The sequence below is a fragment of the Candidatus Bathyarchaeota archaeon genome (assembly GCA_026014735.1).
Lineage (GTDB): Archaea > Thermoproteota > Bathyarchaeia > Bathyarchaeales > Bathycorpusculaceae > Bathycorpusculum.
In genome coordinates this window covers 345,759-403,429 of sequence record JAOZHT010000002.1, presented here as the reverse complement: position 1 = coordinate 403,429, position 57,671 = coordinate 345,759, and the positions used below count along the sequence as shown (strand labels likewise).

The window sequence follows — 57,671 nt, the reverse complement described above, 5'->3', positions numbered from 1 at the left end:
GATTCTGCGGATTGATTTGGCAGCCCCAGCGCATGGGCTCTTCTGCGTCTGGTAACCACAACCGTCACCGCAAGCATCGCCACCGCCAAAACTGCAGTGAAGATAAGCGCGATGAGATAGTAGGGCAAAACAAGTATGCTGCTTTTTTGGCTGGTTGCGCCGTTGAGTTCGCGGTTGCCAACCCAGCTTGCCTGGACATCAAATGCGCCAAGCCCCGGCGCCCAACTGAAGCTGAAGTCGCCGTCTTTTCCTGTTTCAACCGTGCCGATTGTGCTCCAGCCGCCGTTGTTCACGTTGGCCTGCAACGTCACGTTCTCGCCAGCCGTATTGGGCAGAATCTGGCCGCTTAAAGTCACCTTGCCGTTTTCAACAATAAAGCCTGAAGAGACATCCAGCGATAAGCTGCTGGCATCGAGTTCCCTTAGGCTCGCGCTAACCTGCCCCGCCGAGGTGTCCTCCACCTTTTCCAGCGATACAACCTGGACAGTTACGTTCTGGTACTGGCTTGGGCATTCGCCGACGCGCCAGCCATCCCGCCACTTGCTGCCCGTGCACTCCGCCACATAGTAAGATGCATTCTCGAAGGTGACGCTGTGAACGCTGCTGCGTGCATCCGCGGGTTCTGCACCGAGGTCAACGCCGATTTCCATATGCTGCTGGTCTTTGTAGTAGAGAAGCACCGTGGGTACTTCGCCTGCCTTCAGAATCGATGCTGCAATGTATGCGAAGAGGTCGCAGTCGCCTTTGCCGGCGGCTAAGGTTTCCACGGGGTACTTGCCCTCTTCGGTTTCCTCGTAGGTTATCTGGTGGACAAGCATCAAAACGCCGTTGGTGAAGTCTTCGGTGTTGTTGTAGATTTGCCAGAGGCGGTCGGCGATGGGTTTGAGGGTGTAGGGTGTGACGTATTTGGGGAAGTCGTGGCTTGAATATACTGTGTGGCTTTGCATGCTGTAGGTTTGGATTACCGTGTAGGGTATGGTTATGTTGAGTTGGTAGCCGACGTTGCCGCCGGGGTGGTTGAGGAGAAGGTATGAGTTTGTGTAGGCTTGGGGTTCCCCTTGGGTTTTTCCAATCGTTGATATGGAAAGGCAGAAGACCACGATCATGGTTAGGCTTATGGCCTGTAGGTAGATGTCTTTTATGCGCAAGGATAGTCAGCCGAACACATAATACATATGCGTTATCGCTTATATGGTTATTCCCGACTTAAGCCTTGCTACGCCTGCACAATACCACCGTTAACCACAACCAAACCCGAAAGCTCCCTCGCCGCCTTAACAAGCACCTCAGCAGGCCTCTGCCCCGCCGGCGCCCACATAGTAAGATGCAACTCCGCCCCCGGCTTACCATCACAACGCATAGGATGCGACTTAACATAAACCCCCACATTATCAGCCATCACACGGTCAATCAGCGGAGCCAACCGAGACTCAAAAATCCCCTCCACAAACACGCTGCACTCACAAAACACCGCCTCCCCCACCATCCCCCGAATCAAAGGCGCAAGAGTCTGCATAAAAATCGCCTCCATCTCCATCGGCACCCCCGGCAAAGAAAACAGCAACGACGCATCCAGCGTTGCCCGAGCGGCAGGCGCTGTCCCGATGGGGTTGATGACGGGCTGGGCTGCCTCTGGAAAAATCGCCATCTTTAGCCGGGGCGGCGTCATCTCGATTTCAGTGGGCATCCCCCGCTTCTGGGCATACTCAATGCATCTCTGCTTAACCATCTCGAGGGCCTCGGCGTTAACAATCAGCTTCTGCCCCAGCGCTGCCGCCAGTCCCTGCAGCGTCATATCGTCGAAGGTGGGTCCCAAGCCGCCGGTGGTTATGATGAGGTCGCATCCGCGGCTTTTTGCTTCAAGGATGGCGCCTGAAATTTCCTGGATTGTGTCGGCGACGACGGTTATGCGTCTGAGGTTTCCGCCTAAACCTGTGATTTGCTGGGCTAGCCAGTAGGCGTTGGTGTTTTCGACTTTGCCGATGAGTAACTCGTTGCCTATGCAGATGACTTCGATGTCTGCGGTCAAGAGGGTTCCCTGACTTATAGGGCGGCGGGGTTTCTTAAGTAGGCTTCCCAACAAAACCTGTGGATGCAGAGTCAACGCTAAAGAAAAGTCTTCATCCGCTTCTTAGGCGGGTTTATTTTTTGCTAAGGTACCATTTGAGGTATTCTTTGCGGCGGGCTGCTTTGGCGTCTTCTTCTTCGTCAGGTTGGCGTTTGTCGTGTTCGTCGTTTAGTTCTTGTCCCGTGCAGTATAAACCGCAGCTTTTGCAGCAGTACTTCTTGGTGAGAGATATGTACTGCATTTCTCCGCCGCATTCAGGACAGTAATTCACCATGTCTATTCACTTCTGGTTTGGCTATCTAATCCATGCTGCATCAATATTAGGTTTATGCGGTTAGAAAAATTTTTTGAACATGGACAAAGCACATGCATCAGACCATAGATCAGCAAGATTCAGGTAATTTGTCGTTGCATAGGTTGCATACGCAACATCGGCTTGCCGATTGTGGCTTCACGGCTGAATACACACACGATTATTAAACAACACCTTCTATCCTTATCCAGTTGCACAGCAACTTCGTAGCCTTTTTAGAACTTGATAACTGTGAGCAAGCCAACCAAACAAAAAATAACTGCCATTCTAATAGTTGCCACGGCGATTGCTGCTGTAGGCGGAATCCTTTTCGGGTTTGACACCGGCGTAATCTCAGGGGCAATCCTCTACATCGTTAAGGATTGGAGCCTTAACTCCGCTGAAGAATCAATCGCCACTAGCGCCGTCTTGATTGGCGCAATTCTGGGGGCCATCCTAGGCGGGGTTTTAGCTGACCGCTTAGGCCGCAAACGATCCATCATTGCAGGGTCAGTTTCCTTCATAATCGGGACTCTCATTCTGTTGGGGTCAAATGGGCTTGGAGTATTCGTTGTGGGACGCGTGCTTATCGGCGTAGCAATCGGGTTAGCCTCCTTCATTGTACCCATGTACATTTCTGAGCTTGCGCCTGAACGGATCAGGGGCGCTTTGGTGTCGCTAAACCAACTCTTTGTCACACTGGGCATTCTCGTATCCTACGGGGTTGACAACATTTTCTCTGCAAGCGGCGCTTGGAAAGACATGTTTGCCGTGGGGCTGATTCCCGCCGCAATCCTGCTTGTGGGAATAGCGTTTATGCCCAACAGCCCCCGATGGCTGGTTTTTAAGCATCAACCGGAAAAAGCCAAAAAAGTCCTGGAGAGAGTACGCGGCCAAAAAGACGTGTCCGCTGAAATGCGGGAGATCCAAACAGCCATCCAAACCGAATCTAAAGGATTGGGGATGCTGCGGACAAGTGCCGTTAAGTATCCCCTCATCGTTGGATTAAGCCTGGCGATTTTCCAGCAGATAACCGGCGTAAACACCATAATCTACTATGCCCCCACCATCTTCCAGTTTGCAGGCTTAGACTCCGCGACCGCGGCTATCGCTGCAACCACCGGCGTGGGATTGGCTAATTTTTTAGTAACCGCCCTCGCCTTGGGTTTGGTGGATAAAGTTGGGCGTCGTCCGCTGCTGCTGGTGGGCATTGCGGGTATGGTGTGCTCGTTGATTGTTTTGGGCGCAGGCTTTTTCTATGCTTCCAGCTCTGTCGGGTCCTCCGTGGGCGTCATTACAGCTGTCAGCTTAATCGCCTACATTTCTTTTTTTGCAATCGGTTTAGGCCCCGTTTTTTGGCTGCTGATATCAGAAATCTTTCCCCTGCAGGTAAGGGGAGCCGCGATGAGTCTTGCCACAATTGCAAACTGGAGCGCCAACTTCGCCATAACGCTGCTGTTTTTGGGGTTGGTTGCCGTGTTGGGGCAGTCAGGAACATTCTGGCTTTTCGCCGCCATCGGTGTGGTGGCGTTTATATTTACCCTGCGGTTGGTGCCTGAAACCAAGGGCTTAACGCTTGAGCAAATTGAGGGCCACTTCAGACGGGGCGGGCATCCGCGGCATCTGGGCCGGAAACACAGAATTTGAGACTCTCCGAAAGGGCGGTTGCTGCGTTGCCGCTTAGAATATGCAGGGTTAAACGTGGACGTACATGTTGTTGCTGCTGTACTTGCCTGTGTCCATTTCTGCTTCGATGTCCCGCAGCAGCAGGATACGTTTGAAGGTCGGCGGATGCGTGGCAAAGAGGCTGTTCATCTGCACCCATGTGGATTTGGCTTCCTTCTCCATAGCCAACTGCAATTCGTGCTCGTCGAGGACGCCGTCGTTGTCTAAGTCGTACTTGTTTTTATTCTCCATTATCTGTGCGATTTCTCGTTTAGCCATGCCGGGGTCTTCGATGTAGAATGCGCGTGCTCCCTCCGGTGGCTTTGGCGAAATCGAGAGGCCATAGGTGATCTTTGACAGGGCGCTTTCTAGTCCTCGGGGTGAACCGGTGAGGTAGGCGGAGAAGGCGTCGGCGTAGTGCTCGCGTAGGCGGCTAAGACGCATGACTATGAGGAAGGTGATTATGTAGACGGCAAAGGAGATGATGCCGATGATGACAAGGATTGCGCCGCCGTTATCGCGGTCGTTTCCCCTTCTGCCTCCGCCGCTGAAGGCGCCTGCATACAGGGTAATCTGAGCAATGTAGTAGGCGATAAGCGGAAGCGCAGAAAGCACCGTCATAACTATGTAATCCTTATGCTTGATGTGGCCCAACTCGTGGGCGATAACCGTTTTCACCTCGTTCTCGTTAAGCTGACGTAGCAGCCCCTCATGGACAGCTAAGGTGGCGCTGCTGGTGGTTCTGCCAAACGTGAAGGCGTTAGGTGTGTTGCTGGGAACCGTCGCCAACCGTGGCATAGGCAACCCCGCTTTATCCGCTAATTCCTTGACCATACGTTCCAGCCACGGGTTCTCTCCGGGCTTGAGGTAGTGGAGGCGGGTGGTTGCGGCAACTATGGCTGGGCCGACTGCGTACTGGAAGAGGATAAAGAGCGCTGAGCCTCCCACTGCAATCAAAAGGCCCATGTAAACGTCTAGCTGTAGGAAGTAGACGATGGCGAATACGAAGAGGGCGAAGATGAAGGAGGATAGGAAAATCGACAGGGCCATTGCAAACTTGAGTTGTGACAGGTTAGCCATCTTTTTACTCTCTCTTTCTTTTGAGTGAAATATTTGCATTAAGAATTAAGTCTTTCTCCCAAATCTTCTCGTCGCTTTGGGCGTAATTCTGGGCAAGTTTTATAACTCACTCGCATGAAAGATGCCTCTAAGAGGTATCAACACATTGGTCTCGCTTAAGCATTCTAAATCTGGTCTTATCCTCTTCACTTTGACCCTTATGTTAACGGTAACCCTTATAGGCAATCTCTATCCGCAGGGAGCCCAAGCTGAAGTCACGGGCACAGTAACTATCAACGGCGACGCAGCCTACGCTAAATCCGTCAACGTTACGCTCACCCTGTCATGTGACACCGCGGTTGACATGCAGTTCTCCAACGACAACTCAGTATGGTCAGATTGGGAAACATACAGCACCACAAAAGCTTGGAACCTAACTGAAACAGACAGCACAGCCGAAAGAACCGTCTACGTTAATTTCCGTGACGCCGCAAACGAAACTGGCGCCGCTACCGATTCAATCATCGTTGACCCCGTTGCGCCTACGGCCTATGCCTACATGGACGTCATCTCCGCTGCCGATAATCAAGTCCTGTTTTACGGCGGCTACAGCACAGATGACGTTGCCATAGCAAGTTACTATTGGGACTACGGCGACGGCCACAACGCCACTGGATTAACAACCAACCACACCTACACTGGCGAAGGAAACTACACGGGATATCTGAAAGTCACTGACTTAGCGGGAAACACCGCCAATTGTAGCTTCTGGGTAAAAGTACCCATCGTTGCCCCGGCAACCCCCACGCCTACCCCTGCTCCAACAGCTTACCCCACCATACCCTCGCAGCCTACAGTTACGCCGTCTCTTCAGCCTTCACCAACCGTGGAGGAATCCTCGTTATCCCCAACCGCCGCGGTGGTTATCGTAGCCGTGACCGTGATAGTTGTCGTCGGGATCGTGATTGTTTTAGTGATAAGCCGCTCAAAACCAAAGTCGCCAACAGCGACCTAAATTTTTCTTTTCAATAATTTTTTTTGTTAAAAAAAGAAGAAGAGGTTAGATTGGGTAAGCTCCGCAGATTTTGCAGAACTGGATTTTCGTGTTCATGCGGCTGTGGCATTTGGGGCATTCAACTGAGCCTTTGGGGAAGACTTCTTTGGGTTTGCCGAACTTTTTGCGGAAGACCTCGTAGTAGAGGAGTTGCTCTTTATCTTGGATTTCCACGTCGTCCTCGGCTTTGATTGCTGCTTTCTTTTCGTTGAATTCTTTGTCTTCGACTAAGTCGTTGAAGTAGGTGCGCAGGGTTTCGGTTCCGGTTCCGGCTTCAAGGGGCGCTTTGGGTCTCCAGATGATGTCTTTGGGGATAACGTCCTCGTAGGCTTTGCGTAGAATCCATTTGCCGTATTTTACGCCGTTGTACATGTTGATCTTGTACTTGATCGGCAGCTTCATGGCCCAATCCATAAATTCGGGGTCACGGTAGGGCGCCTTGATCTGCATGCCCATAGATTCAGCCATCGGGAACGAGGAGAAACCCATCTCAGCCCACATTTCCTGTTGCTTGACTGCGAATTGTTCCTCAGTGAGGTGGAACTGCCAGGGGTAACCGAAAAGCTCGTCGAGTGCGTCGCCGGTGAAGACGGTTTTTATGCCCTTGGGTTTCAGTAGGGTTAAGCCGATGTAGACTGGAAGGCTGTTGCGGATTTCCATAGGGTCATATTTTTTGAGTGCTTCGACGACTTTGGGGTAGAATTTGTAGACGTCTTCTTTGCCGAACTGGTAGGTTTCATGTTTGAGGTGTAGGAGCTCAACCATTTTTTTGACGTATTCGGTGTCTTTGGGTTGGCCGTGTTTGAAGGCTAAGGTGAGGCAGGGGATGTCGGGTTTGTATTTGACTGCTTCGTAGGCGATGATTTGGGTGTCGGTTCCTGCGGAGAAGAGGAAGCCGTCGGCGAGGTTCTTTTTGACGATTTTGTTGACCAGGGTTTTGATGCCTGGTAAGAGTTTATTTACTTCTGTTTCGTTAAGAGCCATTTCTCTCCCTCGATATTACTGTGTTTGTCGCTCCAGCCCTATATATAGTTTTACTTATGCATATAAAAGGCACAAAATGGTAAACAACTGTGCTGATACCAGGCTAAACATTGAACAAACGCGCTGTCTGGGCCTGGACGCGTACAGGAAAGCCCCCTTGCCGACGCCAAAAACGCCCCAACCACACAAACCACCACCCGCAGCAAAACACCAAACAGCCATCAAACAAGAACCAGCCAACAGCACCTTTAAAAGATAACAAACCGTCTCAAAAGTAAGAGGCACACACAGTGAAAGTCAGCTTGCTCCACATGGAAATCCGAGACACCCTACAAAAAAACCTCGCCGCAGCCAGAGCAGCCGTGCTCCGAGCAGCCAAAGAAAAACCCGCCCTCATCGCGTTACCCGAGTACTTCACTGTCCCCGACTGCATGGCCAACTTCTCAGACGCCCCCAAAATCAGCCGCGGCACCTGCCAAAAAACACTCCAGTTCCTCCAAGAAATATCCTCCCAAATCGGCGACATCTACCTCCTCGGCGGCTCTGTGCTTGAGGAAGATGGCGGCAAATTCTTTAACACCAGTACGCTTTGGCGCAACGGAGCGCTTGTTGCGAAGTATAAGAAAATCAATCCTATCCAGGCTGAAGTCCAAGCGGGCGTCGCTAGGGGCTGTACACCGCTTGTGGTGGATACGGAAGTCGGCAAAATCGGGCTCATCGTCTGCGCTGACAGCTTCGACCCGGAATTAATCAAAAAGGTCGCTGCGATGGGCGCGGAAATTCTCACGTTGCCCGTTGCCGCTATGGGTACGCATCCCGTGGTGAAGGGGCATCCGTTGACGGAGGCGATTGCGCGGGATTACGGTGTGTTTGTCATAAAAGTGGGCAACGTCAGCAGCAACATGCGGGGCGGCAGAAGCGCCATCATTGCGCCGTGGGGTGTGCTAGGCGAGGTATCTGACGCAGCGGAGGACTCGGTTTTGTCAGCGGATCTGGATATGACGCGGCTAAAAGCTTATCGCGCCAGCCTACACAAAAATCGGTAGTTTGGGCTAGTAGATTTTTGCCCAGTTATCCACGATTTTCTGCATCTTGCTAAACTCGTAGGTGTCTAGCCACTCGCGGAAAGCAGCGTTGTGAACCGCGAAGGAAGCAACTTGCCTTGCGTTTTCTGAGTCATGGACCAGAAGCAGCGTCGCCATCAGGTCATGGCGGGAGATGTAGCTCACGGTTTTGAGGAGCGCGTCGAGTTTCTCGTCGGTGGGTAGTTCGGAGCTAAGTTCCACAACCACGGGTTTTTTAAGCGTAGCGCAGAAGTCGCGGGTTATGGTGTCAACCCAGTAGTTGGTAAAGTAGTCTCTTGAGGAGAGGGGCACATGGAAGTAATCCACCAGCTCCGCGATGGCTTCGAAGTCTATGCCGAATCGTTCCTTAGCTAGCACGGGGTCAGGGAACATTTCCACGGCGAAGGTGCCTTTGGTGTGGGTTTTGGCTTCGGCGAGAAAATCCGTGACGACTTTGGCTCGCCACTCCGTCCAGCCCAGCCCGCTTTTCTGGCGCATCTGGGTGCATCTGGGGCAGGTGCAGAAGTCCTGGTCGGCAAAGTGGTAGAGGTTAAGTGTAATGCCCTCTATGTCCTGTTCTGTGAGGCTGTCAAGGTAGCTGTAGACTTTTTGTCGGTACCCCGGATGTGTGGGGCAAACATAGTCAAAGGGCAGGTTGTTGCGTCTGTTACGCCGCAATGCGGGACCATACTTGGAGGTGGAAACCATCGCGGGGTCCTCGCGGATGGCTTTGGCGTCGCAGAAAACCGTCACATCATTCTGCATACCGACGGCGGCGGGGTTTGCTTGTCCATCTGCCCATTTGCTGTAGTAAACGTGAACATCGTAGCCTTCGACGAATTCGGGTTTATAGGTGACTAAGCCGATTTTCATGCATACCCCTCTGCTCGCAACAGATATATTCTTGGCGCTTATTTAATTGTTGATTCGCATGGGCAAAGCTAATTCACCGATAACCATCGACCTTGCTAAGTGCCAGCCATGCACGGGGCAAATCTGCATCGGTGTCTGTCCACAGGGCGTTTTCGAGGAAGGCAAAAACCGCAAACCCCAAGTTATCGCTTTAGTGCAGTGCACCAGCTGCGGGATATGCGTGAATTTGTGCCCCGGCAAAGCCATCAGCTTAAATGCAGGCAAATCCCCCAAGTAGCTATGGGTGGCTAATTTGATGCAGCATGATTTAGCTGAAGGCACCAGACTTATCCGCAAAGACAACGTGCTAGCCGTAATTTGTGATAATCCTTTAAAGACAGTTAGCTCAGCCATCTTTAACGGCGGGTGCAGACCGGTTAAAGCCGTCCTTAACATAGGGGTGCCGGAGGGTTACAGCGACCTTTCTTTGCACCTTGACCCGCTGCAACTCATAACTTCCTCTGCGCTTAAACTGGGTTTAACCGACGATTACCTCGCCATGGTCACCGCCGCCAACATCAAAAACTACAGCCTAAAAACCCAAAAAGCCACCGACTTCTCCGTCACCGTAGCCGCCACCGCAGGCTGCCAGCATGGCGAATCCAGCGGCGAAGACATGGATGTACAGGAAATCGCCGGCACCATAAACATCATAGTCTTCATCGACGGCAACCCCGCAGAAAGCTGCATGGTCGCCTCGCTGATCACCGCCACCGAAGCCAAAACCGCGGCGCTCCGAGACCTTGACGTGCGCAGCCGCTACACCGGCGACTCCGCCACGGGCTCCATCACCGACAGCGTAACGGTGGCAACAAACGGCAAGGGCAAACCTGTGGTTCTGGGCGGTCCCGCCTCGAAGTTGGGTAAGCTCGTGGGTGCATGCACGCGGCAGGCGGTGGCTGAGGCGCTGCTTAAGCAGGAGCCGTTTTGGGGTGCAAGGAGCGTGGCGGATCGGCTGCGGGAGAGGCATCTGCCGCTGGAGAAGCTGGCGGCGGAGGTCAGCAAAATAGAGGGTTTGGAGGTGTCGGCTGAGGGGCTATCCGCGATTTTAAGGCAAAATCCCGTCTATGGCTGGCAACTGCTGGCGGCATCGAGACTCGACGAGGACTACAAGAAGAACCTGTTGCCCACGGACTTTGAGGACTGGAGCAGCGTCAATGCAAAAGGTGAAAATACGCCTGATACCAGCGCAGTTGACTTGCCGCCTTTCATAAAAGAGGCGTTAATCCAAATAATAGAGTCAGCCCATAAATCGAAAATTATGAAATTCGCAGGCTTCCTAAAGGAAGATAAGCTGCAGCTAGAGGCGTTAAAAAAGCAGATAGCTGCCGAAAGAGAAGCAAACTACGGCAGAACCTTCGATGAGGATAGTACGTCAAATAACTCCCTATAGCGCTGTAACCAGTCTTTGTTCAGCAATTTTTTTCTACCAGTACCTAATTATCATTGCATCAACTAAGGGTTTGATTATCTATGGATTTGCCTGCTATATTCTTTGAAGTGCACAGCGACCTTCCACGGGAAGGCCCTGGCGATAGCCAATCAACAGCTAAAGCCTTCCATATGCTCAAAGGGTTGCCGCCAAAGCCCCGCATCCTCGACGTCGGCTGCGGACCAGGCATGCAAACCATCGAGTTAGCCAAGCTCTCCGGCGTGCAGATTGAGGCCGTGGATTTCCATCAGCCCTTCCTCGACGAGCTTGAGGCCGCCGCCCAGAAAGCAGGCGTAAGCAGCAGAATCCATGCTGTCCGCGGCGATATGTTTAACCTGCAGTACCCCAAGGAAAGCTTCGATTTGGTCTGGTGCGAGGGCGCCATATTCGTCATTGGGTTTGGGCGGGGCCTGCGGGAGTGGCAGCCGCTGCTGAGGCGGGGCGGGTACTTGGTGGCTTCGGAGCTTTCGTGGTTTAACAGGGACGCTGCGCCTCTGGAGGTCAAGGCTTTTCTTGCTGAGATGTATGCGGGAATGGAGAACTCCTCGGCTAACACCGTAGAGGAGAATCTGGAAACCGCCCGGAAGCTGGGCTACGGCGTTGTGGGCTCCTTTAAGCTTCCCGACAGCGGCTGGTGGGATAACTACTACACGCCCATCGAGGCCAAACTGCCCGGGCTACGAGCCAAGCATCACGGCGACGCCGACGCAATGGCATATCTTGACAGCGAAGAAAAAGAAATCAGCATGTTCCGCCACTACAGCAGCTACTACGGCTACGCCTTCTATGTGCTGCAGAAAATATAACCCTGCATCTGCTGAATGCGCCTATCTGGGTTGCGGTAGATTTGCTGTAACTCGGCGGGTCTGCTGCGGAGCGGCGGCAAACGCACATAAAAAACCATCTTATCCCAGCAAACGCCCAAAAGATTAGGCGAAAACATGGCTTGTGCAGCCGCAACTGCCCTCGGGCTCTGCAGATGTGGAGCCTATAAATAAGGGGCCTATCGGTTGTGGGTGCAGCTGAGGTTAGCAAGCCTGGAAGCTGAGCTGTGCACTTGGAAAATCGGTTTTTTGATGGATTTTACGAAGACTTAATAAGGCTCCGACGGAATGTTTTGGTAAACTCGAATAATGGTGGATTAAAAAACTTGAAATTCGGCGTATTCCTTTATCAACCTGAGCCTGCAAAAGGCGTCGATTACAACTTTTACCGACAGAAATCCGAAAGCGGCATAGTCGGAAAAGCAAACCCTGAAATGTACACAAACATCGCAGTCTTCGGCGACAACAACATGGCCGCGCAGCGCCCCGACTGGGTATCCGTAAGCAGCTTCGGCCCAGCCCTACGCACCAACAAACGCTTCAATCTCCGCTGGGACGTGGTCTGCATGACCAACCCCGAAGCCCGCGAATACAACCTCAAAATCATCAAGGAATCAGCCCGCCTCACCCCAGGCATAAGCATCAGCAGCCAACACTTCGCTGACCAAGGCTTCTGCACCTGCCCAAGATGCATCGCTGCACAAGCCAAAAGCGGCTTAAGCTGGGTAGAATGGCGCGCCAAAACCGTCACCGACTTCCTCGCTGAAGTCAAAGAAATCGTCTCGGGCAAACCCCTCTTCGTTAACTTGCTCCCGGACCCACTTATGGGCAAAGTCCGCTTCGGCTACGACTTCGAGGCGCTGGCACAGTACGCTGACTATTTCGTCATACCCATGTTCAGCAAGGCATACCCGACTCCATGGTACTGGGAAACCATCGCACGCGGCTTTAAGAGCCAACTCAAAAAGCCCGTTATGGTCAACTTCTACGTCCGAGGACCAAACGAAACATGGGACACCGTTGCAACCACCAAGCAAGTCATGACTGTTGCCACCCGCGTTGCACGCCAAGGCGTTGACGGCATCATCTTCCTCGCTGAGAAAGCCGAGTACATCCACAAGTTCCAGAAGGAAGCCGCAGAGGACAAGGAAACACGCGAGTTCCTCAAGGGCCATGGCGGCGATGATGTTCTCGACCTCTTCGCCAGATGGGAAAAGATCTACAAGTAGTTTCCCCCAACTTTTCTTTTTATTTTTTATTTATCCAGACCATCAAGCATGCATGCCGCTGGTTAATTGTTGTAGTCATCATACAGTCACATTTGCTTATATCAAATAAGCATGCATAGATGGTAAGAGCAAGGGATAGCCATCGTTAAGCGGGTTTGGCTGTTAACCGCGGAGAAGGCACATGGACGTTCCCCTTTCACCTGATTTTAGCCTTCCCCATGGTTAACACGGGGCTAGATCCGTCTACCAAAATTTTTTGTGAAAAACAATTCACGGAAGCTCTTTAGGATATTCGTGCTCTATAGAGACCCTGCCGAGTTAAAGAATTGCCTAATTAATTAATAAAAATTAAAAAATGAAGAAGAAACTCTTCAGTGTTTGATTTGTGCGAGTTTTTCTGCCTTCATGACTTCCTCAAGCAACTTGGGGTTATCTTTGAGAACCTTGGGGATATAGTTGCATGCTGGGTCAGAGGCAAACAGGTCGCCTGTGTAGAATTCAGCGCGTGTTCTGCATCCACCGCAGATTTCCCGGTACTCACAGTAACCGCATCTGCCCTTGAGGTTGTTCTTGTCACGTAGCTTGAGGTGGAACTCGCTGCGCTGCAGGTTTTCCCATGCGTCGCGCAGATGGGTTTCTTTGACGTTGCCGACTCGGTAGCCTTCATGGAAGCCGCAGCTTCGGTAGTCGCCGTTTTCGGTGATGCCGATGTAGTTGCCGCCGATTGTGCATCTGCCGAGGTAGCCTTCGTTGTACCATTCCCAGAAGTCAGAGGTGTTCTTCTGTTTGACGATTCGGGCGTAGAAGGGTGAGTAAACGTTGACTTTGACTTTGCCGTAGAGTCGACGTTGGATATTGTAGACTTCGTTGAAGGCGGTTTCGTATTCTTCGGGGGTTGGGGCGATGTCTTCCATGTGTTCGCCTGCGCGTCCCACTGGAACAAGGTTATGGTATACTACTGAGCGAGCGTGGTACTGCTCTGCCAACTGAGCGGTATGAGGCAGGTCTTTGATGTTGAATTTAGTCATGGTTGTGACGAGGCAATCCAGCAATCCGACGCTGCTAAGCTGCTGCATGGCATGCAGAGCCTTATCGTAGCCGCCTTGGCGCCTGATTTTGTCGTTTGTCTCTTTGGTGCCATCGATACTTATGGCGGTTTTCACGTTATATTTAGTTAATTTATCAAAGCGCTCTTTATCCCATGCATAGCCGCTTGTGATGAGACTCACGTTTAAACCATGTTCCTTCTCGGCGTACTCAATGATTTCCCAGATGTCTGGGCGAACCAGGGGTTCTCCGCCGCTGATTCCAAACCACTGAGAGCCAAAATCTGCCATTTCATCAACCATGTGCTTGGCTTGCTCCGTGGTTAACTCCTGGTCTTTTGCGTAATCTTTAATGTAGCTGCAGTAGGTGCAAGTGCCCACGCAGTTACGGGTACAACGCCAAACCACCATAAACAATGGTGCCGTAGTTGGGTTCATTTAAGTCACAGTTCAAAGATAGAACTGCCTAGGTGATATAAAATTTACTCTAAGAAACCGATTTTCCCTATGCAAGTGAAAGAGGCAGATGCATTTTAGGCGCCGCTACTCTGGCCCACCCCGTCTGCGTCGCCTCGCCAACGCGCCCTCAACTGCAAAAACCGCAAACGCCAGACCCGTCACCAACGTTAGCAGCAGAAAGAAAACTTTGAACTCTGGTGTCTCATAACTAAAGTGCACAGCTAAAATTACAAACTCAACCAGTAACCCAGCCAGAAAAGCTAAGGCATAAACCCACATTTTAGGAACCAAGCGGTGCCCAAGCCAAATCATATCCCTCAGATGCGCCTTCTTCTGTACGAGATATTCCCCGAACTCGTTTTTGGCGAGGTAGCCGAGGTCTTCGAGTTTTTGGAGGTGACGGTAGGCGACGCTGGGGCTGCTGAGTTTCGCGCCTTTTGTTACCTCTCGGGGACCCGTGGGTTTACCCTGGCTTACCACGTAAAGGTACACCTGTAAGGTTAATCCTTCCAATGCGTCGTTATCTGCGCTGGTCAAAGTTAGCCCCTACATGATAGCTGCACTCTACCTGTATTAGCTTTACCCAGCCAGAACGCGTTTAGATACCCGTTCAATTGCTGAAACAGCCCGCGCAAAGGCAGTTTTGAATTTTTTTAGTGCAGCCCTTAATAGGAAAACTTGCGGTTTACAGCAAGCCCACTTTACGAAAAAGCTTAATATCCTTGCCTTTTATAGACATCTCCATTTGAGAAGGTAAAAACCAAATGAGTAACGAAACCTCTAAAGAACTAGTTGTTAATCCAGCACCCCACATTAACGCACCAATGACAAAAAACCGTCTTATGCAATTCACCTTCTTCGCGATTCTGGCTGTCCTCATCGTTTCAGCTGCTATATGGTCACAAGTCACTACCACCTCAGGATGGAACCTGGGCGCAACAATTGCTGCAAGTGCACTCATATCAGTAGGCTTAGCCGTACTAATTGACTTCCTCATCGGCAAAACAGCCGCTGACAGCGAAGTTAACACTTGGTCCGCTGCAGTTTTCGGCTTAATCGTAACCGCCTGTTTTACATTCGGCGTCCCCGCAATGAACACCGAGATGGGTCTCCCCGTTGAAGGCCCCATGGCACTGATTTATGTCGCAGTTATGACACTTATCGGTATAGTCTTCTTCAAGAAAGTCATGAGTTTAGCAGGCAGAAAACTCGTTAACCCCGCCGCCACCGCAAAATTCCTCGTGCTCCTTCCCGCAGCAATGACCACTCTACTTGCAGTTGACCACCTCTCCACAGGGCCCCTTGGCGTTCCAGCATTAGCAGGCCCAATTGGCAACGGCGCAACAGCCATAGGAACCAACGGCGCAGCGTCGTTTGGCACTTACCTGCAAGGCTGCTATGCAAACCCGGCAAATATGGCCGCTGGCTTGCCAAGTCTTAATGACATCGCCTCGCTGATGATTCTTGATAAGTACCACGGATGGGCCGGCGGAGCATGCAGCGTTGCAGTTATCGTCGCAGGTATCGCACTCTTTGTTTTGGCACGCAAATACATCAAGTGGAAGATTACCGTCAGCTACCTCGTCGCCATCGCGATTCTCTCAGTGATATTCTCATTCGCATTCGGAGACAGTGACTTATTCACAAGGCTTCTCTTCGAGGTCTTCATCGGCAGCTCAATATTCATGGCGTTCTTCATGGCAACTGATCCAGCTACTACACCATTCAGCAGCATCGGACAAATCGTCTTTGGTGTTGGTCTGGCAATTTTGACCATTCTGATACAAACATATATGAACTTCTTCGGCGGCGCATTACTAGCACTGATCATCATGAACCTGACAGTACCACTTATCGACCGCTTTACTGTCCGCAAACCCTTTGGGAGATGATTAAAATGGCAAACCTTGTACCAATAAAAGAAGTTAAAGATAAAGCCCGCGTTACACCCATCGAAGTCTTCCCGGACCCCAAAATCGCAGTCGTCTTAGTCAACATGCAATCAGGGGCAAACAACACCCCCATCGTTGAAGTCGGCGACTCAGTCATCATCGGCCAAAAAATCGCAGACTCCAAAGAACGCGTCAGCGCACCCGTCCACAGCCCCATATGCGGCAAAGTCATAAAAATCGCCAACGTCTACAACAGCTGCTACGGCACCGAAACCGACGCCATCTTCATCGAGAACGACGGCAAAAAAACCAAGGACAAATCGCTTGCCCCCATATCCGAAGCTGAACTTGAAAAAACCTCAAACGAAGTTCTGCTTAAACGGATACGCGAAGCCGGCATCATTGGCTTAGGCGGCGCAGGTTTCCCGACAAGCGTTAAACTTGCTGTTCCAGCTGACAAGCCGATCAAAACCATCATCGTTAACGGCGCAGAAGGCGAACCCTACGATACAGCAGACGAGCGATTGATGATTGAGAAAACCGCGAATCTGCTCAGAGGCGTTAAAGTCCTCCGCAAACTCTTAGGCAACCCCAAAGTCATCGTTGCAACCAAAGAAAGCAAAGCCGAAGCTGTTCCTAAACTCCAGGAAGTCTTCAGCAAAGAACCCGACACCGAAGTCCGCGCATTGCACCTCACCTACCAACAGGGAGACGCAAGCGTACTGCAGAAAGCTATCCTCGGCTACGAGACGCCCCCTGGCAAACGCAGCTACGAAATGGGCACCATCGTCCAGAACGTCGCAACCCTCAACGCCATCGCAAATGCAGTATTTGAAGGCGAACCCCTCATCTCCAGAGTCACCACACTCAACGGAGACGTTGCAGAACCCAAGAACCTGCTCGTGAAAATCGGGACTCCAATCAGCGACATCCTTGCAGCAAGCAACGTCGACTCCAGCGGCCTCAAAAAAGTCGTTGTCGGCGGAGTTATGATGGGCGATGCAATCGCTAACCTCGAGGCACCGTTGACTAAACGCACCAGCAGCATCATTGTCTTTGCTAAGAGCAAAAAGAAGGAACAGAAAACCACTGCCTGCATACACTGCTCCAGATGCATATCCGCGTGCCCAGTGAGACTACAGCCAGCATTACTCTATGCCGCAATCACGAAAGGTGACTTCGCTACGGCGGAGAAACTTTGGGCTCACGACTGCATAAAATGCGGAACCTGCTCCTACGTCTGTCCATCTAGACTGCCGTTGTCATCGACAATCAAATCCATAAGCTAAAGCAAACTGTGAAATCAACTTTCACTTCTTTCTTTTATCTTTTTAAAATTAGACATTTTTTCAAAATTAGCCGAAAAAACCCTTTTTTGCTTTAATTCACATAATTAGCTTGCTGGAGCCAAGCCTGTAAGCATTAAGCTTATAAACTCGCCGCTACGTAAAGATAATAAAAAGGGATAAAAATGGAAGCACCAAAATTTAAACTGGCAGACATATTCGGCGGTATAGTAATACCACTAATTCTAGTGCTCTTGATCTATGTTCTCGCAATCTACGTTAACCCCAGCGGACAATATCACGTGCTCGGTACAGAAGGCTTCGTTGCGACACTCGGCGTTATCTTCACACAAGGCTTTGCCCAAATGATTGTTCTTGGCGTACCATTGGTTCTTGGTTTGCTTTGGAACAAGTGGGCAGGCGGTGCAGCAGGCTTCATAATGGGCGGCTTATACTACGTTTCAACCGCAGGTCTCTATAACGGATACTATGCAGGAATGGCGGGAACTGTAGACTATTCAGTCAACTTCTACGGCGACATCAGCATGCTCTTCTGGCTCGTCAACGCAATCATCATCGGTTACATCGCAGGGTCACTGACCAACGGATCAACAAACTTCAAACGCATGCTCGGCGCAGGCTTAACAGCTTCAATCATGGTGGCGGTCATTCAAGCATACATGAATTACACCATTTCACTTGATTTCAGAGGCGCAGATGGCGTAATGGGCCAATATTCTCCACGAGGTATGGCTCAAGGAGCTTGGGTTGCGGATCCCGTTAATGCGATTGTAATTAACTTCCTGCCCGGAATTCTCTTAGGCGTAATCGTACCAATTCTTGCAAAAGTAATGACTTGGTATGGTCTGCAGCCACAGAGACACGCATAAAATCCCTCTCTTTTCTTTTTTTGTTCAGGTTCTAAATTTTATATTCGTCTTGTTTCAATCACTGACCGCATTATGGGTCCATGCATTAGGACTTATCAGTGACTGCCCAAAAACATGCCTAATTTTAAAAAAGAAAGAAAAGGTTATTTTGACTGTTGATTTGGCGCAAACTCCCATGCGATGTTGCCTTTGTAGACTTCGCCAAGCTTAGTTGTTCGGACTTCGTTCTCATCAATTTCGATTAGTCCCTTCTCCTTTAGCTTAGCGAGCTGCTTGGGAAACACCTGCTCGGGAGTTGTGCCAAACTTTTCCATGAACTCTTTCTTGCTTACGGGCAAGCGCAGATACAGCCGAGTCATGGTGCGCCGCATCATATCCTCCATCGTGGATTCGGATAAGCGGCAAATAGGCAGTTTGCCTGAGCGGACGGTTTCCATGTAATCACCGATGCTTTCTATGTTTGAGTAACTGAATTTCTGCAGATACCCCATAAAGCAGCCTGCACCCGTCGTTAAGATGCCTCCCCAGGGCCAGCCGTTAAGGCAGTTCTCGCGCATATGCCACTCAACGCGGCTGTAGCGGTCATGCCCCACGGCTTTGTAGCCTGCCTCCGTTAGCATCTTGTGAGCGGTGAGGAACATTTGCTTCTCGTATTCTGCGTTTCCCTGCGGCGGAGAAGTACCGTTCTTAATCATCTTCTCAAGGATTGTGCCGGGGTCAACATGCAGCGAGTAAGCGTCAATTTCCGCGTCTAGCTCGATGGTTTTCTTGAGGGTGGCTATCCAGCTTTCCATGGTTTGCCCCGGAAGATTATACATCAGGTCCACGCAGACCACCAGGCCCAGCTGCCTGGCGTATTTGATGGCTGTCTCCACATCGGCGGCGCTGTCGGGTAAACAGAGGGCTTTTCTTAGTTTATCATCGAATGTTTGGGCGCCCATGTCCATCTGGTAAACGCCGTATTCGGCTAGCTTTTTGATTTTTGGCAGCGCCAAAGTTTTAGATGAACCTGTGACTTTGATGAAGTACTCTTTGCTGGTGACAAAGTTGGCTTTGCAGAAGTCGATTAAATCCATGATTTGCTCTGCGCTAAGCACACTTGGGGTTCCGCCGCCAAGCACAATCTCGTCGAAAACGCTGGTTTGAACATACTTGGTTTTCGCGTACATTGCCAGTTCTTTTTTAAGCAGATCTAGGTAATCGTCGATTTGTACTTTGCTGGATGCGGTGGTTGGGAAATAGCAGAATGCGCATCGGGAGTCACATACTGAAACCCATGGCTGCAACTCCATGAGTCTCCCCGAGGTGTTTTCGGTTTTTAGGAACTGCATGAATGCTTCGTAGGTCTCGGGTTTTATGTCAGGGTAATCCCTATAGGTGTAGGGTGGCCAGTTTTCCCTGGTGTCGTATACTTCAGAGGTTTTAGCCATCAATGTTTCCTCATGTTGCAGTGTAAAAACCGCTCGTTAGCGTAATAAAGTTTCCGTAAAAACCGTTAACTTACAAAAATCTTTGAGGTGCTCAAGTTGCTGTTTAATTTGGGGTGGCTTCTCTGTTTTTTGCTATTGTTTTTTTGCTTTGGTGGTCTAAAAAATCGGTTTGGCGTGTGGTTTTTGTGTTTTATTTTTAATTAATAACTGTTTTGTTATGTAGTGTGTTTATTGGTTATTAATTACCATAAATTTATAAAGATTTTAAATCGATATATTGAAATTACCAATCTAGGAGAAAAAATAGTATGCAAACAAAAAAATCTATGGCTTTAGTGATAACTATAATACTACTCTCTTCAATGGCAACAACATTGATCATAACCGAAACTAGCGCACACACGCCCGCATGGACCATCGCCACCTTCCCCCACATCTACGCAGCAACCGACCCAGTCGGCATAGGTCAGAAAGCTTACATATACATGTGGCTCTGCCCAACATACTGTGGCTCGGACACAGCCATCACCAACGACTACAGATTCCACAACTTCAAACTCGTCATCGTCTCTCCCAGCGGCAAAGTAACCGAACAAGTCTTTGAGACAGTCTGGGACACCACCTCTAACCAGGCAACCACATTTGTTCCCGACGAAGTCGGCGTCTACAATTTGACTTTTATATTCCCTGAGCAAAAGGTCAACGACTACTCGCATCTAAACAACTCTCAATATTTGGGCGACACCTATATGGGCGGTAACGCCACCACAACCCTCACCGTACTAGAAGACCCAGTTCCGGAGATTCCTTACCCGCCGCTACCATCTGAATACTGGACACGACCCATCTTTGGCGAAAACGTAGCTTGGTACCGCGTTTCCTCGAACTGGTTAGGAAATGGCATGCCCGGTTACGGCGGCACGACTGCACCAAACTGTATGGCCTTCTCAGGTGACAGCATCGGTTCCTTAACATCCCACATTATGTGGACAAAGACTGATGGCACACCTGGAGGCGTAGCTGGAGGAAACAACCTTGAAATTCCTGGCAACACATGGTTTGAAGGCACAGCATATTCTCAAAGATACACCAATCCGATAATTGTAGCTGGAAAACTCGTCTACAGAGAACCCTTTGAATCCACAGGAACTGGCGGAGACACCGTCTGCGTTGATCTATTCACAGGAGAAGAAATCTGGAGATCAGCCACAGCGCCAACATTCAGCTTTGCCTACGTTCAAGACATGCAGAACCCTGACTTCCACGGCGTTCGACCAGCATACCTGTGCACAAGCAACTTTGGCCAAGTATGGGATGCACAAACCGGAAAGAACGTGTTCAATTGTAGTTCACCACCGAGCGGCACAAACGTAATTGGCCCGAACGGAGAAATGATGAAATACGTATTCTATGACAACGACACCAGCTCCAAAGATGATTATTGGCTATGTTTGTGGAACTCAAGCAGATTCTGGCAGACAGGAAGCATGCAGCAACGTACCCTCCGTACAGAAACTACCCAAACGATAAGGAACGTAACTACGACAGAATACGTTAACGGTTCTAGGACAACTTATTCTCACAACGAAACAACATCAACAACTCAGGTTGAAACAAGAAGAAGCTTCATGTATGAGCAGCTTGACGCATCAACACAAAACATCTCGATACCCTGGCGCAACGGTCAAGCAGGATCACCCGCTATTGTTGCCGCATTCTACGGTGACATGCTGCTATGCAGAAACGGCTCGTACCCATCTAACATGGGTCCCACTGGCAACCCGTCATATAACTACTTTGCAGTTAACCTCAACGCATCTAAAGGCGCAATAGGCTCAATTCTTTGGCGGAACACTGTTAAACCCGCAATTGACCCAGTATATGGCAACATAACAACCATCTCATTAGCTGCAGGTGTCGCCTTTGCAGGCGCAGATAAATCCGGTTACTTCTGTGAAGCTTACCATCAAACACAGCAAGTCGCATTCTTCAACATGAGGACAGGCGCATTCATCAAACTCAGTGACCCGCAACCAGCACTTGACTACTACGGCAGCACCTCCGCAGGCACCTTAAACACAGTCGCTGCTTTCGGTCGATTATACGCAAGCGGCTACGCAGGTATACTATACTGCTACGATATGTCAACCGGCAATGTCCTTTGGACATACGGCAACGGCGGCCCAGGCAACTCAACATACAGCGGCTTTGAGGTTCCAGGTCACTACCCCACATTCGTCAAAGCAATCGGCGGCTACACCCTCAACGAGGGAGTCGTCTACACCATCACTACAGAGCACACCTTCGAAACCCCAATCTTCAAAGGCGCATGCACCCTGGCAATTAACGCTTCAGACGGCAGCGAAATCTACGCACTTACAGCAGCCACAGGCGAATTCAGCTCAAGCAGCTTTGCCATCGCAGACGGCTACAGCAACTTCTTCAACAGCTACGACGGACGCATCTACACCCTCGGAAGAGGACCCAGTTCGACTACAGTTACAGTAGGACCAAAGAGTCAATCTCTCGGCGGCAACGTAGTCATCGAAGGCACAGTCAACGATGTTTCAGTAGGTTTAGAGACCACTGAAATAGAGGGACGCTTCCCAACAGGTGTCCCAGTTTGTGCTGACTGCAGCATGAAAGACTGGATGGCCTACATCCACCAGCAGCAGCCAAAGCCCTCGAACTTCACCGGTGTTGATGTGCAATTATTCGTCGTCGACAGCAACGGCAACTACCAAGACCTCGGCACCACAACCACAGACAACAAAGGACAATACAGCTTAACTTGGACCCCCAACGTTCCAGGCGACTACAAACTCTATGCGGTGTTTGAAGGAACCAACGGTTACTGGCCATCAAACGCAGAAACCACCTTCAACATGGCAGAGCCAGCACCAACACAGCCCCCATCACCAACTCCAGTGCAATCAATGTCTGACCTATACTTCCTACCCGCTATCACTGGCCTCTTCATCGCCATCATACTTGTTGGCATCATGGTAGTTCTGCTGCTCAGAAAACGGCCATAAAAAAACCAAAACAAATTTCCCCTTTCCCTTTTTTTAATTTAACACTTAAGAAAACAGCTTAATGAAAAATTTCTTAATCGCCGATATTCAGATGTGCAATTCGACTTTAAGGCTGCTTAACGATGGCTCATCAGTCGCCACAGCATATAATTCACGGCGGTCCGAGCCATAATCTTGCTGTAGAGGTTCCCCCTAAAGTAACCCTTAGCGGTCTGCCGCAGGATGTACTTGGGTGAGTAGAATTTGTTGTAGAAGTCCCTGCGCATATCCGCGATTTTCGAGGCGGGCAAGTTGGGGTCCTCGAAGATGGGGTTCATGGTGTTGTAGAGTTCCCACTTATCCGACATTTGCCAGCCGTTCTGCTTTACGATCTCGCGTAGGCAAGTGCCCGGGTACGGCGTGGCGTGGCATAACCAGACCTCGTCGGGTTCCACTTTACGCACGAAATCCAGCGACTCCTGCAGGGTTTCTGCGGTTTCGCCGGGGTAGCCAAGGATAACTGAAACCGTGACGAATATGCCTACTTCCTTGGTCCATTTGATGGCGTTCTCAATCTGCTCAGTCGACACGCGTTTTTTGAGTACGTCGCGCATGCGTTGGCAGCCGGCTTCAACGCCAAACATTGTTTCGTCGCAGTGCGCCTGCTTCATCTTCGCCATCACCTCCTTGGTGACGACGTCGGCGCGGGTGCCGCAGCCCCAATGCAACCCGATTTTGCGTTCAATCATGCCGTTGCAGATGTCAAGGGTGCGTTTCTTATCAAAGGTTAAGGTGTCATCTTGGAAGGTTATGCCCTCTGCGCCGTATTCGTCTCTGAGCCACTCCAATTCGTCAAGCACGTTTTTGGGGCTTCGGGCGCGGAACTGCTGCCCAAACATCTGGCTGGCAACGCAGAAGGGACACTGGAAGGGGCAGCCGCGGCTGCTGATAATCGGCAGAAGGTTTCGTCCCGTGATATTGTATTTCTTCATGGGCAACAGATGATAGGCGGGTCTGGGGAGCGCGTCGAGGTTTTGGATGTAGGGCCTCTGGGCTGTGCGGATGATTTCTCCGTTTTTGCGGAAACTAATGCCCTTTACGTCGCCGAGTTTTCGCTGCTTTGCCAACTCAACGATGGTTTCTTCGCCTTCGCCCCGCACGATGACGTCCACGGCTTTCTCCGCTGCGAGAACTTCGCTGTCAGCAAAGGTGGCATGTGGACCCCCCATTATGACCTGCGCGTCAGGCACCGCTTCCTTGGCTACCCGTGCACATTCAATGGCTGACTCAAAGGTGGGCGTCATGGAGCCGACGCCGACTATAGCGGGCTGGTAGGCTTCAAGCTCCGCCTTGATTTGCTGGTGGTTAAATCCGAGCACGGGGGAATCGATGATTTTAACTTCGAAGCTGTTCTGCTCCAGCACCGCGGCCATGTAGGCTAAGCCCAGCGGCGGATAGAGGGGGTGATGTGCGACCTTCTGTGTAATAGGCGGGGTTACAAGGGCTACTTTTTTGTTTATCGACATCACCATACACTTTGCTGGGGTATAACGGTTGGTACAGCTAACGATGCGTTTTTTCCTTATGAACTTTTAGTTAACCCCGCAGAAAATGGCTCTCCGCTTTACCGCGCAGCTCTCTGGCGCCTGCGCCATGCCATATAGACTAATGCAGCTGCAACAGCAACAGCAGCCACAATAACCACTGCCCAAACCGCGGGTTCTTCATCTTCATCTTCAGGCACAGCGGAGGCTGAACCAAACGCGTAGACGACATGGTCATATGAGCCCACGTATACTCCTCCATACGCGAGGGCAGGAGACGAGACCACTTTCTCATCTGTGGCGTAACTCCAGATTAACGTGCCGTCTGATGCGTCAAGCGCATATAGTTTGCCATCATACGAACCCACATAGACAGCGCCTTCGCTTACCGCTGGCGAGGAAGCCACCTCTCCGCCTGTGGCGTATTTCCACTGAACATTACCGCTTTGTGCATCCAACGCGTAGACACAGCTGTCATCTGAACCGACGTAAACCACATTGGACGCTACGGCGGGAGATGAGGCGATTTGGCCTTGGGTCCGGTAATCCCAAATTAAATCGCCAGTGGCCGCGTTTAGGGCGTAGATTTTGTGGTCATATGACCCCACGTAGACTATGCCCTTGGAAACGGCTGGGGAGGAAACCACATAGCCGTCGGTTGCGTATTTCCAGAGCAGCTCTCCATTTGTGGCGTTTAGGCAGTGGATGTTTTTGTCGTTTGAGCCAATGTAGACTCTGCCATCAGATACCGCTGGCGAAGAAACCACGATAACGTCGCCGGTGGTGTAGCTCCAAATTTTTTCTCCTGTGGACGCGTTTAGGGCGTAGAGATTGTGGTCCTGTGAACCCACATACACCACTCCATTATCGACGGCGGGGGACGAAACCACATGTTTACCCGTCATATAACTCCAAACCAAATCGCCGCTGGAAGCGTTCAGCGCATAGACGCCGCCGTCGTAGCTGCCCACATAGACTTTTCCGTCCGCCACTGCCGGCGCAGAAAACATAATCATATCTTGGGTTTGGAAGCTCCAGACAACATCGTTATGCAGTTCCCAATCAAACCCCACCATCCCCGTTGAAGCATTCAAGGCGTAAACTCTGCCATCATGGGCGCCAACATAAACCAAGCCATCTGCAGCGGTGGGCGAGGAGTCCACTTTGCTGCCTGTCCTGTAGTTCCAAACCTGCTCTCCGCTGGAGGCGTTTAGGGCGTAGAATTCGCCGTCCCATGACCCAGCGTACACTACGCCGCCATACACTACGGGTTCAGCGATGACCACGTTGCCCGTTGCGTAGCTCCAGATGGGTTCGCCGCTTGAAGCGTTGAGGGCATAGATGCTGTGATCCATCGACCCCACATAGACGCCGCCGCCTTCAACCGCTGGAGTTGAGGACACCGCGTTGCCCAAGGTTTGGCTCCAGATAGGTTTGCCATCTGCTGCGGTGAGCGCGTAGAGCTTTCCGTCCAGCGCCCCCACATACGCAACATCGCCTTTTACGGTTGCGGAAGCGTAGACGTCGCCTCCGGTGGTGAAATTCCACATTTGGCCACCGTTAGCGGCATCTAGGGCATAGAGGTGGTCATCTAAGGAACCCACATAGACCACGCCTTCATGGACGATGGGTGTGGAAACCACCTTATCGCTTGTGGTGAAGCTCCATGCTAATGAGCCGTCTTTGATGTTGAGGGCGTAGACTTTATGGTCTAAGGCGCCTATGAAAACTAAATTGCTGCTGAGAGTCGGCGAGGACAGCATTATCTGGCCGCCGGTCTCATAGCTCCAAATCAGCTTGCCCGATGAAGCATCGAGGGCATACACGTTTCTGTCCTCTGAACCAACATAAACCACCCCGTCGGCGTAGGCTGGGTCAGAATCAACATAGTACCCCGTTTTGAAGCGCCAAAGCACCCCTCCATCTGCTGCGTCCAGAGCGTAGAGGTGGTTATCCTCCGAGCCCACGAAGACTTTTCCCTCCGCCACTGTGGGACGAGAGACTATTATGCCCTCGGTGGGGGTTTTCCAGATGAGGCTGCCGTCTGAGGCGTTGAAAGCGTAGATGCTGCGGTCATAGGAACCCACGTAAGCGATTCCTTGATGGATGCTGGCTGAGCCAACTTGGCCGCCGGTGTTAAATGCCCAAAGCGTCTGGTTAGTGCGGGGAGACGATGAATCGGTGTATCCGCTGTTGGCTAAGTCGCGGTGGAACTTGGGCCACTCAGATGCGCCTGACTGAAGTGCCTCTGAGCCAACATGCTCCATGATGGCTGAAAACAAAACCGCTGACACCAGAAATAGGCAAACCAGCAAAGCTGCTCTCATCTACTTGCGCCTCTACACCTATGGTGCCGAGTGAGTGTGGTAACCCCGGCAGCCCTGTCACTGATTCTATTTGGGCTTTAGCCTTATTCGGGTTTTGGACAAAAAAGAAGAAAAATCGGGCCGTTGCCTACTTGTTGCGTAGCGCCTGGGGTATGTAGTTGCAGGCGGGGTCGGATTCGGTGATGTCGCCTGTGTAGGCGTAGGCTCGGTTTCTGCATCCGCCGCAGATGTCGCGGTATTCGCAGACGCCGCATTTGCCTTTGAGGATGTTGCGGTCTTTGAATCTGTTGTAGTACTTTGAGGCTTTAACTTCTTCCCATGCCTGTGTGAGGGGTTTGTTGCGGATGTTGCCCAGCATCATGGGTTCGTTGGGTTGCAGGTCAGTGTAGAAGCAGGGGATTAAGTCGCCGTTTTCGGTTACCGACAGGTAGCCGCCGAATGCGAAGTAGGTGCATTTGCCATGGAACTCTTTCTCGTACCACTCGTTGAATTCCTTCTCGGGAAGCCGCTGCTTAACAACGCGGGCGAAGAAGGGGCAGTGCACATGGACCTCGAATTTACCCCGGTACTTCTCAGTGATATCCCAGATGTGATTGAGGACCCACTCGTACTCTTCAGGGCTGGGCTCAAGCTCCATGGTTGTTTTTGCTCTGCCACTGGGCACAAGGGCATTGTACCAGACAAAGTTAGCATGATACTTTTCTGCGAGTTCAGCGACGTGATCGAGGTGTTTGAGGTTAACTTTTGTTATGGCGCAGGCTAAGCCGTTTAGGATTTTGCCCGCTGAGAGCTTCTCGATGGCTGCGACGGCTTTTTGGTAGCTGCCTTTGCCGCGGAGTTGATCGTTGATTTCTTCGGGGCCATCAATGCTCACTGAGGACCAAATCTGGTTCTTAACCAAGTTATCGTAGATGGATCCGTCGACGAAGGTGCCGTTGGTTAGCAGGCACACGTTGAGGCCTTTGCTTTTCGCGTAGGTCGCGATCTCGAAGATGTCCTTGCGCATCAGCGGTTCGCCGCCTTTAAGGCCGAACCATCGGACCCCGAATTTCTGCACTTCATCAACGAGGTGGAAGGCTTCCTGCGTTGTCATCTCGCGGGGTGCATGCTCGCATGTTGCGTCTACGTTGCAGTATCGGCATCTTGCGTTGCAGGCGCCTGTGACGCGCCAAGAAGTCATAAGTAATGGGCCTTTTTGTTCTGTCAAGTTAGAATTCTCCCTATGTTCCCCATGTATATTCCTTTAACGGTTCTTTTGATGTTAAAAAAGTTTATGCGGTTTAGGGCTTTATTAAATTTCCGAACTTCAAAGCAAACTGCAGGTTTTTTGCATCTCTTTGCTTCCCTGGCGGTTTTCCGTAAAGTTTATAGTAGAACAACAGACTATTCCATCTGTCTCGGGGGCACATTTCACGCAAAACAGAAGAATCCATCTCTTAACCCTAATCGCCTTGTTTTCTGTTTCGCTATTTCTGGTTTCATCATTCGCCACACAAACCGTCGGCTCCGCAGCTGCACAGCAAACCACCGCATCCAGCGGTCTACTGCAGTATGACTGGCCACAGTTCATGGGCGACCCCTCCTTCACACGTTTCTCTTTGGGCCCCGCTCCTAACACACCGAATTTGCTCTGGAGCACCAACGTTACAGGCGTGCAGCCGTACCTCTCCGCGTTCAACGGCATGATATTTGTTGGCACCCACGGCTCAGTTGTGGCGCTTGACAAAGACACCGGCGGCATAGTCTGGGAAACCCCCATCCAGATGGTGCATACTTGGCCTATAATCTACAAAATCGACGATTCCCACCTTGTCGTGCAGGGCACCTGCCTAAGCCCCCAAACCGGCGAAGTCCTCTGGGTCAGCTCCGACTTTAGCGCTGACACCGGCATCTTCAGCTCCAACGTGTATAGCCCCGAAGAAAAAATGTTCTACCTCAAAAACAACTCCTACACCGAAGGCTGGAGTTTTGCTAACCCCGATGCTCCCCCAACGTTTGTGTGGCGCACCTACGTGCCCGGCGGCGGCAGAACCGGCATCGGAACCACCTACGGCGACGGCAAAGTCTTCGTGGGCTCGTTTATGAACCTGCAGATGGCATTGGACGCCAAAACAGGCGATGTACTCTGGAGCACCCGCACCAGGGGACCCATGATTTTCGACGGTTCCTACAGCGATGGGGTGTTTCTGCGGGGTGGAACCGACGATAACACCATGTACTGCTTCAACGCCACGTCAGGCGAGATAATCTGGACATACACCCCAGAGGAAGATTACCCCTACGACGGCGGCTACTTCACCACCGGTACCTCAGTGGCGTATGGCAACGTGTATGAACCCAACAAAGACGGCTACATCTACGCCATCAACATCGCCACCGGCGAGTTAGCATGGCGCTACAAAGGCCCCGGCACGCTTTTGTGGCCTGGGTTTGCCTCGGTTGCCGACGGAAAACTCTACGTGACCAGCGGCGAAATCGCCCAGTACGGCGGCGGACAGGGCACCTCAGAATATGTTTGCCTTAACGCCTTCACCGGCGAAGTCATCTGGAAGTTGCCCATCGAGGCGTTGGCGCCCCGTGAATCCAGCTTGGTGGCTTATGGGCGTCTCTACTTGATTCCGGGCACCGTAACCGACGCGGTGGATGCCATATCGGGTAACGAGTACACCACGTTTAATCAGGTCTGGGCAATCGGTGAACAAAATCCCCCCGATGTAGTTATAACACCTCCAACAGTCCTGCCTCCTGAAGTGCCCCTTGAAAACGCTTTAAGCGGCTGGACCCTTGTGCTCATCGTCGCGGTGATCGCAGTTGCATTCATCGTGTTTTTAGCTGCGGTGCAGCGGCATGACAGCCAGAAACGGAGGAGAAATCCATGAAAACCAAAACCACAACCCTGCTAACCATAGCATCCATCCTCATCGTTACCTTAGCCATGTATGCCCCCGCTGCTTCAGCATCAACTGGCACATCAGATGGAAACTGGAGCATGTGGCGCCGTGACCCCTCGCATTCCTCAACCGCAGCCAGTGGCCCCTCAAACTTCACTCTCGCCTGGAACTACAGCACCGCCGGCGCAGTCATCTCTTCCCCCAGCATCGTAGACGGCGTAGTCTACGTGGGCTCACAGGACACCTACCTCTATGCGCTCGACGCGGACAGCGGCGCCTTGGTTTGGAAATTCAAAACCAACGACTACATCGTTTCCTCCCCCGCGGTGGCAGACGGCAAAGTCTACACGGGCGGCGACGACGGCTACGTCTACTGCATAGACGCCCAAACCGGCGAGATGCAATGGAAAACCTTCGTTAACGGCGACGTCGAGTACACCTATGGTTCGCTGGTGCTCAAATCCTCCCCCGCAGTGGTGGATGGCATCGTCTACGTCGGCTCGTTAGATGGCTACCTCTATGCGCTCAACGCGGACAGCGGCGACATCGTCTGGAAATACAACACCGACGGCTTCATCCTCTCCTCCCCCGCTGTATCTGACGGCGCAGTTTACTTTACCTCGGAGGCCCCCGGCACAGGTGTCCTCTTCAAGCTTGACGCCGCAGTCGGCAGCATGATTTGGGCTCTGCCAATCCCCTATGAGCATCAGTTCACCGGCGGCACCGAAATGATGGGCTCCCCCTCCGTTGCAGGCGGCATGGTGTTTGTCCCCGCGGACCTACGCACCTACTACGGCGTAAACGCAGAAACCGGCGAAGTCGCATGGACATTCACGGAGCCCGACGCCGCGGAATTCATCGTTTCCTGCCCCCTCTACGTGGACGGCGACCTCTACATAATCAACAAATACAGCATAACCACGCTGGACGCCGCCACGGGCGACATAGAATGGAGCTTCTTTACCGGCGATGAACTGTATACTTCCCTCTCTTATGCGGCGGGCAAAATCTATTTAATGACTAGCCAACGCCACATGTTCATCCTCGACGCAGCCGACAAGGGCACCAAACTCGACAACTACACCCTGCCCTCGGGCAGCTGGTCTTCGCCTTCGCTCTACGACGGCAAAATCTACATCGGCAACCACGACTGGAACGTCTACTGCTTAGCCGAAAACTCCACCGCAGCTGCGCCACAGAACAACTTTGACCTCCAAATCGACCCTGCCCTAGCCATAATCGTGGTGGTCGCCGTGGTGGTTTTGGCGCTGATGATAGCTTACATCGGTCGGAGCCAGACACGCGAAGAAAAACGGCAATGCAAAGTTACGGGCTAAGCTTTTTTGAAGAGCACAATGATAGTTGGGGTCTGCGCGGATCCCGTCGCCGCCAGCCTCTCCACTTTGAGCATGCTGAAGCGGGGCGAAAGCAGTTTCTGAAGCTTCTCAACGGTGTAGAAGTTCATGTGTGAATCGTAGTTTAGCCCAGCCATGCCCTCGGGGGTCTCGATGATGAGGCTGCCCTTTGCCTTGAGGGTTCGGTAGGCTTCGTCGATGAAGCATTCCGGCGCCCAAAGATGCTCCAGCACCTCCGAGGCAATAACTAAATCGAAGCTGCCGTCGCCAAACGCCAACGTCTCCGCATCACCCGCCATAACCGCCGATACCTTGCTCTGCTGCGCGGATGTGGCAACCGTGGGCAAATCCACCGCGGCAACAAAATGCCCCGCTTTGATGAGGGGTTCGCTGATTACGCCGTCTCCGCAGCCTACATCGAGGATTTTCAGGTCCGCGCCCATGCCTCCCACCATATCCTGAAAGATTCTGAGGCGGTCAAGGTTCAACGTGTTAACGCTCATGGCCTCGGGATGCGACGCCATCATCATGATATGCATGTTAGCATCGTATTTTTGCCACTCCACCCATTTGCGCTTGCTCTTTTTGCGTTGCCCAAAATAGATTTCTCGGGTAACCACCCATTTAAGCTGATGGGGATGTGAAAGCAGGTAGCGGATGCCCGCCAGTTGCCGAGTCATCGCCCGCATCATGGCTTCTTCTGCTGCTCCTTGCTTGGGGTGCTGTGTCCGCCGGGGCTGACTTTGGGGTGGTAGAGGTGATGGATTGCCCATTTTGCGGCGCGGTTGTTGGCGACAAGGTGGTTTAGGGCGCTACGGGCCATGATTTGGCTGTAGAAGTCGCTTTTCATTTTTTTGCTGATAAAGAAGGAGTAGGAGAGGTAGCGGTCGTAGAACTCCTTTTTGGTCTGGTTGAGTTTCTCGAGTGGCAAAAGCTTGTTTTCGAATACTTGGGTTTGTTCATGGTAGAGGCTCCAGTCCTTAGCAAGCTCCAAGCCTAAGCTCTTTGTGAACTCGTAGAGTTCGGTGCCCGGATACGGCACTGCCTCACACATGTAGACGTAGTCGGGTTTAGTTTTATAGATGAAGTCGATGGTTTGCTGAAGCTGCTGGGCTGTTTCCGTGGGGTAGCCGATGACCAGCGAAATCGCCACGGACACACCGGCCTGTTTTGCCCACTTGATTGCCTGCGCGTTCTGCTCCACCGTGGTGCCTTTACGCATCAAGTTAAGCATCTGCTGGCTGCCGGATTCGACGCCGAAATGCACCAGCTCGCAGCCGGCGCTATGCAGCTTCTCCATCAGGCTAAGCGAGACCTTGTCGACGCGGGTGCGGCAGTCCCAAGGCAAATCAAACTTGCGCCTACGCATCTCATCGCATATGGCGACTGCACGGGGCACGTCGAAGGTGAAGGTGTCATCGTAGAAGGCAAAGGCGCCGCCGCCTAAATCATCCCTTAGCCACTCCAGCTCATCGACGACTTTTGTGGGGCTGCGTGCACGGAAGCCTCGTCCGCACATCTTGTAGCCTGCACAGAATGTGCAGTGGAAGGGGCAGCCGCGGCTGGTGATTATTGGGAGGTAGGTTTTGTTTAGGATGCGGTATTTGCCTATGTCAAAGTGCTTGTGGGCTGGGTGGGGAAGCTGGTCGATGTCTTGCATGAAGGGGCGGTCGAGGTTGCGCTGGACTTTGCCGTTTTGCCTAAAAGTTATGCCTAAAACGTCGCCGAACCCGCCTGAGTTGCCTTCTGAGATGAGCCCGGCGAGTTCCAGCATGGTTTGCTCGCCTTCGCTGCGCACCACCACGTCGACGTGGCTGCTTTCACTGAAGGTCTGCTGGTCCATGACGGTGACGTGGGGTCCCCCAATCATCGTGACTGCGTTTGGCAGCGCGGTTTTGGCGGCTCTTAGAATCTCAAGGGCGGGGTTGTAGGTAAGCGTGGCGGCTGTTACGCCGACGATGTCGCTGTTTAGGCTGCGGAACTTCTCTTCAAGCTCCTGCTGGCTGGGATGGGTGGTTTGGCAGTCCACAACGTCCACGTGGTAGCCTTTCTCCTCGAGAACCGCAGTTAAGTAGCTGATGCCCAAGGGCAGAAAAATGGCCTGCGGAGCCTCCACTGGGTAGGGTGGATTAACGAGCGCTACACGTGCCTTCACAGATAGTCCCCAAGGTTGGTAATACTCAGAAACACGGCGGCGCGCTTTATTATGTTTTATGCAAATCGGGCAGCGGCGGCCCGGCGGGGTGGGAGCGGAAGGTTTTTTATGGCAAGCCCCCAACTAGCGCCCAATACGCTCTGGAGGCTTATGCTTGTCGGCGGACCTTGCAATAATTAACGTGAACATAAAAACCCAAAATCCAGCCCAGCCCACCGCCCAAGCCCTCGCCGTCAAATCAACCCGCATCATAAAAGTGGGCTCCAACAGGCAAATCCAATCATTCATCGCCCCAACCACCCGGGTGCTAGACTTAGGCGGCAAAACCGTTGTGCCCGGCTTCATCGATACCCATATCCACGTCGCCGATTATGGACGCTGCCTCATGTGGCTTGACCTCACCTCCGCAAAATCAATCGCGGATTTGCAGCGGCTGCTCAGGGAGAAAGCCCAGAGAACGCCTGTGGGCAGATGGATAATTGGGCAAGGCTGGAACGAAAACCGTTTCCAAGAACATCATATGCCATCCGCAGAGGATTTAGACGCGGCGGCACCCGACAACCCCGTGGTGCTCTACCGGGAAGCCGCCATGACCTGCGCAGTCAACACCCCAGCCCTCAAACTCGCAGGCGTAAACGGGCAGACGGCACCTCCAAGCGGCGGCGCCATCGACAAAACCCCCGCGGGCAACCCCACTGGTATTCTGCGGGACGCGGCTACCTCGCTGATTTGGCAGGCGGTTCCCGAGCCCAGCCCAGAGGAGCTGCTTGATGCGGCGGCGGTGGCGTGCCAGAAAATCGCGGAGGCAGGCATAACAGGCATCCATTGGCTTGTCATCTCCGAATCCGAGTTACCCTTAATCAGAAAGCTCCACGAACAAGGCAAGTTGCCTTTCAGGGTTAACGTGGTTGTGCCTGAGGCGATGCTGCCCCAAACATCGGATTTCCCCCAAACCCCGATGCTGCATGTGGGCGGCTGCTTCATTGTGGCAGACGGCTACCTTGACTCCAAGGAAGCCGCGATGGTTGAACCCTACAGTGACGAGCCAGCTAACCAGGGCAAACTCCTCCTCACCGAGGCGCAGCTTGAACAGTCAATTAAAAATGCGGTGGGGTTTGGTGTGCAGCCTGTTATCCACGCGATGGGCGACAGGGCAATCGCCGCCGTGCTCGAGGCCATAGAAAACTCGGCAGGCAACCATCGCGTCCGCATAGAGCAAGCCGCCGTCCTAAACCCCCAGTTGCTTACCCAACTAAAAGCCTCCGGCGCCATCGTCACAGTGCAGCCTAAAGTTATCTCAACCGAATTTAACGTCTGGACTGCAGAGCAGCGCCTCGGCGACCGCGCAAGCTGGCTGCATCCCATCAAAACCCTCCTCGACGCAGGCATCAGGGTCGCGGCGGGTTCAGACTGCCCCATGGAACCGCTGAGCGCGCTTTTGGGCGTTCAGGAACTGGTGACGCGGAAAGCTTACCCTGAACAGAGGCTCAGCGTTGATGAAGCACTTCAACTCTACACGCTAAACGCCGCCTACTGCTCAGGCGAGGAAACGCTGAAGGGTTCGGTTGAAGAGGGCAAACTGGCGGATTTAACGGTTCTTTCAGCGGACCTTGACTCGGTTTTACCTGAAAAAATCAGCGAGGTAACTGTTGACTTAGTTGTCCTCAATGGGCGAGTGATGGTTGTAACCCTAGCAGATTATCCCTAAGTGACCTCAAGGATGGTTGGGGTGTTGTTGGCGCATTTTTGGTGGTTTTGGCTGCTTGTCAAGAAACATTGACTAACTTCTGTCAACAAATGTGAACTAAAAACCTTTTATTCGCCAAACTTTTACTGGCATGTATGCGACATCTAAAGAAAAGCCTCCCTGTGCTGGCAATTGTTTTCTTATTAGGGTCCATTTTAGTTATGGCTCAGCCGACTAGTGCCCAAACCTCGCCAACGCCTAGTCCATCTAGTACCCCAACAATACCTGACCCGACTTTTGCCCCAAAACCGCCTAAGCCCTCTACATCAGAATTCACCCTGCGATACGTTGACCACTCCTATGATGTGCCCTCCTCTTCAAGCTCCTCAACCGACCCCTACACGGGGGAAGTAACCACATCAACGATTCCCGGCTACCGCGTTGACCAAAGAACCATAGAGGTAACCGTGAAGAATGACCCCTCGATCTCCTACTATAACCTTCGCTACAAGGGGCACTATTCGGACCAATGGAGCTACTTCCCATTTAACCCAAGCGATAGGGTTAACGGCTACAGCATACATGGCACTCCAGCCGATACTCCGCCCTACGTAGCCTCAGATTCCCAGTACACAACCCTAACGTTGTACATTCCTTCAAATATCCCGCTGGAAGGCTTAATGGATGTTCAGGTTCAAGGATTATCTGGCAGCATCAGGATACAGCATGAAGGCAGCCTAGGAGCAATGATGTTAGGCTACAATACAACATACAATCTCTATTTTGAAGGCACCCCAAGCGATTGGAGCGACACAAAAACCATCCGAATAGGCAGCGAAACCTCCACAGCAACAGTTGATCCAACCCCGTATCAGTCGCCACAAGCCGAGGACGACTCAGCTAATTTTAGCCAGCCAGAGCCTCAGCCTCAGTTGGGCATAACAACGCAGGACGCAGGTTTAGACTTGACAGAGATTAGCCTGATTATCGCATTAGGCACCATCGTCGCCTTGGTTGCAATTATCGCTTATACACGTAGAAAACCTGCCGCATAACTATTGGCATCGCTCTTTTCTGGTTCGTCAGAGCTTTTTGGTGGTTCCGAGAGCAGCAGATGTTCACCTAAAAGAAGCATCTAGGCAACCCCGGTTTTCTGGCACTTTGGGTGTAATTGATCAGGAAAAAACCTTTACTTGGCTTAGTCATGAGACCTAGACGAAAACCCTTTTATCTCTACGGGAATCAACCAAGCACCAAAAACGAATAAACATACAAGCCACTCTTCGTTGACTCTATATATAGAGGGGGGGAGGTAGCGGTGGAGCAGCAGACGTCTGGGCTATGTCTCTATGGTTTGTGGATCAAATCTTTGTGTTCTGCTTGTGGGTTGCTCCACAACCAATCTGCAATATGCCATTACGCCTGACGCCAAAAAGCATTGTTTTACATAAACCGTAAGTTGTTGTTGTGTAAAGAGGGGTCCCCCACAACAACTACTAAAGAAAAACAGCTTACACAGAATTTATGATGGCAACGCCGCACGCAACTGCACAGCTTTAAGTTTCCCAATGGGAAAAAAGAGGCATCGCATCAGCGTAGGATTTTAAAGATGACGTATCGGTCGTTGCTGAAGATTTGCTGGAGCAGCTTGCTATGGATGATTGTGGTGTCAAGCTGGTTTTTGTCGTAAACTATGAAGCGGATGTCGTTTTCATTTATGTAATCCATGTAGTCTCGAGCGGAGACCGCGAATTTAGCTGGCTTCAAATCAAACAGGCCCTCCACGGCTTGAGGCGACAACGTGGGATAGGTGCTTTTGGAAAGCGACAGAACCTCATAGGAGCAGCCTGCAGACTGGTTAGCTGCTAAATCGCCAAAGCCGTAGCCGAAACGCACAGCATCGATGTAGCTGGTGTTTAGTGCGCCGACGTTGCCCCATTCTGGCAGCTCATTGAAGCGGAACGCCACCGCCACATCATCGGCTTCATCGTAGAGTCCCAGATAATTATCCGTCAAATGCGCGCCAGCAAAGGCGGCTGCAACCCACCCGTCGGGGCTGACGGTTTTAAGTTGGCTAGGCGCATCCCAAGGGCTAATCCAATCATACAAACCCGGAATCTGTACTCGGTCAAACTTGAAGGCTAAATCCATAAGGGTGCTCAGGTAAAGCGAAGCGTTGGATAGGGTGGCCTGCAGAGGAGTTAGAGTCCAGGAAACCGTGAAGGGGTATTGATCGTCGGCGACTTGGATGGTTTTTGTAACTGCAACGTACTGGTTGGTGAAGATGAACGAGATGGATTTGGGGTTTGCGGATGAGTTGAATACTGTTATGCGGTGCATGCTTGACAGCGCAATGTTATAGTCCACGCCATTTAGGCTGAACATGACAAAGTCGCCTGCGCCCGACGTGTAGGAAACGCGGTTCCAAACCTGATCGAAGGAAACGTAGGTTTCATCGTATATGGCGCCTTTGGCTTCGTAGGCTTTCAGTAGCGTCTGAGGCTGCTCAATTTCATAGGATAAACTCAGAATTGACTCCGCCACTTCATTACGCTGCACAGTATGGTCAGTTTGCGCCGTCACGTTTTTACCCGAGAACTCCTGGAACCAGAAACCTGGAATCCGCGTCACAGTCACGTTGGCTGGTTCAGGATAGTTTTCTTTTAGCCACACACCTGCATCATAGGCTTTCACGTCGGTGGTCGAGTAAAAAACGCTGGCCTCCATGATTTTACCATACACAACATCACCCCGATAAACCAGCATAGCCGCCAACGCCACCACAACCAAAACCACCATCGCCCGAACCCACATCTTGCGGAAAATCAAACGGTGACTGCTATAGTAAACCAGAAGTTTCTCGGCACAGAATACGATGGCAACCGCGGCTAAAATCGCAATTGGTGGAGTAACGTAATACATGAACCACTGGAAAGGCATAAACAACCCGAAAAGGTAGGATTCCGCAAAGAAAAGCGGAACCGCGAAACTTAGAATCAGAATCAAAAAGTACAGCGGTTTCCCCCTTTTCCTAAGCAGGTAATATGAGATGCCGATGCCTGCCACTGCAAAGAAGAAAACAAAGCCGTAATCAATCATAAAGGCTCCAAAGCTAGTGTAGGGAATCTGGTAAGCGTAGGCTTTGATGGCGAAAAACACGTAATCAATTACTACATCGAGGTAGCCGGCCATGGCTTGGAAATAGTAGAGGAAAAACGCTATGCCGCCGCCTAAAGCAAGCGCCATTACCACCTTGAGGTTTTTGCCCTTTGACTTAATCAGCATATACAGCAGCACCGGCGGCATAATGAAAACCGCTAAAAACGCCGCCAACTGATGCGAAAGCACCAGCCCAAACGCCGCAAAAAACGCCACCGCCAAATACCCCAGCTTATTCACCGCCAACGGAGTGTAAAGCAGAACCAGAAACAGAAACGCCAACGCCAGAACCGTCGTGTAGCCGCCGAAGGCGTTCATCTCGAAAGTTGGAAAAGACATCAACAGCAGAACCGAAGCGACGACGCCGACTTTTCTGCCGAAGAACTTGGTAGCCATCAAATAAACCGCCATAAACAGCAGCCAATCCACAACCACCGCAAAAACCCTAACCAGCACGATGTACTGAGCAACCGCTGAGGCACCGCTTAGGGAAATCAGCATAGCCAGCACAATCTGGTAGAGTGGAGGAGTCCAGCCGATGTTAGCCAGCGAGATTTGGCCTGTGTTTAGGAAAATCTGGGCTTTCTCCAGATGCACCGCGGGGTCGTTGCCTAAAACCACGCCGTTCATGGATACGAGCACGTAGAATATGGCGAAGATGAGCACTGAGAAAACCGCTATGAAGGCAACTTCGATTTGCTTCTTGTTTTGTAAGCCATCAAGCAACGCTATTGTGCTCACCCTGTCCCTTGCAGGTGTCTGTTAACTTGAAAGATTGCGACTTCTTGGTTATTAAATACGCGGCTAAACAGGGGGTCGAGAGCGAATTTGGCTTGAATATCTAATTCTGTCTTATCAGGGTTAGAATCTTGGCTGACTGACAGAACCACATATGAGACGCTGCGGTTTTTAAGTTCCTCTTTGTAGTCAAAAACGTCAAAAGATGCCATGGTCGGTTTCAAGTCTGCGTTAAGGTTTTCAGCCATTTTTTGGGAAAAAAAAGTATTTCTTTCATCTACATTGTCGTAGTAGCGTTGTTCATTGGTTGCTGAGTAGGCAATAGCTGAAATGTCTATTTTGGCTTCTGAAGCTCCATTGAATAGGTAATGCAGATTAACGCCTTTTACGACCTCTGAGTCCTTACTTGCATATGCAATATCTGCATAGAACGGTGTTGTTTTGAAAATCAGCTGACCGAAATCCTTTGTGCCAGTCTCCACTATCCCGATTGTCGCTTCGTCATCATAGGGTGCCTGAACTTGAAGCCCTGTGGTTTGAATTGTCATATCTACCGATGCGAAGGTTACCCCTGGAGTTATCGCTTGAAGGGTTGAGGAAACAGTTACAAATTCTAATCCACCATAGAGGGTGGTTGTGCGAGTGTAGTTAAAGAACTCGTTTCCCTGAATAACAACTATGTCTAAGTGATCCCCGTAATTCTCAAGTCGAGTCTCCTTCGTTGGGAGATCAACCAATTTAACAGAACTTGTATTATGTATTCCGTCAACGTTGTAATCTACCGTGAAATCTTGGCTGCTAAAAGTGAAGAAGGAATAATCCGCATAAGTCCAGTTTTGCTTAACTAATATCTCTGGATTATGCCTTGAAAGGTAACCGTCATCCCTGACTTGAATCAAACCATTATCAACAATATAATCGGTGTCAAGTAGATTTCGGGCAAATGTGGCATTATCTACTTCTCGCTTAACCGTCAGATACGCTGGTTCCACAGCACTCAAAGTTGGCTGCTGCGTAAACCCGCCTAGCCACCAGCCATACAATGCATCAGCCACAAGCACCGAACCCTCCGATGTATTCTGCTTAATCCACTGCATCGCCTCCCACTTAGGATTATCCATAGTTTGGTAGTAGCTCTGGAGTGTCTGACCAAAGTTTAGGGAAGGAGTTGCAAAGATGGGCAGCGCCACAAACGAGAGCAGCAGAAAGAACAGGATAAAAAAGCTATACAGCCTCTTTTGGGTGGCGGCAACAGCTAATTTTTTGGATGCCCCCTCCAGTTTCCGCTGGATCCCCTCAAAGCGTCGGTTGACCCGGATTTTGTATCTTTCAAAGTTGATTTTGCCTCGGTTCTTGTCGATGGCATAGGCGAAGGTTTCGGAGCCATGGTCAATCAGAACCGCGATGAACACCAAAACAGGCAGTATCAGAAAATAGAGGAAACGATTATAATCAACCGGTGCCCCAACCAGGTAGCCCTGCGTGCAGATCAGCGGAACAAAAACCCACATGGCAAACAGCAATGTCGGTAGCGTCACGATTTTCTTTTGGTACTTTACGGAGAAAGCAAAGAAACCTACCACGATGAGGAAAAGAGGCAGCACTATCCAGTAGGGGAGGATTCTGCTGGCTAGGGTTGCGTTGGTTATTTCGGCTGAACCGTACTCTTGAAGGTATGTTGGAACCGCCTGAATCAGGAACGGCGAAACCAGGGCTGCGCCGAAAACAAGGGGCAGTATCCAGCGGTAAAGTATGTTTTTCCTAGAGGCCCCCATGGTTTTAGGCCAGAGCAGAACAAGTAATACCACCGGCGCCAGCACCCCGACAAACATGACGGCGCTTAAGGAATGAGTCAGAAATATCGAAGCTGCCAATAGCGAGGTGGAAACATAAAAGGGCACACTAGAGAAGCGGTCCTTTTCCAGGTACAGATAGAAGGTTAACGGTATAAGCATCAGGGTTAACACGTTGGGGTAACCTGCCCACATAAGCATCTCTACGTCAAAACGGGAAATCGCCGCCAAAAAAGCAACAATCAACGCCGCCGATGCCGTCCAAACCTTCTTGGTGACCAAGAAAGCACAGAGCACTATGACTGCAGAAAACAGGGAAACCACCGCGGCCTGCGCAAGATACTCAGGTAACCCAGTCATCAAGATTACTGCTGAAGTAAAGATGTGGTAGCCTGGAAAAGTCAGCGACACCCCACCGCCAATATGATAGAAATTATAGAGAAAATCCACGTTTCCCACGCCAACAATCGAATGAATCACGCTGTTATGCAAACCTATATCGGCGCCCGGCGGGTAACCAGCCCAAAGCATAAGAAGCAAACGGTAGCTGAATGCAAACGCAAACAGCAACAACAGCAACACATGCGAGGGAATAACTTTAGGCATTTACTTTCACGCTTAATATGCTTACGTGGGAATTGTTGGTAAAAGGTTAAATATGAAATTCGAGTATAAAAAGCCCAGAGTATAAAAAAGGAAAAAAGGTGTTTAAATGTCGTGGCTTAAATCTATGATGGAAAAAGAACCACCAGAACCAGAGAATCCATTAGGCATAATCGTTATCGGCAACATCGAACCAGACATGCATGACACAGCGAAAGAAGCAGTTCGCCGGTCACTAAAACGCGCAGGATTCAAAACCATTGACGTCGGAAAAAGCGTTGCTCCACAAGTATTCATCGACAAAGTAAAAGAAAACAACGCAAACCTCATCGCAATCTCAGTTAACACTGTCCCAGCAAAGAACAACCTTGCAAAACTAGACGAACTTCTCAAGGCAGCAGGCCTCAAAGACAAAGTCGGCATCATCATGGGCGGCGCAGCCGTTAAAAAAGAAGACGCTGATGCCCTCGGTGCACTCTTCGGCAAGAACAAGGAAGAAGCTCCAGAGCTCGCAAAGAAAGCGATCAAGAAATAATCCATCAGAAGTGGAATAATGTCCTTTAAATTCGGCACAGAACAGAAAATCTACACGCTTGGGAAAGTTAAAGTAGGCGGTCAACCGGGAGAATTACCAACTTTCTTGATTGGCTCTATCTTTTGGCTAGGCCAGAAGATGGTTCAGGACGCAAACAAAGGTATCTTCGATGCAAAGGCTGCAGAACAAATCATTAACACATGCCAAACCCAAAGCGACATAACCGGCGTCCCATTCGCTCTTGACATAGTCGGAACGACTGAGACAGCCTTCGAGAAATACATCGACTTCGTCCCACAACACACCGATGCACCACTCATGCTCGACGCAATGAGCCCTAAGACCCGCATGGCAGCTGCAAACTTGGCAAAGAAGATGGGCTTAACCGACAGATGCCTCTACAACTCAGTCTACAAGGGCGTCACCGATGCTGAACTTGCCAACCTTAAGGAAAGCGGCATCAAGATGTCCATTGTGCTTGCTGATGATCCAAAAGACACAACTCTTGAAGGCAAAATGAACGTCATCGTTGAAGCATTAGCGCTCGCAGAGAAAGGCGGCATCACTAAACCGCTCATCGACACAGCCATTCCAGCGTTCGAACCAGACATGGGCACATCCGTTCGTGCCATACCCATCATGAAAGAGAAGTATGGTCACCCAGTCGGATTAGGCAGCGGCAACGTTGTCACAACCATGGGTTGGGTTAAAGCAAACATCGCTAAAGAGTTCCGCAAAGGCACAGTCTGCTCAACTAACACCATCATGCAGATGGCAGGCGCCAACTGGCTCATGATCGGTCCAGCCGAGCAGGCAGAATGGGTCTTCCCAGCAGTCGCAATCACTGACACATACATCGCATCTGCAGCAGCTGACCTTGGAACCAGACCACTCGAAGAAACACACCCAATCTACAAGGCGTTCATGTAAACTTTCTTCCTTTCTTTATTTTTTTGAAGGTAAAAACCGTGAAGCCGCAAAGATGGTTTGAAATCATCGTAGCCTTCACAGCAGCAACGTTATTGATAACTTATCTTATCCCAAGCGACAGCATCTTCGTTTACATCCGCGCTGTCCTTGCCTTCATCTTTGTTGTTTTCTTGCCCGGCTACTGCCTAGTAAACCTGCTGTTTTTAGGCAAAAACCGCCTGGACCTCATCGAATCCATCGTGCTCTCCGTCGCGTTAAGCCTGGGTTTAGCGGGGCTAATCGGATTGTTCCTGGGGCTCTCACCCATCGGCATAAACTTCATATCCATAACTGTTTCGCTCAGTGTAACCGTGCTTGCCTTAGCGGCGGCTGCGTTTATCCGTAAACTCAAGGAGCCCTCAGTGCCTCAGATGCAGGTACCGCAGCAGGTAAGCACCTGAAGTCTTCACCGCAGCGATCCCATAGACGCCGCCGTGCCGCATCATCTTTATGACGTAGCTGGGGCGCAGATAGAATTCTTGGTAGGCTTTAGCACGCAGCTCCGCCACCTTCTCCATGCTAAGCATCGGTGTCTCAAAGGTTGGGCCTGCCGTGTCGAACCTGTCAAAGTCATCTACTCTCAGCCAGCCGTTCTTGACGACTTCGTCGTACATGGGGGTGCCGGGGTAGGGTGTGGCTATGTAGAAGCCCACGTCGTCGGGGCTGAGTTCCTTTACAAGCTTTATGGTTTGGCGGGCGGTCTGCTCGGTTTCGCCGGGGAAGCCCAGCACCACGTTAGCAATCGTCATAAGCCCAACTTGATGCGCTGTCTTGTATGCCAGCTTGGTCTGCTCGATCTTGATGTTTTTATTCATGGCGCCCAAGATGGCCTCTGAGCCTGATTCCACGCCCAGCCAGACAGCGAAGCATCCAGCGTCACGCATGGTCGTCATGAGTTCGCGGTCCACCATGTCCACGCGGGTGCCGCAGTCCCACTTCAAACGCAAACCCCGCGTACGAAGCTCCCGGCAGATCTTCACAATCCGGGCTCGGTCCACGCTAAATGCGTCATCATAGAAGGTAACTTGATCCACGCCATACTTATCATGGATAAGCTGCATCTCATCCACCACGTTTTCGGCGCTGCGCATGCGATAGCCTCTGCCGAACATGCGTACGGTGCTGCAGAAGTCACACCAGAAGACGCATCCGCGGCTGCTTACCAGCGGAAAAATGATTTTGCCGTTATGCCGCAGCTTCTCCAGCGGGAAAAGGTGGTGAGCAGGAAAGGGCAACGCGTCAAGGTCGGCTATGAAGGGGCGATCGGGGTTGCGGACGATTTTGTCGCCGTCGCGGAAGGTAATGCCTAAAACCGCTTTGAGTCTGCCGTGGCTTTCAAGTTTCTCAGCGAGTTCAATGAAGGTTTCCTCGCCCTCACGCCGCACGACCATGTCGAGGGCTGGGAACTCTTTGAGGGCGTTCTCATCCCAAAACGTGCCATGTGAGCCGCCCAGCACCGTGGTTGCCTCTGGATGCACCTGCTTGGAGGTGGTGATGAGTTGCATGGCAGACTTGTAGAGAAGCGTGGTGGCTGTGACGCCGACGATGTCTGAGGGGGTCTCGGCTAGGCGGGTCCGGAAGGTTTCCTGCGTTAGTTTTTCGGCTTGGCAGTCGATGACGGTGACTTTGTGTCCTGCTTTCTCTGCCACCGCTCCAAGGTAGCCTATTCCCAGCGGCATAAACGCGGGGTGTGAATGTACGCTTGGGGGGTATGGCGGGTTAACTAAGGTGATTTTCATTGCTTGCCCTTTCCGTTTGAATGGGTTAACGCTGGATTAGATTATAATGTTTTCTTAAAGGGGGGCATATATTCAAAGAACCAGATAAATGCAGATACCCAATAGCACCCTTACTTGTAGGCGCTATCATGGTGCTCATATCTTCTTATTGTAACTACCTTCCTAGTTTCGTCTACATCGAAAACAAGCACAAAAGAACCTACATGAACTCGGCGCATATGCTGCATAGGAGACCTAAGTGGTTTGAACTGCTGAGGATTTTCTAGTATAGCGTTTACTTTCTTGGCGAGAGCGTCAAACTGGGCCGAATCTTTCTTTGCTATTTTCTTGAATATTCGGTCTACTTTCTCGACTACTTCAAGAGAATACAAGTAATCACGCTATGCGTACCTTTTAGCGAAGTCTTTGACCTTCACGGTTTTCTCAGTTTCTGAAGCCTTCAAGCTTTCGATAAATTCTGGTCTTAGCTCTGGCTCCATGACGCATTCTTCGAACTGCTGTGCCATTAAATTTATCGCTTGACTTTTGTCTTTGAGGCCATACTTGGCTTTGAGTATGTTGAGTATGCGGTTTGTTCTGTCGTCAATTGATACTATTGCTTTTACCATATTATCACCACACTAATAGGAAATTAATACGGCATATATAGGTTTGTACAATCAAAAAGTAACTGTTAAAAAAAGAAAAGGACGCGTGTTAGGAGAGTTTTATGTGCATGGCCCGCAGTGCATACGCCGCCGAAGTCTTCAGTCCGCTGCGTCCATAGGTGCCACCTTTACGCATCATCTTAAACACGTAAGCGGGGCGCAAATAGAATTTCTGGTGCGCCTTGTATTTGATTTCGCGGATTTTCTCCATGCTGAGTTCGGGGGTTTCGAAGGTGGGGGTGGCGGTGTCGTATTTGTTGAAGTCGGTGACGCGTAGCCAGCCGTTCTTGACGACTTCGTCGTACATGGGGGTGCCGGGGTAGGGTGTGGCGACGTAGCAGCCGATGTCGTCGGGGTTAAGCGAATTGATGAAGTTGATGGTTTCCCACGCGGTCTCCTCGGTTTCTCCGGGGAAGCCTATGACTGCCGACGCGATAGTCATCATGCCTGCTTTCTGCGCCATCTTGAAAGCCGAACGCACCTGGTCGCGGTTAATGCTCTTATGCATCTTGCCCAGCATCTTCTCAGAGCCCGATTCCACGCCAAACCAAATCGTAATGCAGCCTGCATCCCGCATCTTCTCCAGCAACTCTGCATCGACGCAGTCCACGCGGGTTTCGCAGTCCCACTCCACATGCAGCCCTCGGGCTTTGATGTCAGCGCACATTTCCAGGGTATGTTTGCGGTTTATGGTGAAGGCGTCATCGTAGAATGTGAATTGGCTTTCGCCGTATTTTTTATGAAGGTTCTCCATGTCGTCCACGACTTTTTTGGGGCTGCGGACGCGGTAGCCTCTGCCGAACATGCGTACGGTGCTGCAGAAGTCACACCACTGCACACATCCTCGGCTGGTGACGATGGGGAAGATGGTTTTGCCCATGCGGTGGTAGCTGTCCAGCGGCAACAGGTGGTAGGCAGGTGAGGGCAACGAGTCGAGGTCGTGGAGGAAGGGGCGGTCGGGGTTACGCTGGATTTTGCCGTCTTTGGAGCGCACGGTTGTGCCCAGGATGCCTTCAAGGCTCTTTTTTGCTTCGATGCGCTGAAGAAGCTCAAGGAAGGTTGTTTCGCCTTCTTTGCGTACGATTACGTCGATGGCGGCTGATTCGTTGATGGCATTTTCGTCCCAGAAGCTCACGTGGCTGCCGCCGAACATGGTTATTGCGTTAGGGTGTGCTTGGCGGCTGATTTCTATGAGGGTTTTGGCGCTGTTGTAGAGCAGCGTAGTTGAGGTTACGCCGATAACGTCTGATGGCACCGCGGCTATGCGGCTGCGGAAGCCCTCGTAGCTGAGGTGTTCGCCTTGGCAGTCTATGACTGTGACTTGGTGTCCTGCCTGCTCGGCGATGGCGCCAAGATATGCTAGCCCCAACGGAATGAACGGTGGGTGACTATGCGCGTTTGGGGGATAGGGTGGATTGAGGAGTGTAATCTTCAAGTATGCTTCGCCCTTGTAGAAAGGGTTAGACGCTGAAACACCATATAATGTTTACGTAAAGCGACCTAGAAAACGCTGATTGCAGCTTAGAGGTAAATTCGCCTGGAAGAGGCAGCTAAAGATGCGCTGGAGTTACGGTAAAGTTTTAGTTTATTTGGGGTAATTCGGGTCACTTAGGGGTTAACTAGTTTTTTGTATTCAAGCGGTCGGATGATTTTGAATTTCTTTATTTTCTTCCAATCCGTTGCATCTTCAGTTATTATTGTTTCCAAACCCTTGTTGTGCATACATGCCGCGTGCACGCAGTCATAGCTGACGCCTGATTCAAGCGTTAGTTTAGCTGCATTCTGCATGATATCCTCGTCTATCGGTATCATGTTTATGGGTAGCGAGAAAAATGCTTCTACTGCAACAGCGGCTTTTTCGGGGTCTATTCGTGCTAACGCGCCGAGAAGCTCTATGGGAACTAGAAAACCGCAGAAGGCCTTGATTTTGAGGTTTTGTATGTCGTCTATTATTCGTTTGCAGGTTTCCCCATAGAGGGGATGCGCCAGCGCGGAGTAGACGAAAATGTTTGTGTCAACGTAGTAGCTCAAGCTTGATCTTCCTTTTCTTTGCCGCTTATTTTCTTTAGCTGCTCTGGCTTGGAGTTGGTTTCCCAGGATTGCTCTACAAGTTTGACTGCGTCAACGTTTAGGGGTTTACCGAAGAGGCAGTATAGTGAGTCGGAGGGGTTTTTGATGCGTTTGGGGGCTTCCATGATTATGCGTTTATTTTCGGATTTGACTATGAGTTTGTCGCCGATTTTTACGCCTAGTTCGGCGCGGACGCTTTCAGGTATGGTGACTTGGTATTTTCTAGTAACCTTCACTTCGTCTTGCATGGATCACACAATAATTCAGTAGTACCAGCGTAGTACTTAAGGATTTCAACAACACACAGCAACCCCTGACAGCAGCGGAGCGCCTCATTTCTTTTTAAGCAGCATCTTCGCCGTCTTAACCGGATGCCGCATCGCCCGCAGCATCTTCCCCCTGGTAAAGGTGGGATTCACCATGTTTGCCCGCATACAGAGCTCCTGCAGATCCGATGCCGAAAACTCCTCCGTCTCCACCAGCGGCTCAGTCGCCGCCAACGCAAAATCACAGAAGCCCTCTTTGAGGTAGCCGTGGTCGCGTGCTTGCTCAAAAAAGGTGGTGCCGTAAAGCGGCATAGCGATGCTGAAGATGAATGTGTCCGCGCCTAAACTGCGGAGTTTGTAGGCGAACCGGATGGTTTCTTCGATGTCGGCTTTGGTTTCGCCGATTAAGCCCATGACAAAAAAGCAGCCTACCTTCAAACCCACCTTTTTAGCTGCGACAACCGCCTCCTCCACCTTTCCAAGGTCCTGATTCTTCCTGATGACCTCATCCACCACGCGCTGTACGCCTGATTCGGGCGCGATGCGGATTTTCTTGCAGCCCGCCTCCTTCATCCTGCGCAGTAAGGCCTCGTCGAGGGTGTCGGCGCGGATGCCATTAGGCGTGAACCACTCAAAGCGCAGTCCACGCTGGATGATTAAGTCGCATATCTGTATCATCCTTTGCCTATCCAAGGTGAGGTTGTCATCGGAGAAATCCACCTGTTTGATGCCGAAAACCTTCACTACCTGCTCAAGCTCATCCACCACATTCTTTGGGCTGCGTGGACGCCACTTTTTGCCCCAAACGATGCAGTTGGAGCAGAACACGCAGTTGTAGGGGCAACCGCGGCTGGTGATGACGATGGTGTAGGGCTTGCTGATTTCGCCTCGCAGCGGATTCTGCTTCACAGCTTCGCCGTAGACCTTCATGGGCAACAGGTGCCTTGCCGGGAAGGGCAGCGTATCTAAATCTTCAGTTGCCGCGCGTTTGCCTGTTAAAACCGGCTTGCCCTCTTTGCGGTAGCCTATTCCTTTGATATCGCCGAATTCGGTTTTCTTCTCCGAAAGCGCATCGGTTAGCTCATTGATGGTGGTTTCGGGTTCCCCGATTACCACAAAATCTACATTACTATTCTGTAGGCATTCCCTGGGCTGAGAGGACGGGTGCAGCCCAAACAGCACCACGGCTATTTCTGGGTTAACGCCTTTGACGGTGGCTGCAACCTCAAACGCGGTTCTGGACCACCCTGAAAACGGAATCTCCAAAACTGCTACATCAGGCTTCCACGCTGCTACTCGGGAGGCAATCGTCTCTGCGCTCAAGCCAACGCGGTACTTGGATTCGTCGAGTTCCGTCAGGTTCTCCCATCCCTCCGTGGGCGCGTCGATTATGGATACCGCATGCTTCTTCTCCAGAACCGCCGCCACCGTCGCCAGCACTATGGGTGGAAAAACGTTTGGTCTCCCCCATGCTTTAGGCTGAATGCGCGGTGGATTTATGAGTAGGACACGCATCTGCGGCACCCTTTAGCACATTTTACTTTGCCTGTGTGATTAATACTTTGCACTAAATCGGCATCCAAAACAGCCGCACCACCACAAGCACCGCCACACAAAGCAGCCCCCACAGCACAATCGTCACGTCGCGGATGCGAAGCGCCCCCAGAATCTTTTTGCCAGTCAAGGGTTCTTGTGCGTCAGCAAGTATGTATTGCCCTGGTTTTTCAAGCTGGATGCGTAGGGCGCCGGCAACCGCCGCCATGGGCCAACCGTGGTTGCGGCTGGGCGTTTTTTTGTGGTCCCGGCGAGCCATGCGCCATGCGTTTTTTGCGTCCATCCCCAGAAGCGCCGCTGCAGCAATCATAAGCAGTGCCGTCAGCCGCGTAGGCACATAATTCACCAAGTTATCTAGGTTTGCGCTGAACCATCCCAGGTTGATGTACTGCTTGTTTTTGAAGCCCACCATGCCATCAAGCGTGTTTATAGCGCGGAAGGCGATGGCGCCTGTGACGCCGAAGAGCGCAAAGGACATCATGGGTGAGAGTTTAAAGTCGATGAGGTTCTCGGACATGGATTCGATGACGGCGCTGGCGATTTGGCTGCCGTTCAGCCCCCGTGAGTCCCGCCTTGAGAAGTGACTGTACTTTTTTGCTTCATCAATATCGTTTGCATCTATGGCTTTGGCTGCGGCTTTAGCCCAGTCTGTTTCAAGCTTGATGCATAGGGTCATCTTTAGCAGCACCACGCCGACGACTGCATAGACGAGCAAGTTAAGGTATAAGGGTAGAAACAAGTAGATTGCCCAGAGCGCAAAAAAAACGGGCAGCGCAAACACCGCGATAACCGTTAAACCCAAAAGCGCACCCAGAAACTTTTCGGTTGCAGAGTTGGGGTTTCTGAAATGCGGTTCGATTTTCCGTGTGAAGTTGCCCATCAGCACGGTGGGGTGCAGTTTAAACGCTAGCCGGTCGGGGTAGTTGGGGGAGGGGTCTCCGATTGCGGCTGCTAGTAGCACGGCTGTAACGAGCATGGCGAGGGCAGCGGCTATGTTGATGGCGTTTTGGGTCAATCCAATGTAGAGGTCGAGCATTGCTTGCATACTTGGGTATTCGGTTTATATCGATTACGGTACCTGAGCCCTGCATGACACCCGAAGAGCGGAGGAAACCCAGGCATATATGAGCCGAGTTGGCGATAAGGGGCAACAAAAGGCGTCTATTTGACAAAAGAACTGTGCTCCTGCCTTCTAGTGCGTTAATTTTATTAAAGGGCAATCGCTACTAGTAATAACAGAATTTTTAGGAGAAAAAAGAAAATTATGCATTTTTCTTCGAATAAAGCAACAGCTATTTTCGTCAGTTTGATTTTAGTAACTTCAATCGCAGCCTCAACCATGCTGCTACCGACCGCAAGCGCCCACAATCCCCCACAGCAACTCACAACAAACGCCTACATCGCAGCGTTACCTAACCCCATCGGACTCAACCAATCAACCCTCATCTACATGTGGCTTAACAGAGTCTACGGGTACTATCCCAACGATAATGCAACAGGAATCGCCTATGCAGCAGTAAACAATGAATATAGATTCCACAACTTCATGTTAACCATCACGGCTCCTGACGGCACAAACACCTCTCAAACCTTCGCAACCATCGCAGACACCACTTCATCTCAAAGCTACTTGTTTACGCCCTCGATGGTTGGAACATACACCTTTACCTTCAACTTCCCCGGGCAAGCCTACAACTCAAGCGGCGGAGCCTACAACCCCACCTCGATTCTAGTCAACGACTACTATCTTCCAAGCTCAGCAAATACAACTCTGGTGGTTCAAGAAGACCCCATCTTCACTTACCCAGACAGCTATCCTTTACCCTCTGAATACTGGACCCGCCCCATCTACGGCGAAAACACCTTCTGGTGGACAATATCTAACAACTGGCTGGGAACAGGTGCTCCCGGCTACGGCGCCTTCACTGTCAGCTACAACCTTGGCGGCAACGGCGCAGTCTTCTATGCAGGCGACACCATAGGACCATTAACCAGCCACATCATGTGGACTAAACCATTAACTAACGCGGGAGTTGTCGGCGGCGACAAATTCACTATCCCTGGCAACGTATACTTTGAAGGGTCAGCCTATAACCAGCGATACCAAAACCCCATCATCGTCGACGGCAGAATCTACTACACAGAGCCAATATCCTTTACAGGCTACAACAGCGGACCAACCGTTTGCGTTGATTTGCGTACCGGAGAAAAACTCTGGTCTCGAAGCGATGTTCCTCCGCTTTCTCTTGCCCTTGTCTGGGACCACGAAGATCCCAACCAACACGGTGTCTACCCATCGATACTATGCACAGCCAACTTTGCCCGGCTATTCGACGGCTTCACCGGTGAACCGCTATTCAACGTAACCGGCGTGCCTACAGGAACAGCTGTTATGGGTCCAAACGGTGAACAGATACGCTATGTCTTTGCAAACAACGGCACAGCTGCTAATCCCAGCTATTACCTGGCACAGTGGAACTCAACTAAACTATGGAACTTCGGAACCAACCCCTACACCGGCGGAAGCTTACTGTCGCCTTCAATCATCAACGCTACCTACATGGGTAACCCCAACGTACAAGCACTCATAACAACATTCCCAATTCCGAGAACCGGCACCACCGCAACACTCTCAACCGGGCAAGCAAACCAAGTTGTACCTTACGGCTCAACATTGCAGGTCAACGGCGGCGTCAACAACGCAAGTAACGCGCAGAACCGCTTTGACTGGAGCGTCCCAGTCTCCTGGCGCAACCCCATGACATCGGTCACGGTAGTCGGAGCGATATACAATGACATTATGCTGCTCTACAACGGCTCGTTACCCTCTCAAGGCGCAACCTTCATGGGCAATTTAGGCTTCAGCCCCTACACATACTTCGCTATCAACCTCAACGCATCCAGAGGAACCGTCGGCAGCATTCTATGGAGCAACACAGTGCAGCCGCCCGCTGGTAACTTGACAGTTCTGCAAGCAGGCATTGACCCCGTGAACCGCGTCTTCGTGGAGAACCTCCGTGAAACCCAGAACTTCATTGGCTACAACCTAGACACCGGCGCGAAACTTTGGGGGCCATCAACACCTCAGGCGGACTTTGACTACTACGGTAGCCAAGCTTCAGGCAGCTTAGCTAACACCTTTGCTTACGGCAGAATGTACAGCAGTGCATACGCTGGCATAGTTTACTGCTACGACACACTTACTGGCGATGTGCTTTGGACTTACGGTAACGGCGGCGAAGACAACAGCACTAACAGCGGCTTCCAGGTTCCAGGCAACTACCCCACATTTGTCAACGCAATCGGCAACGACGTAGTCTACCTTGTCACATCTGAGCACACGGTTGAAACCCCCCTCTTCAAGGGCGCCCTTACACGAGCGATTAACGCAACAACAGGCGAACAAATCTGGACACTCTCATCATACGTAACCGAGTTCACCACCTCCAGTTTTGCAGCCGCAGACGGCTATGCAACCTGGTTTAACAGCTATGACAACTCCATCTACGTCGTCGGCAGAGGCCCCTCAGCAATCACGGTTAACGCGCCAAGCACCGGCTTTGGCTTAGGCGGCTCATTAATTATCAGCGGCAGAGTAACTGATATCGCAGCAGGCACCAACCAGCAGGAGCAGGCAGCGCGGTTCCCCAATGGTGTTCCAGTGTCATCCGACGCATCCATGTCTGAATGGATGGCTTATGTGTACCAGCAGAAACCCATGCCCACCAACTTCACAGGCGTCGAAGTCATGATAAGCGTAGTTGATGCAAACAACAACTTTAGAAACATCGGCACAGCAACCACAGACGCAACGGGAACATACGTTATGCAATGGGTTCCTGACATCGAGGGCAAATACATGGTTCTGGCGACATTCGCTGGCAACAACGGATACTGGCCATCAACCGCAGAGACCGCATTCGCAGTCGATTCAACCGGCACACATGGACCAACCGAGACGCCAACTGGAGGCGGCTCCGTAGCTGATCAATACTTCATACCTGCCTTCGTCGCGCTCTTAGTCCTCATCATCATCGTCCTCATTCTGGTGGCGCTCCTCTTCAGAAAACGCTAAGCAAAACAAAACTGACAACCCCTTTCCTTTTTTTTAAAAAAAACCCGATTTTGTTCTCTTTTTTGTTTGCCAGCTTTTGCGGGCAAGCGGTATAAGTGAGAAACAGTGAATCACAGGGTGTAGCCTACGGTCAACTGATCACGGATTTTTTACCATTGGTCAGATACTACTTCACTGTCTTCTTAGCTTCAACTTTATGTTCGCAACCAAATGCATGCCGACAACCATGGCGGTAGACAGCTTAAAGCGTCTTTCCTTAGCCATAAAATATGCCCTTCGCAGGTAATAGTGATGGAAGGCGCCTTCACGGAGCTTTCCCAACTCCTTCATGCTGAGCTGCGGCGTTTCAAAGATGGGTCGGGTAGTGTCGTATTTGTCAAAGTCTGTGACGCGTAGCCAACCGTTCTCTTTGACTTGGTCATAGAGTGGTGTGCCGGGGAAGGGGGTGGCGACGTTGTAGAATCCGACGGCGTCAGGCGCAATTTTCTCGATGAACTTGATTGTTTTCCATGCGCTCTCTTTGGTTTCACCGGGGAAACCCAAGATAACGTTTGGGGTAGGCTTTAAGCCGACTTCGCGGACCCAACCGATAACTTTCTCTGTTAACTCAGGCGTGATGCCTTTCTTCATTGCGTCGAGGACCTGCTGGGTTCCTGATTCCGCGCCAAACCAGAAGGAGACGCATCCAGCATCCTTCATTTTCTTAAGCAACTCCTTTGTAACTAAGTCCACGCGTGAACCGCAGTTCCACTCGATCTTTAAGCCTCTTCTATGGATTTCCCCGCAGAGATCCTCAACCAACTGCTGATCAACGGTGAAGGCGTCATCGCAGAAGGTGAATTTGGTTTTCCCATAGGTTTTATAGAGAAATTCAAGTTCATCAGCAACGTTTTTGGCGCTGCGCATACGGAATTTGCGTCCATGCATTCGTACGGTGCAGCAGAACTCACACCAGTACACGCAGCCTCGGCTCATCGCCAAGTAGAGGACGTCTTCGTATTGGCTGAATTTCTCCATGGGCCAGAGGTGCCGCGCGGGAAACGGCAGGCTGTCGAGGTCTTCGATGTAGGGGCGGTCGGGGTTGCGTTGGATTTTGCCGCCCTTCCGGCAGGTTGTACCCACAACATCCGAGGTGTCCTTACCTGCCTCGATGCGCTGCACAAGCTCCAGCAGGGTATCTTCAGCTTCTCTTCTAACCACGATGTCAAGTTCAGGGCATTCCTCGAGGGCATGGTCATCCCAGAAGGTAACATGTGCGCCGCCTGCGATGGTTACGCAGTTGGGGCAGACTTCCCGTGCTATCTTGACTAATTTGAGCCCTGTCTTGTAAGTGAGGGTTGAGGAGGTTACGCCGACTATGTTGGGTTTGCGTTTAGCGATTTCACTCCGAAATTCATCCATTGAAAGGTTCAGGACTTGGCAGTCGATGACGTCTACTTGGTAGTTGTTTTTCTCTAAAACCGCCGCTAAGTATCCTATGCCGAGCAGTGCAAAGGGCATGTGCATTGCGGCTCCAGTGGGGGCAGCGGGGTTAACTAGAGTTACGTGGGGTTTCATGTATGGTTCCCTGTTGCTCTTGAAGGGTGGGTTTGATGCTTAAATCGTTTCGCTTTAAAGGTTGGAAATTGGAACCGTTGGGGTTTATGCAATTAGGCGGTGTTGGTGCTATATGTGCGGTTGTTTTTGCATTTTTTAGCCCGTTCTTGGTTTTTGCGATTGATTTTGTGCATTTTTAAGCAGTATTTTAGGGTTTCATTCAGGTTAAATATTTCATTTTTTCGGAAATATTGTGTATATTTTTTTTTGAAGGTTTACTATTTGTGTAGTTACAGGCGGAAAAAAGGAAAATCCTATATATCTCTAGCTCGTTACATGGGTTACCGAAATTTAGGAGAGAAAAAAACTTTGTTACAGAAAAAATTAGCAGCAATTTCAATAGCATTGTTCCTCATAATTTCAATGAGTGCATCCATGGTTCTATTACCAACCACCACGGCGCACGATCCCGCATGGGACATACCGACCTACGCTTTCATCAACGTTTCACCTAACCCCGTCGGCGTTAACCAAAAAGTCAGCGTACTGATGTGGCTCGACAAAACCTTTGACCCCTCCATCGCTTTAACCAACGACTGGAGATTCCACAACTACAACCTAACCATAACATTCCCAGATGGTCACATCGAAACGGAAATTTTCGAAACCGTAATCGACACTACCTCATCACAATTCTATGCCTTCACTCCAACCCAGGTTGGCAACTACACCTTCGACTTTGACTTCCCAGGCCAAGACTACAACACCTACAGCCACAACCCCGCCTCAGCCTTCGTCAACGACACCTACCTGCCAAGCCACGCCAAAACAACCTTGACCGTCCAGGAAGAACCCTTACCCAACCCCATCACCAGTTATCCCCTCCCAACAGAATATTGGACTCGTCCAATCTACGGAGAGAACACTGACTGGTGGAGTATCTCATCTAACTGGTTGGGCACAGGCGCAGCCGGCTACGGTGTCTGGTCTAATGCATGGGCAATGAGAAACCCCGGCGACGCCGTTGGTCCCCTTACCGGCCACATCATGTGGACTAAGTCACTGCAGTCAGGCGGTGTTGCAGGCGGAAACAACTTTGAAATTCAAGGCGACACAGAATTTGAAGGCTCAGCATACAACCAAAGATACTCAAACCCAATTATCGTTAACGGCAAACTCTACTACAACGACCCCGTCTCGTTCACTGGCACCAACAGTGGACCACTTAACTGTGTTGATTTACGCACCGGTCAATTACTCTGGTCAAAGAACATACCTCAACCATCATTCGCATTACTCTGGGATGTACAAGACCCTAACCAGCACGGCGTTTATCCAGCAATCCTCTTCACCGCAAACTTTGCACAGGCATATGACGCAGACACAGGCACACCACTATTCAACGTAACCAACGTTCCCTCCGGAGCATCTCTGTTCGGCGGCGGTTCACCCGCAGGCGCAGCAGTGTCTCCACCCGTTATGGGTCCATGGGGCGAACAACTCAAGTATGTCATGCAGAACATTGGCAACGAAACTAATCCAAACTGGCGATTAATGCAGTGGAACTCAACTAACCTGTGGTCAGGCTCAGGCTTCCAGAACGGACAAAGCGGCACTGGCTTAAGCCCAGCGGCAAGCGGCGTCATCGACGGCGGAGCAAGCACTCGCTATGACTATAACATATCCATACCTTGGGCAAACGCTATCCCAATGGTTACAACTATGGGCATGTTTGGTCCCACCACTAACCCCGGCTTCACAGTGCTTTCAGCTAAATACGGCGACGTAATGATCTGCATGAACGGCACCTTCCCAGGCTTAGCAACCAGCCAATTCGGCGTCACAAGCTCAACACCCTACACCTACTTTGCTGTCAACCTAAACGCCTCTAAAGGCGCAATCGGCACAGTAATGTGGCGTAACACAGTTACTGCACCAGCAGGAAACATCACTGTCATCAGCGGCCCAGTTGACTATGAATCACGCGTCTTCGTTGAAGCTTACAAAGAAACTATGCAGTGGGTAGGCTACAACATGGACACTGGAGCAAAAATCTGGGGTCCAACCGAGAGCCAAACAGCCTTTGACTACTACGGCAACCCCGCATTACCATACATTAACGGCGTCACTGACAACGGCAAACTCTACAGTGCACAATTAGGCGGCATCCTCTATGCATACGACCTCTGCACAGGCGACTTACTATGGACCTACGGCAACGGCGGCGAAGGCAACAGCACAAGCGCTGGCTTCTACAACGCCTACGGTGTCTACCCAACCTTTATCAACGCAGTCGGCAGCGACGGAACCCTCTACACAGTCACCACAGAACACACAGTCAGCACCCCAATCTACAAGGGCTCAGTATCACGTGCAATCAACGGCACAGACGGCTCAGAAATCTGGAAACTCAACTCATACGTCGGCGAATTCTTCGCAATGAGCTACGCCATGGCTGACGGCTACTCAACCTGGTTTAACGGCTACAGCAACGAAATCTACGTTGTCGGCCGCGGACCAAGCGCAATCACTGTTGACGCACCACTCACCTCTGTAGCAGCAGGCAACAGCATCGTTATCCAGGGCACAGTCAAAGACATCGCTTCCGGCACAACTCAGAATGAGCAAGCAGCCCGCTTCCCCAACGGTGTTCCATTGGCATCTGACAAGAGCATGGAAAACTGGATGGGATATGTCTACCAGCAGAAACCACTACCGATGGACTTCCAAGGCGTCACCGTTTCACTCTACGCAGTCGACCCTAACGGCAACTACATCACTTTAGGCGATGCAACCAGCGACGCATACGGCACTTTCCACTATACTTGGGCAACACCAAACGTTCCAGGCGACTACGCAATCTACGCATCGTTCGCTGGCACTAACGCGTATTGGCCTTCAACAGCCGCTACCCACGTTAATGTCGGAGAATCATCAGCAACACCAGCACCCACAGAGGCACCACCAGCATCCGTCGTTGACCAGTACTTCCTGCCCGCAGTAGCAGCAATCATAATCGCCATCGTTCTCGTTGGCGCAGTGATCATGCTCATGGTCAATAAACGTCCATAAAACAGCAAAAACACAATTTCCCCTTCCCTTTTTTAGTCATGGAAGAACAGAATGGGGCTGAAAAGGCTCTGGAGGAAGTTAACGATAACCTGCTATAGTTGTCGTGTTCCACTCATCTTTCTCCTAAGTTGCCCAGAGCCTCAGCAAACCCCAAAATTCTTCCCAAACAAAAATGCAAGTTCTCTTAAGGCGGGTTGGCTTGTTTTATGTTAGAGTTAACTGTCCAATGCTTAGGCCGCATCACATTACCCTCGAGGAGGGAACTAAACAGGTTTAGCGGCCACGACTTGGGCGCTGGAACCACGAATGCTTCTACAGTTTCCATCCCTGGAATCTTTTTTATTTCCGCTCGAGTT

Annotated in this window: 47 protein-coding genes (2 of these 47 cut by a window edge); 21 read left to right on the top strand and 26 right to left on the bottom strand. The window is 51.2% G+C overall.

The window, feature by feature from the left end; translation table 11 throughout:
* From NWE93_07865 to NWE93_07855, 3 genes are all read right to left on the bottom strand, one after another.
* Nucleotides 1–1,148, bottom strand: the 5' portion of a protein-coding gene (locus NWE93_07865) for a hypothetical protein (protein ID MCW4000141.1). The gene continues 10 nt to the left of window position 1, outside the view; only the first 1,148 of its 1,158 coding nucleotides appear in the window; the start codon lies at nt 1,146–1,148; its stop codon lies beyond the left edge, outside the window.
* Between the two features lie 68 nt (nt 1,149–1,216).
* Nucleotides 1,217–2,029 (bottom strand): molybdopterin-binding protein, encoded by an 813-nt coding sequence (locus NWE93_07860; protein ID MCW4000140.1) that lies wholly within the window; start codon nt 2,027–2,029, stop codon nt 1,217–1,219.
* 112 nt (nt 2,030–2,141) lie between these two features.
* Complete coding sequence (locus tag NWE93_07855; protein ID MCW4000139.1) at nt 2,142–2,342, bottom strand: hypothetical protein; 201 nt, start codon at nt 2,340–2,342, stop codon at nt 2,142–2,144.
* A gap of 270 nt (nt 2,343–2,612) precedes the next feature.
* Between NWE93_07855 and NWE93_07850 the strand changes: the two genes are divergently transcribed.
* Complete coding sequence (locus NWE93_07850) at nt 2,613–4,007, top strand: sugar porter family MFS transporter (GenBank protein MCW4000138.1); 1,395 nt, start codon at nt 2,613–2,615, stop codon at nt 4,005–4,007.
* A gap of 48 nt (nt 4,008–4,055) precedes the next feature.
* Here the strand turns inward: NWE93_07850 and NWE93_07845 are convergent, their stop codons facing one another.
* The gene (locus tag NWE93_07845) at nt 4,056–5,105 is read right to left on the bottom strand and encodes a zinc metalloprotease HtpX (protein ID MCW4000137.1); all 1,050 of its coding nucleotides are present in this window, start codon (nt 5,103–5,105) and stop codon (nt 4,056–4,058) included.
* 145 nt (nt 5,106–5,250) lie between these two features.
* Here NWE93_07845 and NWE93_07840 point away from each other — a divergent pair, with 145 nt between their 5' ends.
* Nucleotides 5,251–6,099, top strand: coding sequence for a PKD domain-containing protein (locus NWE93_07840; protein MCW4000136.1), 849 nt, complete (start codon nt 5,251–5,253; stop codon nt 6,097–6,099).
* A 45-nt stretch (nt 6,100–6,144) separates the two neighbouring features.
* On the opposite strand, the gene NWE93_07835 is transcribed toward NWE93_07840, so the two are convergent.
* A complete protein-coding gene (locus tag NWE93_07835) occupies nt 6,145–7,122 on the bottom strand; it encodes an asparagine synthase-related protein (GenBank protein ID MCW4000135.1) in 978 nt (325 codons plus the stop codon).
* Nucleotides 7,123–7,412: 290 nt separating this feature from the next.
* On the opposite strand from NWE93_07835, the gene NWE93_07830 reads away from it, so the two are divergent.
* The gene (locus NWE93_07830) at nt 7,413–8,168 is read left to right on the top strand and encodes a carbon-nitrogen hydrolase family protein (protein ID MCW4000134.1); all 756 of its coding nucleotides are present in this window, start codon (nt 7,413–7,415) and stop codon (nt 8,166–8,168) included.
* 6 nt (nt 8,169–8,174) lie between these two features.
* Here the strand turns inward: NWE93_07830 and NWE93_07825 are convergent, their stop codons facing one another.
* Nucleotides 8,175–9,059, bottom strand: a complete 885-nt coding sequence (locus NWE93_07825; GenBank protein ID MCW4000133.1) for a hypothetical protein — start codon at nt 9,057–9,059, stop codon at nt 8,175–8,177.
* 58 nt (nt 9,060–9,117) lie between these two features.
* On the opposite strand from NWE93_07825, the gene NWE93_07820 reads away from it, so the two are divergent.
* The 4 genes from NWE93_07820 (at nt 9,118) to NWE93_07805 (ending at nt 12,583) form a co-directional block, all read left to right on the top strand.
* Nucleotides 9,118–9,336, top strand: coding sequence for a 4Fe-4S dicluster domain-containing protein (locus NWE93_07820; GenBank protein ID MCW4000132.1), 219 nt, complete (start codon nt 9,118–9,120; stop codon nt 9,334–9,336).
* A gap of 18 nt (nt 9,337–9,354) precedes the next feature.
* The gene (locus tag NWE93_07815; GenBank protein ID MCW4000131.1) at nt 9,355–10,491 is read left to right on the top strand and encodes an adenosylcobinamide amidohydrolase; all 1,137 of its coding nucleotides are present in this window, start codon (nt 9,355–9,357) and stop codon (nt 10,489–10,491) included.
* 80 nt (nt 10,492–10,571) lie between these two features.
* Nucleotides 10,572–11,336 (top strand): class I SAM-dependent methyltransferase, encoded by a 765-nt coding sequence (locus tag NWE93_07810; GenBank protein MCW4000130.1) that lies wholly within the window; start codon nt 10,572–10,574, stop codon nt 11,334–11,336.
* 344 nt (nt 11,337–11,680) lie between these two features.
* Entirely contained in the window at nt 11,681–12,583 is a 903-nt protein-coding gene (locus tag NWE93_07805) for a hypothetical protein (protein MCW4000129.1), read from the top strand.
* A 371-nt stretch (nt 12,584–12,954) separates the two neighbouring features.
* Here the strand turns inward: NWE93_07805 and NWE93_07800 are convergent, their stop codons facing one another.
* Together NWE93_07800 and NWE93_07795 are read right to left on the bottom strand one after the other, a co-directional pair.
* Nucleotides 12,955–14,067, bottom strand: a complete 1,113-nt coding sequence (locus NWE93_07800; protein MCW4000128.1) for a radical SAM protein — start codon at nt 14,065–14,067, stop codon at nt 12,955–12,957.
* Between the two features lie 105 nt (nt 14,068–14,172).
* Nucleotides 14,173–14,625 (bottom strand): hypothetical protein, encoded by a 453-nt coding sequence (locus NWE93_07795; GenBank protein ID MCW4000127.1) that lies wholly within the window; start codon nt 14,623–14,625, stop codon nt 14,173–14,175.
* 227 nt (nt 14,626–14,852) lie between these two features.
* Between NWE93_07795 and NWE93_07790 the strand changes: the two genes are divergently transcribed.
* The 3 genes from NWE93_07790 (at nt 14,853) to NWE93_07780 (ending at nt 18,156) form a co-directional block, all read left to right on the top strand.
* Nucleotides 14,853–15,980 carry an RnfABCDGE type electron transport complex subunit D gene (locus tag NWE93_07790; protein ID MCW4000126.1) on the top strand — a complete coding sequence of 376 codons (1,128 nt, stop codon included), beginning with the start codon at nt 14,853–14,855 and terminating at the stop codon, nt 15,978–15,980.
* 5 nt (nt 15,981–15,985) lie between these two features.
* The gene (rsxC, locus tag NWE93_07785) at nt 15,986–17,269 is read left to right on the top strand and encodes an electron transport complex subunit RsxC (GenBank protein MCW4000125.1); all 1,284 of its coding nucleotides are present in this window, start codon (nt 15,986–15,988) and stop codon (nt 17,267–17,269) included.
* A gap of 182 nt (nt 17,270–17,451) precedes the next feature.
* The gene (locus tag NWE93_07780) at nt 17,452–18,156 is read left to right on the top strand and encodes a hypothetical protein (GenBank protein MCW4000124.1); all 705 of its coding nucleotides are present in this window, start codon (nt 17,452–17,454) and stop codon (nt 18,154–18,156) included.
* A 143-nt stretch (nt 18,157–18,299) separates the two neighbouring features.
* Here NWE93_07780 and NWE93_07775 read toward each other — a convergent pair whose 3' ends face one another.
* A complete protein-coding gene (locus NWE93_07775) occupies nt 18,300–19,586 on the bottom strand; it encodes a radical SAM protein (GenBank protein ID MCW4000123.1) in 1,287 nt (428 codons plus the stop codon).
* Nucleotides 19,587–19,894: 308 nt separating this feature from the next.
* Here NWE93_07775 and NWE93_07770 point away from each other — a divergent pair, with 308 nt between their 5' ends.
* Entirely contained in the window at nt 19,895–22,621 is a 2,727-nt protein-coding gene (locus tag NWE93_07770; protein MCW4000122.1) for a hypothetical protein, read from the top strand.
* Between the two features lie 116 nt (nt 22,622–22,737).
* Here NWE93_07770 and NWE93_07765 read toward each other — a convergent pair whose 3' ends face one another.
* The 3 genes from NWE93_07765 to NWE93_07755 form a co-directional block, all read right to left on the bottom strand.
* On the bottom strand, nt 22,738–24,126 hold the full coding sequence (locus tag NWE93_07765) for a radical SAM protein (GenBank protein MCW4000121.1): 1,389 nt from the start codon (nt 24,124–24,126) through the stop codon (nt 22,738–22,740).
* Nucleotides 24,127–24,224: 98 nt separating this feature from the next.
* Nucleotides 24,225–26,471, bottom strand: a complete 2,247-nt coding sequence (locus NWE93_07760; protein ID MCW4000120.1) for a PQQ-binding-like beta-propeller repeat protein — start codon at nt 26,469–26,471, stop codon at nt 24,225–24,227.
* Nucleotides 26,472–26,598: 127 nt separating this feature from the next.
* Complete coding sequence (locus NWE93_07755) at nt 26,599–27,678, bottom strand: radical SAM protein (GenBank protein MCW4000119.1); 1,080 nt, start codon at nt 27,676–27,678, stop codon at nt 26,599–26,601.
* 244 nt (nt 27,679–27,922) lie between these two features.
* Here NWE93_07755 and NWE93_07750 point away from each other — a divergent pair, with 244 nt between their 5' ends.
* Together NWE93_07750 and NWE93_07745 are read left to right on the top strand one after the other, a co-directional pair.
* The gene (locus tag NWE93_07750) at nt 27,923–29,350 is read left to right on the top strand and encodes a PQQ-binding-like beta-propeller repeat protein (GenBank protein MCW4000118.1); all 1,428 of its coding nucleotides are present in this window, start codon (nt 27,923–27,925) and stop codon (nt 29,348–29,350) included.
* On the top strand, nt 29,347–30,699 hold the full coding sequence (locus tag NWE93_07745) for a PQQ-binding-like beta-propeller repeat protein (GenBank protein MCW4000117.1): 1,353 nt from the start codon (nt 29,347–29,349) through the stop codon (nt 30,697–30,699). The genes NWE93_07750 and NWE93_07745 overlap by 4 nt, the downstream gene beginning before the upstream one ends.
* On the opposite strand, the gene NWE93_07740 is transcribed toward NWE93_07745, so the two are convergent.
* Nucleotides 30,696–31,397: a class I SAM-dependent methyltransferase gene (locus NWE93_07740; GenBank protein ID MCW4000116.1), complete on the bottom strand. Its 702-nt coding sequence runs from the start codon at nt 31,395–31,397 to the stop codon at nt 30,696–30,698. The two genes, NWE93_07745 and NWE93_07740, sit on opposite strands and share 4 nt — an antisense overlap.
* An 8-nt stretch (nt 31,398–31,405) precedes the next feature.
* Nucleotides 31,406–32,872: a B12-binding domain-containing radical SAM protein gene (locus tag NWE93_07735; protein MCW4000115.1), complete on the bottom strand. Its 1,467-nt coding sequence runs from the start codon at nt 32,870–32,872 to the stop codon at nt 31,406–31,408.
* Between the two features lie 154 nt (nt 32,873–33,026).
* Between NWE93_07735 and NWE93_07730 the strand changes: the two genes are divergently transcribed.
* Nucleotides 33,027–34,580 (top strand): amidohydrolase, encoded by a 1,554-nt coding sequence (locus NWE93_07730; GenBank protein ID MCW4000114.1) that lies wholly within the window; start codon nt 33,027–33,029, stop codon nt 34,578–34,580.
* Between the two features lie 200 nt (nt 34,581–34,780).
* Nucleotides 34,781–35,614 (top strand): hypothetical protein, encoded by an 834-nt coding sequence (locus NWE93_07725; GenBank protein MCW4000113.1) that lies wholly within the window; start codon nt 34,781–34,783, stop codon nt 35,612–35,614.
* A 535-nt stretch (nt 35,615–36,149) separates the two neighbouring features.
* On the opposite strand, the gene NWE93_07720 is transcribed toward NWE93_07725, so the two are convergent.
* Both NWE93_07720 and NWE93_07715 read right to left on the bottom strand, forming a co-directional pair.
* The gene (locus NWE93_07720; GenBank protein MCW4000112.1) at nt 36,150–38,459 is read right to left on the bottom strand and encodes a hypothetical protein; all 2,310 of its coding nucleotides are present in this window, start codon (nt 38,457–38,459) and stop codon (nt 36,150–36,152) included.
* On the bottom strand, nt 38,456–40,855 hold the full coding sequence (locus NWE93_07715; protein ID MCW4000111.1) for a hypothetical protein: 2,400 nt from the start codon (nt 40,853–40,855) through the stop codon (nt 38,456–38,458). The genes NWE93_07720 and NWE93_07715 overlap by 4 nt, the downstream gene beginning before the upstream one ends.
* Nucleotides 40,856–40,961: 106 nt before the next feature.
* Here NWE93_07715 and NWE93_07710 point away from each other — a divergent pair, with 106 nt between their 5' ends.
* Genes NWE93_07710 through NWE93_07700 form a run of 3 tightly spaced genes read left to right on the top strand, consistent with a single transcriptional unit; the run spans nt 40,962 to nt 42,757 of the window.
* A complete protein-coding gene (locus tag NWE93_07710; GenBank protein MCW4000110.1) occupies nt 40,962–41,387 on the top strand; it encodes a cobalamin-dependent protein in 426 nt (141 codons plus the stop codon).
* 18 nt (nt 41,388–41,405) lie between these two features.
* Nucleotides 41,406–42,317, top strand: a complete 912-nt coding sequence (locus NWE93_07705) for a tetrahydromethanopterin S-methyltransferase subunit H (protein MCW4000109.1) — start codon at nt 41,406–41,408, stop codon at nt 42,315–42,317.
* 38 nt (nt 42,318–42,355) lie between these two features.
* On the top strand, nt 42,356–42,757 hold the full coding sequence (locus tag NWE93_07700) for a DUF1616 domain-containing protein (protein ID MCW4000108.1): 402 nt from the start codon (nt 42,356–42,358) through the stop codon (nt 42,755–42,757).
* Here NWE93_07700 and NWE93_07695 read toward each other — a convergent pair.
* The 8 genes from NWE93_07695 to cbiB all read right to left on the bottom strand — a co-directional run bounded on the left by NWE93_07695 (nt 42,716) and on the right by cbiB (nt 49,668).
* Nucleotides 42,716–44,095, bottom strand: a complete 1,380-nt coding sequence (locus NWE93_07695; GenBank protein ID MCW4000107.1) for a radical SAM protein — start codon at nt 44,093–44,095, stop codon at nt 42,716–42,718. The two genes, NWE93_07700 and NWE93_07695, sit on opposite strands and share 42 nt — an antisense overlap.
* Nucleotides 44,096–44,205: 110 nt before the next feature.
* Nucleotides 44,206–44,466 carry a type II toxin-antitoxin system RelE/ParE family toxin gene (locus NWE93_07690; protein ID MCW4000106.1) on the bottom strand — a complete coding sequence of 87 codons (261 nt, stop codon included), beginning with the start codon at nt 44,464–44,466 and terminating at the stop codon, nt 44,206–44,208.
* A gap of 9 nt (nt 44,467–44,475) precedes the next feature.
* A complete protein-coding gene (locus NWE93_07685; GenBank protein MCW4000105.1) occupies nt 44,476–44,703 on the bottom strand; it encodes a DUF2683 family protein in 228 nt (75 codons plus the stop codon).
* An 88-nt stretch (nt 44,704–44,791) separates the two neighbouring features.
* Nucleotides 44,792–46,177, bottom strand: coding sequence for a radical SAM protein (locus NWE93_07680; protein MCW4000104.1), 1,386 nt, complete (start codon nt 46,175–46,177; stop codon nt 44,792–44,794).
* Between the two features lie 173 nt (nt 46,178–46,350).
* Nucleotides 46,351–46,773, bottom strand: coding sequence for a type II toxin-antitoxin system VapC family toxin (locus tag NWE93_07675; GenBank protein ID MCW4000103.1), 423 nt, complete (start codon nt 46,771–46,773; stop codon nt 46,351–46,353).
* Complete coding sequence (locus tag NWE93_07670; GenBank protein ID MCW4000102.1) at nt 46,770–47,060, bottom strand: AbrB/MazE/SpoVT family DNA-binding domain-containing protein; 291 nt, start codon at nt 47,058–47,060, stop codon at nt 46,770–46,772. Before NWE93_07670 ends, NWE93_07675 begins: the two co-directional genes overlap by 4 nt.
* 84 nt (nt 47,061–47,144) lie before the next feature.
* On the bottom strand, nt 47,145–48,593 hold the full coding sequence (locus NWE93_07665) for a B12-binding domain-containing radical SAM protein (protein ID MCW4000101.1): 1,449 nt from the start codon (nt 48,591–48,593) through the stop codon (nt 47,145–47,147).
* Nucleotides 48,594–48,645: 52 nt separating this feature from the next.
* Nucleotides 48,646–49,668 carry an adenosylcobinamide-phosphate synthase CbiB gene (gene cbiB, locus NWE93_07660; GenBank protein ID MCW4000100.1) on the bottom strand — a complete coding sequence of 341 codons (1,023 nt, stop codon included), beginning with the start codon at nt 49,666–49,668 and terminating at the stop codon, nt 48,646–48,648.
* A 270-nt stretch (nt 49,669–49,938) separates the two neighbouring features.
* On the opposite strand from cbiB, the gene NWE93_07655 reads away from it, so the two are divergent.
* On the top strand, nt 49,939–52,707 hold the full coding sequence (locus NWE93_07655; protein MCW4000099.1) for a PQQ-binding-like beta-propeller repeat protein: 2,769 nt from the start codon (nt 49,939–49,941) through the stop codon (nt 52,705–52,707).
* A gap of 171 nt (nt 52,708–52,878) precedes the next feature.
* On the opposite strand, the gene NWE93_07650 is transcribed toward NWE93_07655, so the two are convergent.
* Nucleotides 52,879–54,264, bottom strand: a complete 1,386-nt coding sequence (locus NWE93_07650) for a B12-binding domain-containing radical SAM protein (GenBank protein MCW4000098.1) — start codon at nt 54,262–54,264, stop codon at nt 52,879–52,881.
* A gap of 35 nt (nt 54,265–54,299) precedes the next feature.
* Here NWE93_07650 and NWE93_07645 point away from each other — a divergent pair, with 35 nt between their 5' ends.
* On the top strand, nt 54,300–54,443 hold the full coding sequence (locus NWE93_07645) for a hypothetical protein (GenBank protein MCW4000097.1): 144 nt from the start codon (nt 54,300–54,302) through the stop codon (nt 54,441–54,443).
* Nucleotides 54,444–54,678: 235 nt separating this feature from the next.
* Nucleotides 54,679–57,315, top strand: a complete 2,637-nt coding sequence (locus NWE93_07640; protein ID MCW4000096.1) for a PQQ-binding-like beta-propeller repeat protein — start codon at nt 54,679–54,681, stop codon at nt 57,313–57,315.
* Nucleotides 57,316–57,499: 184 nt separating this feature from the next.
* On the opposite strand, the gene NWE93_07635 is transcribed toward NWE93_07640, so the two are convergent.
* Nucleotides 57,500–57,671, bottom strand: partial view of an Lrp/AsnC family transcriptional regulator gene (locus tag NWE93_07635; GenBank protein MCW4000095.1) — the end only. The gene runs 884 nt beyond the window's last position; the window shows 172 of its 1,056 coding nt (coding positions 885–1,056); the start codon falls outside the window, past its right edge; its stop codon occupies nt 57,500–57,502.

Excerpts from the sequence above, each read along its gene's own strand:
- NWE93_07695 (MCW4000107.1), bottom strand. The coding sequence starts at position 44,095 with ATGAAAATCACCTTAGTTAACCCGCCATACCCCCCAAGCGTACATTCA.
- NWE93_07790 (MCW4000126.1), top strand. The coding sequence starts at position 14,853 with ATGAGTAACGAAACCTCTAAAGAACTAGTTGTTAATCCAGCACCCCAC.
- NWE93_07745 (MCW4000117.1), top strand. The coding sequence starts at position 29,347 with ATGAAAACCAAAACCACAACCCTGCTAACCATAGCATCCATCCTCATC.
- NWE93_07645 (MCW4000097.1), top strand. The coding sequence starts at position 54,300 with ATGCTTAAATCGTTTCGCTTTAAAGGTTGGAAATTGGAACCGTTGGGG.
- NWE93_07765 (MCW4000121.1), bottom strand. The coding sequence starts at position 24,126 with ATGTCGATAAACAAAAAAGTAGCCCTTGTAACCCCGCCTATTACACAG.
- NWE93_07815 (MCW4000131.1), top strand. The coding sequence starts at position 9,355 with ATGCAGCATGATTTAGCTGAAGGCACCAGACTTATCCGCAAAGACAAC.
- NWE93_07710 (MCW4000110.1), top strand. The coding sequence starts at position 40,962 with ATGTCGTGGCTTAAATCTATGATGGAAAAAGAACCACCAGAACCAGAG.
- NWE93_07705 (MCW4000109.1), top strand. The coding sequence starts at position 41,406 with ATGTCCTTTAAATTCGGCACAGAACAGAAAATCTACACGCTTGGGAAA.
- NWE93_07640 (MCW4000096.1), top strand. The coding sequence starts at position 54,679 with ATGGTTCTATTACCAACCACCACGGCGCACGATCCCGCATGGGACATA.
- NWE93_07800 (MCW4000128.1), bottom strand. The coding sequence starts at position 14,067 with ATGAACCCAACTACGGCACCATTGTTTATGGTGGTTTGGCGTTGTACC.
- rsxC (MCW4000125.1), top strand. The coding sequence starts at position 15,986 with ATGGCAAACCTTGTACCAATAAAAGAAGTTAAAGATAAAGCCCGCGTT.
- NWE93_07835 (MCW4000135.1), bottom strand. The coding sequence starts at position 7,122 with ATGGCTCTTAACGAAACAGAAGTAAATAAACTCTTACCAGGCATCAAA.
- NWE93_07715 (MCW4000111.1), bottom strand. The coding sequence starts at position 40,855 with ATGCCTAAAGTTATTCCCTCGCATGTGTTGCTGTTGTTGCTGTTTGCG.
- NWE93_07775 (MCW4000123.1), bottom strand. The coding sequence starts at position 19,586 with ATGGCTAAAACCTCTGAAGTATACGACACCAGGGAAAACTGGCCACCC.
- NWE93_07650 (MCW4000098.1), bottom strand. The coding sequence starts at position 54,264 with ATGAAACCCCACGTAACTCTAGTTAACCCCGCTGCCCCCACTGGAGCC.
- NWE93_07740 (MCW4000116.1), bottom strand. The coding sequence starts at position 31,397 with ATGACTCGGCAACTGGCGGGCATCCGCTACCTGCTTTCACATCCCCAT.
- NWE93_07845 (MCW4000137.1), bottom strand. The coding sequence starts at position 5,105 with ATGGCTAACCTGTCACAACTCAAGTTTGCAATGGCCCTGTCGATTTTC.
- NWE93_07825 (MCW4000133.1), bottom strand. The coding sequence starts at position 9,059 with ATGAAAATCGGCTTAGTCACCTATAAACCCGAATTCGTCGAAGGCTAC.
- NWE93_07780 (MCW4000124.1), top strand. The coding sequence starts at position 17,452 with ATGGAAGCACCAAAATTTAAACTGGCAGACATATTCGGCGGTATAGTA.
- cbiB (MCW4000100.1), bottom strand. The coding sequence starts at position 49,668 with ATGCTCGACCTCTACATTGGATTGACCCAAAACGCCATCAACATAGCC.
- NWE93_07760 (MCW4000120.1), bottom strand. The coding sequence starts at position 26,471 with ATGAGAGCAGCTTTGCTGGTTTGCCTATTTCTGGTGTCAGCGGTTTTG.
- NWE93_07770 (MCW4000122.1), top strand. The coding sequence starts at position 19,895 with ATGCAAACAAAAAAATCTATGGCTTTAGTGATAACTATAATACTACTC.
- NWE93_07820 (MCW4000132.1), top strand. The coding sequence starts at position 9,118 with ATGGGCAAAGCTAATTCACCGATAACCATCGACCTTGCTAAGTGCCAG.
- NWE93_07685 (MCW4000105.1), bottom strand. The coding sequence starts at position 44,703 with ATGGTAAAAGCAATAGTATCAATTGACGACAGAACAAACCGCATACTC.
- NWE93_07725 (MCW4000113.1), top strand. The coding sequence starts at position 34,781 with ATGGCTCAGCCGACTAGTGCCCAAACCTCGCCAACGCCTAGTCCATCT.
- NWE93_07855 (MCW4000139.1), bottom strand. The coding sequence starts at position 2,342 with ATGGTGAATTACTGTCCTGAATGCGGCGGAGAAATGCAGTACATATCT.
- NWE93_07810 (MCW4000130.1), top strand. The coding sequence starts at position 10,572 with ATGGATTTGCCTGCTATATTCTTTGAAGTGCACAGCGACCTTCCACGG.
- NWE93_07665 (MCW4000101.1), bottom strand. The coding sequence starts at position 48,593 with ATGCGTGTCCTACTCATAAATCCACCGCGCATTCAGCCTAAAGCATGG.
- NWE93_07670 (MCW4000102.1), bottom strand. The coding sequence starts at position 47,060 with ATGCAAGACGAAGTGAAGGTTACTAGAAAATACCAAGTCACCATACCT.